This is a genomic window from Rhabdothermincola sediminis (assembly GCF_014805525.1).
Lineage (GTDB): Bacteria > Actinomycetota > Acidimicrobiia > Acidimicrobiales > Acidimicrobilacustridaceae > Rhabdothermincola > Rhabdothermincola sediminis.
The window spans coordinates 1-56,265 of sequence record NZ_JACFSZ010000012.1 but is presented as its reverse complement, the minus strand read 5'-3'; the positions used below and the strand labels follow the sequence as shown (position 1 = coordinate 56,265).

The window sequence follows — 56,265 nt, the reverse complement described above, 5'->3', positions numbered from 1 at the left end:
CGGCTACTACGACCACGTCCCCCCTCCTCCCGCCGTGCCACCCGATGACATCCCGCCGAAACTCGTGCCCGACGTGCACCTGCCGGGCGGGTGGGATCGCCTCGGCTTCCGTGTGCCGTGTGTGGTCGTCTCGCCCTACGCGCGCCGGGACTACGTGTCACACGTCATCCACGACCACACCTCGGTGCTGCGACTGATCGCCACCAAGTGGAACCTCGGCGCGCTGACCCGGCGCGACGCGAACGCGAGCAACCTGCTCGACTGCCTCGACCTCGACGGACCCCCGGCGTTCGCGGAGCCGCCGGCACTGCCCATCCCGGGGAGGGACGCCCACTGATCGGAGGAGGGCAGCCCACCCCGGCCTGCTCAGCCCTGGTGGTGGTGGTCGCAGCTCGCGGTCCCCTGCACGCCCTCGATCTCCGCGAATCGCCCGCAAGGTGTGTCGACGATCCACACGTGCAGCATCGGCGGGGTCACGAACAAGGTGCCGATGGGGCACACCCCGCTCACCGTCGTGGCCACCACGATCGGAGTGGGCCGGCTGAAGTCCCAGCAGAGGTTGTCGTGGATGTGCCACGGCGTGAGCGGGCCGCCCACGTCGGGCACATCGGCCATGGTCGCTCCCAGCGGGAGGATGTACATCGCGGACTCCAGCACCCGAGTGCCGTCCGACAGGACGCGGTACACGAGCGACTCGGGGTGCTCGGGATCGAGCACGACATCGTCGAGGAACCACTCCCAGTTCACCCAGTGCTCGAAGCCGGTCACCGCATCACCGATGCTGCGGAAACCAGCCGCGTGAGCGGCCCGGGTGCTCGCCCACTTCGGGATCGAGGCCTCCGTGGCCGCCAGGAGAGCCGCCGCTCGCGCCTCTTGCTCGGGCGTGGCGCCGGTACCGGTGCCTTCGTCGTGGTCGTGGTCGTGGTCGCCGGGGCCAGGGAGTCCCCCGCCGCCGTCCCCGCCGTGATCGTGGTCCCCTCCCCCGGGGCCGGAGCTGCCGCCGGCGTGGTCGTGACCGTCGGCGCCAGGCGTGGTGCCGCCGGGATGGTGGTGATCGCCGTGATCGTCCGTTGCGCCGCCCACCGCATGGTCATGGCCGCCGGAGCTGTCCGGGTGGTCGTCGTGGCCGTGCGATCCCGACCCCCCGTCCGGTCCGTGCGCGTGGGGCGCGCCGGCTGCGTGGCTGGCGCCGTCCCCGTGGGCATGGTCGCTGCCCGAGGTGTCGTGTGCGTGGGCGTCGCCGTCATGAGGGTGGTCGTGGCCGTCGGAGGAACCCTCGGCCGCCAGCGCGAGCTCACCGGGAGGCGAGCCCACCCCGGGGCCACCGCCCGTCGAGGCTCCCGCGCCCAGCACACCGACCGAGAGGGCCGCGAACCCCAGCACGGCCAGCGATCCCCTCTGGTACCACCGCCGTACCGGCGGTCCACCTGATACCTCGCGTCGATGGACCAGGCTCCCCTGGGCTTCCATCGGCTTCCCCCTTCCGCCGAACGCCCTGAGTGTAGCTCACACTGAGCGACGCACCCGGAGCTGGAAGAGCGGGCACATGGCCCTGCCGGCCGCGCGAAGGTGGTGCGCGGTGCGCACGAAGGTCGCGGTCGCCGTGTCCCTCTTCTGGCTGCTCGTGCTGGTGAGCTCGAGCTGGCCCGATGCTGCCGGGGCCGCAGAGCGCCGCGACGACGTCCTGTGCGAAGGCGCCGCCCGCGTAGCCACGACCCCCGAGCCGTCCCCTGGCGGTGGGCTGCAGGGCGTGCCGGGCTCCGTGCCATCGCTCCCGACGTTCGTGCAGACCCGCGGTGAGGCGGTCCGCGCCTTCGCCGTCGACGTGCAGGTGGGCGAGGATGGCAGCGCGGTGTTCACCGAGACCATCGACTACGACTTCGACGGGAGAACCGACCGCCATGGCATCTTCCGGCGGCTCCGCCTGACCCAGCGCTGCAACGACGAGTGGGACCGCGTGTACCCCTTGTCCGTCCTCGACGTGACCAGCCCCACCGGCACTCCTGCCGACTGGGTGGTGGAGGACGGGCCGGACGGCACGACCCAGATCCGCATCGGCGACCCCGACCGCACCGTGCGGGGCCGCCACACCTACCGCTTGCGATACCGCCTCCAGGGAGTGGTCAACGCGTTCCCCGGCCACCAGGAGCTCTACTGGAACGTCACCGGCGACGGCTGGGACGTGCCGCTCTACGACGTGACGGTCGCCGTCCATGCTCCCACGCCGGCGTTCCGCCTCGCGTGCTACGCGGGCCGGCGAGGGTCGACGGCCACCTGCGACGCGGGCGAGCTGGCCGGCGATCGAGCCGGTTTCCAGCAGCAGCAGCTCATGCCAGGCGAAGGACTCACCGTGGCTGTGGCTCTGCCGGCCGGAGCTGTTGCTGACGCCCCCCTGCTCCTGGAACGGCGCTGGTCGCTCACCCGCGCGTTCTCCGTGACCCCGCTGACCGTCGGCGGCTCGGCGGCGCTGCTCGCCGCACTCCTGGCGGGGGTCGCGGCGCTCGCCTTCGCCGTCGGGCGGGACCGGCGCCTCGCCGGCTCGCCCACCGACATCGCCTTCGCACCCGCGGGGGCGGACGGTGTGCCCGTCCCACTCTTCGAGCGCGGTGACTCCCCGGTCGAGTTCGTTCCTCCCGACGGGGTGCGCCCCGCGCAGCTCGCGCTGGTCCGCAACGAGAGCGTCCGGCCGCTCGACATCTCGGCAACCATCGTCGACCTGGCAGTGCGTGGTGCGCTGCGCATCGAGCAGGTCGGCGAGGGACGCAGGAACGACTACCGGTTGGTCCGCCTGCGCGACGACGATCTCGACTGGCTCGGCTACGAGCGCACCCTGATGAACGCCCTCTTCGCCCGTCGGGACACCGTACTGCTCAGCGATCTTCGTAACCGGTTCGCGAAGCGCCTCGGGAACGTCATCGATCAGGTCTACGACAACGGGATCTCCCGAGGCTGGTTCGCGGCTCGTCCCGACCGGGTGCGGGTCCGGTGGCGAGCGCTCGGGATCCTGCTCACCGTGGTCTCCGCAACGGTGCTGGCCGCGGCCGCGTCCTTCACCACGCTGGCACTGCTGACCGTGCCGTTGCTGGTGGCGTCGTTGGCGATCGTGCTCTTCGCCGGCAGGTTCCCCAGACGCACCCCGGCCGGCACGGGCCTGCGCCGCCGGATCGGCGGCTTTGAGCAGTTCATGGTCGACTCCGAGGCACCACGAGCGAGGTGGGCCGAGCAACGCAACATCTTCAGCGACTACCTGGGCTACGCGGTGGTGCTCGGGATCACCGATCGGTGGGCCCGCACCTTCGCCTCCCTGGGTGTGGAGGCGACGGCCGCGACGAGCGCCTGGTACGTCGGCAACCAGCCCTTCACCGTCGAGCGCCTCAACGTCGTCACCACCTCGTTCACCACCGCGGCGAGCCGGACGCTGGCATCGACACCCCCGCCCTCGAGTGGAGGCAGCGGGTTCTCAAGTGGTGGCTCCGCTGGTGGTGGCGGCGGCGGTGGTGGCGGTGGGTCGTGGTGAGAGGAGCACCGCGGCGAGCGCGGTGGTGATCGGCACCGCGACGATCAAGCCGATGGAGCCCACGAGGGTCCTCACGATCTCCATCGCCACCAGCTCCCCCGCGGTCACCCGAGCCCAGGGCTGCCCGGCCTCCGCATACAGCAGCAGGATCGGCAGCGACGCCCCGGCGTAGGCCAGCACGAGCGTGTTGACGGTGGATGCGATGTGGTCACGGCCGATCTTCAACGCCGAGCGGTAGAGCTCCACCCTCGACATGGATGGGTTCGCCCGCCGGAGCTGCACCACCGCGGAGACCTGCGTGACGGTCACGTCGTCGAGCACCCCGAGGGCTCCGACGACGATGCCGGCCACCAGCAATCCACGTAGGTCGACCGCCTCGGCGGTGATCCGCAGGATCTGCGCTTCCTCACCGGTGAGACCGGTCAACCGGGTGAAGCCGACGAAGGCCTGCCCGAGCACCGCGATCACGGCGAGGCTGGCCAGCGTTCCGACCAGAGCGACGGTCGTGGTCAGGCGCACGCCGTGAGCCAGGTACAGGGCGAGGAAGGCGATGATCACCGTCGCCACCAGGGCGACGGGGAGGGCGGGATTCCCGCGGAGGAGCGACGGGAGGAGGAAGGCGAGCAGGACCACGAAGCTCACCACGATGCCGGCCAGGGCGCGCACACCCTGCCACCGCCCGAACAGCACCACCGCGACGACGAACAGCACGCCGAGCAGGAGCAGCGGTTGCGTGCGCTGGAAGTCCGAGAAGCTGTAGCGATACTCGGAAGGTGCGAACGGGTTGCGCGCGAGCACCACCCGATCCCCGGCCACGAGGGTCGGCTTGTCGAAGTCCGTGGCGAAGATCGTGAAGCGGGCGGTGTCCCCGTCGGCGGTGGCGGCGGTGACCCGCTGGCAGTCGGTGAGTGCCCCGCTCGCCTCGAGACCGGGGCACTCCTCGATCGTGACCGACTGGACGATGGCGTCGACGTAGCGGAGGGGGGTGCCACCAGGGTTCAACACGGGGCCTTCCCCGCGCGGCCACCAGACCATCAGCCCCACCAGCGCGAGCACGCCGATGGCGACGGCGGCCGTGAGAACGGTGTGACTCAGTTGCCAGCGCCGCTCGGGGAGCTCGAGGAGGACGCCGCCGTGATGGTCGTGACCGGTCGTCATCCCTGGAGTATCCTGTGTAAACGCTCGTTTACACCGTGATCCCGGCTCGTGGTGGAGCCGGAGAGGGGGCCGCATGCGACCGGCGATCGACCTCACCGACCTCGACTCGTTCGCGCAGGGCTTCCCCCACGACGTGTTCACCGAGCTCCGCCGCGAGGCGCCCGTCTGGTGGCACCCCCCGACCGAGCACACCCCCGACGGCGAGGGATTCTGGGTGGTCTCCCGCCACCCGGACATCGTCGCGATCGCGTCCGACGGCGATACGTTCTCCTCCCACACAGGCGGCGGGCGGGAAGGCGGAGGAACCCTCATCGAAGACCTCCCCTCCGGCTTCGCGGCGGGCGTGCTCCTCAACATGATGGACGATCCCCGCCATCAGCAGATCCGCAAGGTCGTCACCCCGGCGGTGACCCCCAGGGCGCTTCGGGCCATGGAGCCCGAGCTGCGGGCGCGCACCGAGTTGATCGTCGACGCCGCGGTGGGAGCGGAATCGTGTGACTTCCTCCTCGACGTCGCGGCCGAGCTGCCGCTGCAGGCCGCGGCCCGCCTCATGGGGGTGCCACAGGACGATCGCCACCGGCTCTTCGAGTGGGCCAATGCGACTCTCGACTACGACGGGCGGGAGCTCGGCGAGCAGGACGACCGGGCGACGGCCGCGTCGGCCGCGATGTTCGAGTACGGCACCTGGCTCATCGACCAAAAGCGCGCCACTCCTGACGACGGCATCATCTCCGCAGTCGTTCACGCGAGCTTCCTCACCGACCTCGAGCTGCAGATGTTCTTCAACCTGCTCATCGCGGCCGGGAGCGAGACCACCCGCAACTCGATCGCGGTCGGCATGCTGGCACTCATCGAGCATCCGGATCAGTGGGAGGCGCTGCGCAACGACCGATCGCTGATGCCCACCGCGGTGGAGGAGATCCTGCGGTGGGCCTCCTCGACCACCTACAACCGCCGGACCGCGACCCGCGACGTGACCGTTCGCGATCAGGACATCGCTGCTGGCGACAAGGTCACGCTGTGGTGGGCATCGGCCAACCGCGACGAGGAGGTCTTCCCCGACCCCTTCCGCTTCGACGTGGCCCGGGAGCCGAACCGCCATCTCGCCTTCGGCCACGGCGGGCACTTCTGTCTCGGGGCGAATCTGGCCCGGCTCGAGATCCGGTTGGTCTTCGAGGCCCTGCTCGACCGGGTGCGGGCCTGCGAGCTGGCCGGACCCGTGGAATGGACGCGCTCGAACAAGCACACCGGTGTGCGGCACATGCCCGTGAGGTTCCTCGGATGAGCGGGCCCGACGCCCTGGCTCGCCGGGCCGCCCAGCGCTACGTCGACGCGGTGAACGACGCCGACGGCGAGCGCCTCCTCGCGCTCTTCGACGAGCACGCCACCCTGCTGCACCCGACCGGGCGCTACGAGGGTCACGCGTCGATCCGCCGCTTCTACGAGGAGATCGTCTTCGCTGGACGAGCGAGGCTACGACCCGGGCGGCTGGTGGCCGAGGACCGCACCGCCATGCTCGAGTTCTTCGCCACCAGCCCGCTCGCCGACGCCGACGCCGCGCCCCTCCGCACGCTGGACGTGTTCACCGTGGACGGCAACGGGGCCATCACCGAGCTCGTCGTGTACTACCTCTAGGGTCAACCACCAGCGCAGGCGCGAGCACCCCGGCCAGCTCGCGGGACCGGCGCCGCAGAGCACGTGCTCGAGCCTCGGGTGGCACCATCACCAACTCGCCGTAGGTGCCCTGCACCAGGGTACGAAGCGTCCGTGCCAGCGGGCCCACCCGGGAGCTGCCCGTCAACTGCGGGAACAGCTCGACGATCCACCGCCGATAAGCCCGCTCGGTCGAGCGCCACAGCTCGTCCCGGGCCTTGACGGCAGCCGGATTCGAGCGCATGCCCTCACCCAGCATGATCCGGTAGATGTACTCGTATTCGACGTCCCGATCGAGGAGGGCGACCAGCAACCGGGTCAGGGTCGCCTCGTCGTCTCGTCCCCGCCGGACCGGGGCCCGCCCCTGGAACACGCGTTCACGGCGCTGCTCGACGATCGCTTCGAGAATCGCCTCCTTGGACGGGAAATGGCGGTAGAGGATGGCCACGTTGCAGCCGCACGCCTCGGCCAGGGCCCGCATCGACGTCGCCGTGTAGCCACGTTGCGCCATGAGCCGCAGCGCGGTGTCGAGGATCTCCTGGCGCACCGACTACAGGCCTAGCAGCTCCGTGACGCCGTGATCGCGACCGGCCGTGTATCCGCCGTCCACCACCAGTGCGTGACCGGTCACGAACGACGCGTCCGCGGAGATCAGGAACAGCGCCACGGCAGCCACCTCCTCGGGCCGGCCTAGGCGCCCGAGCTTGTGCTCACGCCGGACCTGCTCACGCACCGCTTCCATGCCAGCCGAGGAGTAGACGGACTCGGTCAGCGGCGTCTCGATGAAGCCGGGGCAGATCGCATTGGCTCGTACCCCCTGGCCGCCGTAGTCGATGGCGAGGTTCTTGGTGAGCATCACCACCCCGCCCTTGGACGCGTTGTAGGCGCTGCCGCCAGCGGTGCCTTCGAGACCTTCGACGCTCGCCAGGTTGACGATCGCTCCCCGCTCCCCGTCGACGGGCTCCTGGCGGAGCATGGCCGCGATCGCGTGCTTGCACACCAGCCAGGTGCCCGTGAGGTTCACATCCAGGACCCGATCCCACTCCTGGCGATCCAGCGTGTGAGCCGCGCCACCACCGGCCACACCGGCCGCGTTCACCACCCCGTCGAGCCTCCCGTGACGAGCGGCGAGCTCGTCGATCGCGTCCTGGACGGCCTCCTCGTCACGGACGTCGACCGGCATGACGTCGACCGGCGATGCGCTGACCTCCGCCACGTCGAGGCCTGCCACGATCGCGCCTTCCCCGTGGAACCGATGGACGCACGCCGCGCCGATCCCCGACGCCGCGCCCGTGACCAGGACCACCTTCCCGGCCAACCGACCCTTGTCACCGGTCATTGAACACTTGTATATCAGATGTCCAGTTGTGCAGCGCTCCGACCATCCCACCGACGAGCGGATCCTCGACACCGCGGAGGCCTGCCTGCAACGCCTCGGCCTGCGGCATCTGTCCGTCGGGGAGGTGGCGAGGCGGGCCGGCGTCTCCCGCGGGTCCGTCTACCGCTACTTCGCCGATCGCGATGCGCTCATCGACGCCGTGCTCGAGCGAGTCGCCGAGCGGTTCGTCGCCGGGTCCCGACCAGCAGTTGCCCGGCGCCGCTCGCTGGCCGCGCAGGTCGCTGAGGCCGCAGTGTTCATCCGGGAACACGTCGACGACGAGCAGCTCACCCTGCCGCTCGGAGAAGAAGACTCGATCCTCGCCATCCTCCTCACCGCTCGCAGCTCCTCCCTCGTGGAGCGATGGGTGGACTTCTGGCAACCCTTCCTCGCCCGGGCGGCGGCCCGAGGGGAGATCCGTGATGATCTCGACCACCAGGCTGCCGCCGAGTGGATCGTGCGGCTCCTGCTCTCGCTGGTCCTCATGCCCTCGGTGGCCGTCGACCTCGATGACCCCGAGGCCGTCCGGCGCTTCGTCCAGTCCCACATCGTGCGCGGCCTGAGCCGCTGAACCGGAGGTTCGCCATGGATTTCGCCCTCTTCTACGAGATCCCGGTGCCCAAGCCGTGGACTCCCACGAGCGAACACGATGCTTACCGCAACACGATCGAGCAGGCCGTGTGGGGCGAGCAGGCCGGCTTCTCCTCCTTCTGGACCGTGGAGCACCACTTCCTCGACGAGTACTCGCACTGCTCCGCTCCTGACGCCCTCTACGGCGCGATCGCCGCCAAGACCTCCCGCCTGCGGATCGGTCACGGGGTCAGACTGCTCCCGAAGCCCTACAACCACCCGATTCGAGCCGCCGAGGCGGCGGCGGTGGTCGACCTCGTCACCGACGGCAGGCTCGAGTTCGGCACAGGCCGCTCCTCCACCCGGGCCGAGCTGGAAGGGTTCGGCGCGGATCCGAACCTGACCCGCGCCCAGTGGGAGGAAGCTCTGCGCATGATCGTCGGCGCGTGGACCGAGGACCCCTTCGAGTGGGACGGCGAGTTCTGGCAGATGCCCGCTCGCCGGGTGCACCCCAAGCCCCTCCAGCAACCCCACCCACCACTGTGGGCGGCGTCGAGCAGCGAGCCGAGCCACGTGCTCGCCGGTGAGCTCGGGCTGGGCCTGCTGTCGTTCACCATCGGCGTCCCGCCCGAGGAGCTCGCCAACCGGATCGCCCTCTACCGTGACGCGCTCGGCCGTGCCCGCCCGGTCGGCAAGTCCGTCAACGGCCGCGCCGCCACCTTCACCATGGTCCACTGCGCGGACACCACCGAGAAGGCGTTCGAGGAAGCCCGGGACTCGTTCGAGTGGTACGTCCGCACGGCGCTGTGGCACATCGGGACCGTGGCCTCCTGGCTCGAGGGCAAGCCACTCGGCACCTACGACTACGCCGAGATCCTCAAGGACCTCGACCTGTCGCTGCTGACCTTCGACTACCTGGAGTCGAGTGGCTCGTGCATCGTCGGGGACCCGGAGCGCTGCCTCGAGGTGGCCGAGCGCTACCGGGCTGCCGGCTGCGACCTGCTGCTGTGCCTGGTCAACCCGTACGCGATCCCGCACCGGTCGGTCATGCGCTCGATCGAGCTCCTCGGTGAGCGGGTGATCCCCCACTTCCGCCAGCCGACGACCTGAGGTCGCTGCGGCGACATCCAGGTCAGCTCATCGGTATCGTGTCGGAGCGGTGAGGCCGTTCCCGCTACCAGGCGCCTCCCGACCGCCGGTCTCGGCCGTGGTCGGGGTCATCCTCGTGGCGCTCGTGCTCGGTGCGATGGCCTTGGCCGTGCCTCTCGGGCGCGAGCGGCCCCCCGTGGCGTTGATCGGCGACTCCATCACCTGGGGCGCCACCGACACCTTCCGGGAGGTCCTGGGCGACCAATGGGCCCTCACGATCGACGGCAAGATCGGCTACCGGGTCGGCCAACAGCTCCCCGCAGCCGCCCGAGCCGGCCGCCTCCCCCAGCGCCAGGTGGTGATCAACCTGGGCACCAACGACGTCACCAACAGTGACGAGGACATCTCCTCCACCGTCGACACGCTGCGAGGCCTCCTCGACACCCTCGACGGCGTCCGCTGCATCCACCTGGTCACCGTCAACGAACGCATCGAAGGTCATGGGCCCGGGGTCGGCCCGCGAGCCCTGGCGTTCAACCAGGCGCTGCGCGACCTGGCGGCACAGGACCCCCGCATCGACGTCATCGAATGGTCCGATGCGGTGGCCGCCTGGGAGGAGGCGAACCCGGGACGGACGCTCACCAGCGATTCCATCCACCCGAACGACGACGGCAACGCCCTGCTGGCGTCCCTCTACCGCGACGCGCTCGAACGCTGCGGGGCGTGAATCGCGCTGGCCCGGGCAGCACCCCCGGCGGGTCAGACGATCGCAGGTGGCCTACGCGCCGATGACGTCCGGTCGGCCGTAGCCCGCAGCCTCGCAGAGCATGAAGTAGCCGTCTCGGACGAACTGCGCGTCCCAGACGCTCACCACGTTGCCGTTCTCGTCGAGGTTGAGGTTCGCGCCCCGGATGGCGAAGAACACGTCGGTCACCTCGGTGTTGTCCTCCGGGACGGTCAGGGTGTGGACGGACCCGGCCGGCTCGAACAGGTACGAGCCCGCCCGGTTCACCTCCGGGTACTCCTTGTACTTCCAGCGGCCCGACACCGTGAACGCATAGACCTCGCCGGTGTGCTTGTGGGTCTGCACCTCGTAGCCGGGGTTGAACCGGGTCCGAACGACCCACAGGCCGGCCTCGATGTCGACCTGCAGGAGCTGCATCGTGCTGCCATCACCGATGTCGACGAAGGGCAGCTCGTCTTCGCCCCGGTGCAGGGCGCGGGGGATGTCAACCATCGTCATGAGCGTCATGGTTGCACGTCCCCGGCCGGGGCGCTCATCCGCCGCCCAGGATCTCCGGCTGCTTGAAGGCCGTCCAGCCGCGGTCGCAGGTGATCACGGCTCCCGTGAGGCTGCGCGACGCGTCGGACGCCAGGAAGACCACCACGTCCGCGACCTCCTCCGGGGTCTGCAAGCCCGTCGCGTGACCACGCTCGAAGCCGGCCTTGAGCGCCGGGCTCGCCCAGATCATCTCGTTCATCGGCGTATCGACGTACCCCGGGCTGATCGCGTTCACTCGGATGCCCAGCCGCCCGCAGCCGGGTGCCAGGGAGCGGGTGAGCTGGGCGACGCCTCCCTTCGAGGCTGCGTACCCATCGAGACCGCCGAGAGGCAGGTGCGCCATCGACGACGCGGTGTTGATGATCGAGCCACCACCGGTGCGCGCCATCACCGGGATGGCGAAATGGCAGCAGTAGAAGACACCCGAGAGGTTGACGGCGATGACCCGATCCCACACCTGCGGGGACACCTCGGGCGTGAACCCGTCACGGAACGGCCAGGCCACCCCAGCGTTGTTGTGCAGGACGTCGAGACGGCCGAAACGCTCGACGGCCGCCTCGACGAGTTGCTCGCACTGCGAACTGTCAGCCACGTCCGTGCGGACGAACACCGCCTCCCCACCCTCGGCGGCCAGGGTGTCCACCGCGGCTCGCCCACGCTCCTCATCGATGTCGGAGACGACGACCCGCGCACCCTCGACCGCCAGCGCCCGGGCCGAGGCGAGCCCGATACCCGACCCACCGCCTGTGACCACCGCGACCTTCCCCTCGAGGCCACGGGATCGCCGTTCCATGCCGGCCGCTCCGCCCCTCAGGCGGGGACGGCCTGCAGGAGGCGGTCGACGAACTCGCGGGCGCCCTGTTCCAGTCGGCTGCGCTTGATCGTCATGCCTCCGAGCACCTCGGCTCCTCGCCTCTCCATGATGCGGGTGAGCTTCTCGAGGGTCTTGCCCGGATCGATGGCGTAGGTGCAGTAGACGAGGCAGCGCTTGCCATCGATAGGCGGGAAAGACTCGAGGCGCGCTGCCCGGCCGGGACGCTGCCCGACGAAGAACAGGCCGTCGACCCATCCGCCCACCACGACCAGATCGGCGAGGGCCAGGGCCTGGTGGTCGATGGCGGTGATCGGGCACACGGTCGTGTCCACTCCCCGTTCGGCGAGCAGCCCGCCCATCAACTCGGCCGCCCGCTTGGTGTTTCCGGTGAGGCTCTCGTAGACGATCACGACCTTCACACCACGGACCCTACACTCGGGCCGTGCCCAGCTCGAAGCTCCGGCACCTCCTCGCCTGCGGTGTCCTCGTGATGCTGGCCGCGGGCGCCTGCGCCCGGCCCGAGCGGGCGTCTGACGCCGAGCCGGATCCGGGGGGCACAGCCACCGTCGAGCGGGTGGTCGACGGTGACACGATCAAGCTGACCGACGGTCGCCGGGTCCGGCTGATCGGCATCGACACCCCCGAGAGCGTCGACCCGCGGCGGCCCGTGGAGTGCCTCGGGAAGGAAGCCGCCGCGTACACCGCCTCGCTGCTGCCGCCGGGCACGAACGTCCGGCTGGAGCTCGACGTGGAGGAGCACGACCGCTATGGCCGCACCCTCGCCTACGTCCGCCGGTTGCCCGACGGGCTGTTCGTGAACCTGGACCTGGCGGAGCAGGGCTTCGCCGAGCAGCTCACCATCCCACCCAACGTGCGTTACGTGGAGGAGATCCGGGCGGCGGTGGCATCGGCCCGATCCGCGGGCCGCGGCCTGTGGGGGGAGGCGTGCGCCGGGGGCCGCGATGGCTGAGAGCGACACCAGCCATCTCCTCGTCGTCTCCCACTCGCAGACCGGGGGCACCCGGCGACTGGTCGAGGCCGCCGTGGCCGGCGCGCGGGCCGACGAGATCGAACAGGTCGAGGTTCGCTGGCGACCGGCGCTCGACGCGGGGCCCGACGACCTGCGGTGGGCGGACGCGGTGATCCTCGGGACGCCCGAGAACTTCGGGTACATGAGCGGCGGGCTCAAGGACTTCTTCGACCGCAGCTACTACGCGGTGGTGGAGGAGACCCGTGGTCTCCCCTACGCGCTGATCGTGAAGGGCCGCCACGACGACGGCAGTGGAGCGACCCGGAGCGTGCGGCGCATCACCACCGGTCTCGGCTGGAAGGAGGTCCAGCCACCCTTGATCGTCATCGGGGACCTGGAGGGCGAGCACCTGCAGCAGGCGACGGAGCTCGGCCAGACGATCGCGGCGGGACTCGAGCTCGGCCTGTGGTGAGCCGTCATCCCCATGAGCTTGACCGACCCGCTGCGGCCACCTACACAAGCAGGCACGCACCGGGGGCGCCGGCGGCACGAGCCGTCGACCGGGACAGCGGAGGGCACCGGAGTTGACCGAGATCGCGGCACTGCTCACCGGCATCGTGGGGCCGGCCAACGTGCTCACCGGCACCGCCATCAAGGAGGACTTCACCCACGACGAGGCCCTCGGCGGCACCCCGACCATCCCCGCGGCGCTGGTGTTCCCGGAGACCACCGACGAGGTCGCCGCCGTACTCCGGGTCGCCAACGAGCACCGCATCCCGGTCACCGCCCGCGGCAGCGGCACCGGGCTGTCCGGAGCGGCGATCCCCCGCGCCGAGGGCATCCTGCTGGCCTTCGACCGCATGAGCGCGATCATCGACATCGACACCGAGAACCACGTGGCGGTCGTCCAGCCGGGGGTGCGGCTCGAGCAGCTCGACGAGGTCACCCGTCAGCACGGTCTGGTGTACCCCGTCTACCCGGGCGAGTACAGCGCCAGCCTGGGCGGCAACGTGGCCACCAACGCCGGTGGCATGCGAGCGGTCCGCTACGGCGTCACCCGCCATCACGTGCTCGGCCTCGAAGCGGTGCTCCCCACCGGTGAGGTGATCCGTACCGGCGGCAAGTTCGTGAAGGCCACCACCGGCTACGACCTCACCCAGCTGATCATCGGCTCCGAAGGCACCCTGGCGATCGTCACCGAGGTCATCCTGAAGCTGTATCCGCGGCCGGCGCACCGAGCCACCGTCCTGGCACCGTTCACCACCCTGGAGGAGGTCACTGCCGCCGTCCCCCGCATCGTCGACAGCGGCATCGGCCCGGTGATCCTCGAGTACATCGACATGCTCACGATGAGCGCCACCTGCTCGACCTACGGCCTGGAGCTCGGGATCCCCCAGGAGATCAAGGACACCGCCCTCGCCTACCTGGTGGTGATGATGGAGAGCTCGCACGCCGACCGGCTCGACGAGGACGTCGCCGCACTCAGCGAGCAGCTCGCGCAGCTCGGCGCGGTCGACGTCTACGTGCTTCCCCCGAACGCTGCCACCCAGCTCATCGAAGCCCGGGAGAAGGCCTTCTGGCTCGCCAAGGCGAACAACGCCGACGACATCGTCGACCTGGTGGTGCCCCGTGCCGCCATCGCCCGGTTCATGTCCCGGGTCTCCCAGCTCGCGGCCGAGCACCAGGCTTGGATCGCCGGATGCGGTCACGCCGGTGACGGCAACGTGCATCTGGCCGTGTTCCAACCCGACCCGGAGGTGCGCTACCGCCTGATGCGCGCCTTGTTCGCCGTGGGGATCGAGCTGGGCGGCACCATCTCCGGCGAGCACGGCATCGGCACCGAGAAGAAGCGCTACTTCCTCGAGCTGGAGGACCCGGTGAAGATCGACCTCATGCGGCGTATCAAGACCGCGTTCGACCCCACCGGCATCCTCAATCCCGGCAAGCTCTTCGACTGAGGTGAGGTGGACCGAGCGATGAACGGCGCGCAGGCCCTGATCCGCACCCTCGTCGACGCTGGTGTCGACGTGTGCTTCATGAACCCCGGCACCTCGGAGATGCACTTCGTGGCCGCGCTCGACTCCGTGCCGGAGATGCGCGGGGTGCTCGGCCTGTTCGAAGGTGTCGTCACCGGCGCTGCCGACGGCTACGCACGCATGACCGGTCGCCCCGCAGCGACCCTGCTGCACCTGGGGTCCGGCCTTGGCAACGGGGTCGCGAACCTGCACAACGCACGCCGGGCCCGGTCGCCGATCGTGAACATCGTTGGGGACCACGCCACCTATCACAAGCGGTACGACGCGCCACTCGAGTCCGACATCGAGACGGTGGCCCGAAACGTCTCGGGTTGGATCCGGACCTCGCAGAGCCCGGACCAGGTGGCGCTCGACGCCGCCCAGGCCGTCGCCGCGTCCTACGGCCCACCCGGGCAGGTCGCCACCCTGATCTTGCCCGCGGACGTCTCGTGGTCACCCGCGCCCGGCCCCGCCGAGCCACTCGAGCGCCCCCGCGCCCGAGCCGTGGACGCCTCGACCGTGGAGCACATCGCCGGGGCACTCCGCTCCGGCGAACCCGCGGCACTGCTGCTGGGCTCGACCGCCACACTCGAGCAGCCGGTGGAGGCCGCGGCGAGGGTGGCGGCCGCCACCGGCGCCAAGCTGCTCGCCGAGGTGTTTCCGCCGCGCCTGGCGCGAGGCGCCGGCTGCCCGGCGGTCGAACGACTCGGCTACCTGGCCGAGTTCGCGGAACTGCAACTGTCGGGTCTTCGTCACCTGGTGCTGGTGGGCGCCGCCGCGCCGGTGTCGTTCTTCGCCTACCCGGGCAAGGCCAGCTATCTCGTGCCCGAGGGATGCGAGGTGCACGTGCTCGCCGGGCCGGGCGACGACGACGCGGGGGCGCTGGCCATGCTCGCCGAGTGCCTCGGCGCACCGCCGGAGCCGCCACGCCAGCCGGCCCAGCGCCCGCCGCGCCCCAGCGGGCCGCTCACCGCCGAGACGCTGGGACAGGCCATCGGGGCCACCCTGCCGGAAGGAGCGATCGTCTCCGACGAGGGCCAGACGATGGGCTTGTTCGTGGCCGGGTTCACCGCTGGCGCTCCACCACACGACTGGTTGACGCTCACCGGCGGAGCGATCGGTCAGGGCCTACCGGTGGCCACCGGGGCCGCCATCGCGTGCCCGGAGCGCAAGGTCCTCGCGCTCGAGGCCGACGGCAGCGCGATGTACACCTTCCAAGCCTTGTGGACCCAGGCCCGCGAGGCCCTCGATGTCGTGACGGTGGTGCTCGCCAATCGCTCCTACGCGGTGCTGAACATGGAGCTGAACCGGGTCGGCGCCGAACCGCCCGGTCCCCGGGCCAAGGCCATGCTCGATCTGACCGGGCCGGAGCTCGACTTCGTCTCCCTGGCTCGTGGCGCCGGAGTGCCCGCCACCCGGGCCGAGACCGCCGAGGAGCTCACCGACCAGCTCGCCGTGGCGTTCGCCGAGCCCGGCCCGCGGCTGATCGAGGCCGTCCTACCGGATCACCTCTGACCGGCTCCCGGCCCGCCTCCGACGCCGGCCACCTGCGACCCGCGTGGCCGATGTCACCCGTCTCGTTTTGACAGAGTCGCGTTACCCCCCGGTAACGTCCGTCATCGAACCGCAACATACGTGGGTTCCTGCTCGGGCGTGGTCGCCCCCTCTCGACCCCCGAGTCCTCCGTTCCCCTCCCACCGAGGTGCCCCGCCATGTCCATCTTCCTGTCCCCGCGCGCGCTCGTGGCCGCTTTCGTCGCCGTGATGGCCGTCGTCACCGGCGCGCTCCTCCCTGCACCGTCCGGCGACGCCGAGGTCGGCACCCTGTCCACGGGAGCCGAGGGTCGGGCAGGCTCCGGAATCCCGGATGCCAGCCCGGTCGACGCCGAGCAGGTCCTCGCCCACGCACAACGCGAGGCCGAGGCCCGGGCGGCCGCCGAGGCGGCTGCCGAGGAGCAGCGCCGAGCGGAGCTGCGCAGCGCGCTGGAGGCGATCGCGGCTGCTCGGGCACAGGCCGAGGCCGAGGCCCGCGCCGCAGCCGAAGCGAGCACCCGCCAGTTGCGCGAGGAACAAGTGGGCGTCCCGCCGGATGAGTACTGGGACCGGATGGCGTACTGCGAGACCGGGGGCAACTGGAGAATGACCGGCTCGCGCTACAGCGGCGGCCTCGGTTTCTACAACGGCACCTGGGATGCGTGGGGCGGGCGCGAGTTCGCGCCGCTCGCCGGCCAAGCCACGAGAGAGCAGCAGATCATCGTCGCCAACCGGGTCGCCACGCAGGGCTACCACGGTCCTCGGGGCTACGTCGCCCCGGTGGGGTACTCGGGCTGGGGCTGCACCAGGAAGATCGGCTACCCCTGAACGCGTCCGGCGGGATCGCCTGGCCGGGCGACCCGCCGCAGCTCGAATGCACCGCGCGCCGGCTGGCGCGTCCGTGCCCAGTAGCGGACCGTGGTGTGGGGCCAGTTGTTGGTGACCTTGCCGAACTCGTTCTTGTACCAGCTCTTGCAGCCCGACTCCCACACCATCTGGTGCATGGCCCGTTGCAGCTCGCGGTTGTAGCGGGCCATCACCTCCGCCCGGACGTCGAGGTTGCTGCGCCCCGCCTCGAGCATCCGGTCGACCAGCCGCATGACGTAGTGCACCTGGCACTCGATCATGAAGATGATCGAGTTGTGCCCGAGGTTGGTGTTCGGCCCGTAGAGCATGAACAGGTTCGGGAAGCCGGAGATCGCGATGCCCAGGTATGCCTCCGCGCCCTCTCGCCAGACCTCCTCCAACGAGCGCCCGTTGCGCCCCTTGACCACCAGTGGGGCGAGGAAGTGGGTGGTGTCGAAGCCGGTCCCGAAGATGATCGTGTCCACGCCGCGCAGGACGCCGTCGGCGGTGACGATGCCCTCGGGAGCGATCCGCTCGATCGGGGTGGTCACCAGCTCGACGTTGTCGCGGGTGAGCGCCGGGTAGTAGTCGCTGGAGATGAGTAGGCGCTTGCACCCGGCAGGGAAGTCCGGCGTGAGCGCCTCACGCAGCTCCGGGTCGTCGATGACCGATTCCAGGTATCGCTCGGCGAGCCGCTCGATCAGGCGCCCGAGCCGCGAGTCGCGGCGCATCATCGCGAAGCGCGACTCGTAGCTCGCGTACAGCCAGGCGCGGTAGAGCCGCATGACACCCGGGACCTCCCGGAACAACCGCTTGGTGCGCTCCGAGTACGGCGGGTTGATGCGGGGCAGGATCCAGTTCGCAGAACGCTGGTACACGTGGAGCCGCGCCACCTTCGGCGCGATCTGGGGGATGAACTGCACGCCGCTGGCCGCATTGCCGATCACGGCCACCCGCCGACCGGTGAGATCGTGGGTGTGGTCCCACCGGGCGGAGTGAAAGGTCGTGCCCTGGAAGGTCTCGAGGCCCTCGATGTCGGGGACGTAGGGGCGGTTGAGCTGGCCGAGTCCCGAGACCACGACATCGAACCGCCAGTGCTCACCGGACCGGGTGTCGACGATCCACTCCCCGGTCTCCTCCTCCCAGGTGAGCGCCGTGACCTCCGTGTTGCATCGCAGGTGGTCGCGCAACCCGTGAACGTCCGCACAGTGCTCGAAGTACTCGAGGATCTCGGGCTGAGCCGCGAAGTGCTGCGACCACTCCGGCCACAGCTCGAACGAGTACGAGTACAGATGCGACTTCGCGTCGCAGCAGGCTCCCGGATACGTGTTGTCGCGCCAGGTGCCACCGACCCCGTCGGTCTTCTCGAAGATGACGAACGAATCGATCCCCCTCCGCCGGAGCGCGATGGCCATGCACAGTCCACCGGCCCCCGCACCCAGGATGGCGACCCGTGGCGTGGTGCTGTTCTCGACCCGTCGACCTGTCATCGGGCCCACCCTACGGGATGTATCGTGGGCTCACCCCGTGCGACCCGCCCCCGGCACGATCGACCAGGCATGACCCGTCATCGCCCCCGGGTAGGGAGCTCGTGTGGAGCGAGACCCGGTCGTCCATGTGGTGCGCGCGCCCGAGAACCTCGACGCCTCGACGGTGCCCGTCTTCGGGCGCCGACTGGAAGAGATCCCCGAGGGCGCAGCCGTCGACGTCGATCTGGCCGGCGTCGAGTTCATCGACTCGTCGGGGCTGCGGTTGCTGCTCATGGAGACCGCGCGGCGAGAGGGCGCGGCGTCCCCCGCCCGCCACCTCCCCACCCGGCGCCCGACGGCGAGGACCGACGGCGCTCCTGGCCCTCGCCAACGGGTCAGTCGTGGAGTGAGCCCGAACCATCCCGCTCGGGAAGATGCGGCGTGCCGTCCCGCATCGGCGGGAACTCGTAGGTGGCCGCGGTGGTGGCCCGAACGATCGCCGTGACGTCGGGCTCCGGGAGGGTCTCGGTGGTGTCGTCGATCACCACCTCCCACCGGCAGTGCGGCACCCGGTCCGCGGGCTTCCGGGGTGGGCGGTGCACGGGGCGGATCCGGGCCTTCGGGTTCACGGCCTGCGCCGTGTAGTCGAAGGTGCCGTCCTCGATGTGGTGACACATGCTGGTGACTGCCTTCGGCCCGTACGGCTCCACGTCGAGCAGCGCCCCGCACGAGGCCAGCTCGAAGAAGCCGTGGTGCTCGTCGACCACCTCGTATCGGACGTCCATGTAGTGCTGGGCGAAGCCGGGATCGACCTGCAGCACCTTGAAGATGGCCTCGACGTCGTCGCCTTCGATGTTGAGGATCCGGCGCAGGCGCTCGCCGTAGATAGGGCTGGCACCGCGCCACTCGTCGATCGCGATCTCCTGCACCGCCTGCTGGCCGTAGCGCATCCCGATGGCCGTGAAGACCGACCGGTCCAGGAGCTGCACGATCAGCGCGTACTCGCGCACGAGCCGCACGAGTGCTTCCTTGGAGAGGTCCTCGTAGCGGAAGTCGGGATCGAAGGGGCCGGAGTAGTCGTCACGCTCGCTGGTGGTCATGGTCGCTCCTCGGATGGGATGGCGGTCAGGTCAGCTCCGGCCGTCGCCAGCGCAGCGGAGACGAGCTCCGCTCGCTGGACCTTGCCGATCTCGTTACGGGGAAGGGCCCGGATGGGGACGACGCGCGCCGGAACCTTGTAGGCGACGAGCTCGTCCCGGCAGTGGGCCACGAGCAGCGCCGCGAGATCCGGCGGTGGTGGCCAGGTCCTCGGGACGACGAAGGCCACCGGCACCTCCCCCAGCCGCCGCTCGGGCACCCCCACGACCGCCACGTCGGCAACGGCTCCCGAGCTCCTGATGACCTCCTCGACGTCGGCCGGGAACACCTTGAACCCGCCCCGGTTTATGAGATCCGAGACCCGACCGTCGATCCACACGAACCCGTCGTCGTCGATGTGGGCCAGATCCCCGGTGCGGAGCCACCCGTCGGGTGTGAGGCGGTCCGACAGGTCGACGGTCACGCCGCCGGCGCGCATGGCCGCGGTACGCACGCACAGCTCGCCGTCGTCGATGCGGACCTCCACCCCGTCATGGGGCCGACCGATCGATCCCAGCTTGTCCGTCCCATGGGCGCGGGCATCCGCGGCGTTCCAGCCGATGATCTCGCCACCCAGCTCGGTCTGCCCGTAGCTGTTGAGGACGGTCACCCCGAAGCGGTCCGTGAACCGGCGGGCCTCGCTCGGCGAGAGTGGAGCCGTGATGCTGCGCACGAACCGCAGCGGCGAGAGGTCCCCGATCGCCGGGTCGTCCGCGAGCGCGCAGAGCGCAGCCGGCGGCAGGACCGTGGAGCGGATCTGGTGGCGGCGCACCAGCTCGGCGAACGACGAGGGTTCGAACTGCTCCATCACCACCACCGGCGCCCCGACGCGGAAGGCGAACAGCACCGTGTACAGCCCGGCCCACAGCGACAGCGAGACCGGTACCAAATTCGGCATGGGTTCCTCGTCGCGACGCTCACCGGCCACCACGCCCAGCTTGGCCAGGACCCCGTCGATCTGGCTGAGCACGGTGTCGTGGCGCAGCGGGACCGGCTTCGGTGGACCGGTGGTGCCGGAGGTGAACTGCACCAGGGCGATCTCCGCCGATCGCGGCGGCACCTGTCGTGGGCGAGGGGTGCGCTCGACGGTCGGCACACCGTCGCGCAGGCAGACGGTGGCCACCGTCCCGGCCGCCTCGGCCTGCCGCTCCCGCTCGGCCACGGGAGCTCGCGGGTTGAGGGGGACGTAGGTGGCGCCCGCCCGCCACACGCCGAAGAGGGTGGCGACCAGCTCGCCACCGTTCGGCAGGCTCACCCCCACCCGGTCGCCGCCACCGATGCCCTGCGCGCGCAGCTGCTCGGCGAGCGCTGCCGCCGCGGCGCTCAGCTCGGCCGCCCGCCAGGTTCGCTCGCCGATGTGGACCAGCGGGCGATCCGGTGGCTCTGGCGGGTCGGGGAGCAGGTCCCCGAGAGTCACGGGCGCTGCCATCGCGGTGGCCGCTTCTCGGCGAAGGCCCGCGGCCCTTCTTCCTGGTCGGGATGCCCCCACAGGCTGACCAGCTCCTTCGCCCCGGCGCGGCAGGCTTCGGTGAGCCCGGTCTCCAGCGCGCCCCACAGGGCCCGCTTCGTCGCCGCCATCGCCGCGGGCGAGTTGCGAGCGATCTTCTCCCCCAGCTCCTGCGCCGCGTCCCGCAGGCGCTCGGGGGGGTCGACGACTTCGCTGATCATCCCGAGCTGGTACGCGCGGGCCGCGCTCATCCGCTCGTGACGTCCCACCAACGCCATGCGCATCACCGCCTCGACCGGCATCTTGCGCAGCAGGCCGATCGCCTCCAGCGCGACGACCTGGCCGATGGAGACATGGGGGTCGAAGAACTCAGCGTCCGAGGCGGCGATCACGATGTCGGCGTCGGCGACCCAGTGGAAGCCGCCACCCGCGCAGATCCCGTTCACGGCGGTGATAACCGGCTTCCAGACCTGCTGGTGCCACGCGGTGAAGTGCAGGTCGAGCTCCTCGAGGGAACGGCGGTAGCGCTCCATCCCGATCCCGTCCGAGGCGATCTCGGTGACATCGACGCCGGTCTGGAAGCAGCGGCCCTCCCCGCTGTGGACGATCACCCGCACCTCGGGGTCCGCGTCCAGCTCCTTCCACGCCACCGCCAGCTCGTCGCGCATCAGCGCGTTCATGGCGTTGAGCTGGTCGGGGCGGTTGAACAGCAACCACCCCACCGGTCCCCGGCGCTCCACGATGAGGGTCTCGAACGACGAGTACGTCACAGGTTCTCCTCCACGAGGATCGAGGCCCCGATCCGGCGAGCCTCGGTGAGCCCGGTCTCCAGCGCGGCCCACAGGGCCCGTTTGGTCGCCGCCATCGCCGCGGGCGAGTTGCGGCCGATCTTCTCCCCCAGCTCTTGCGCCGCGTCCCGCAGGCGCTCGGGAGGATCGACCACCTCGCTGATCACCCCCAGCTCGTAGGCCCGGGCCGCGCTCATCCGTTCATGGCGACCGGTGAAGGCCATGCGGGCGATCGGCTCCATCGGGGACTTGCGCACCAGCGCGATGGTCTCGAAGGCGCTCACCTGCCCGACGGAGACGTGGGGATCGACGAACGAGGCGGTCGACGCGGCGATGACGATGTCCGCATCGGCCACGAAGTGCAGTCCACCCCCCGCGCACACCCCGTTCACCGCCGCGATGACGGGCTTGTGGACCTGGTTGTGCCATGCGGTCAGGCGCAGCTCGGCCCGCCTGGTGCGCCGGGACTGCTCGGCGAGCGCGGCGGGGTCCCGCGACAGCTGCACGACGTCCAGCCCGGTCGAGAAGGCGGGCCCTGCTCCGGTGTTCACGATCACCCGCACCGCCTCGTCAGCAGCCAGCTCCCCCCAGGCTCGCTCGAGTTCGCCGAGCATGACCGCGTCCATCGCGTTGCCGGCGTCGGGCCGGTCGAAGACCAACCATCCCACCGGCCCCCGCCGCTCGACGATCAGCGTCTCGTACCCCATGGCCATCTCAGCTCCGGGGCACCTCGCGCCAGGGCACGTCGCGCCAGGGATCCGGCTCCCGGGGCAGGCCCAGGACCCGCTCCCCGAGAATGTTCTTGTTGACCTCGGTCGTGCCGCCTTCGATCGTGTTGGCCCGGCTGCGCAACATGCCCCGCACCTCGTAGGACAACGTGTCCTCGTACGGTGCCCCGGCCGGCGCCTCCCAGGCCATCGCCCGCGCCCCGAGCAGGTCGGTGGCCAGGAGCTGGGTCCGCTGGTTGAGATCCCCCTGGTGGACCTTGCCGATCGAGCTCTCGGGGCCGGGCGGGCGTCCCGCCGCCAGGCCTGCCCGCACCCGCTCGTTGGTCCAGCCCCGGATGCACTCCTCGCTGTAGAGCCGCATGAGGCGGTCGCGCACCAGTGGGTCGGCGATGGCCCGACCACCGGCGGGTCCCGTGCCCTCGGCAGCCAGCCCGATGAGCCGCCGGGTGCCGGAGCCCCCGATGCGGTCGACCCCGCCGGAGCCTTGGCCGGCGACCATCTGGCGCTCGCCGGACAGCGTCGCGCCAGCCACCCGCCAACCGTCACCCACGGCACCGACCCGCTGGTGGTCGGGTACCCGGACCCCGTCGAGGAACACCTCGTTGAAGTCCACCTCGCCGGTGATGTGCCGCAGGGGCCGGACCTGCACGCCTGGCTGGTGGAGCGAGAGGAGGAAGTAGGTGATGCCCTCCCGCTTGGGGACGTCGGGATCGGTGCGAGCCAGCAGCACAGCGAAGTCGGCCCGGTGCGCCCAGGTGGTCCACACCTTCTGGCCGGTCACCACCCAGTCGTCGCCGTCTCGCACCGCCCGGGTGGCCAGCGAGGCCAGGTCGGAGCCGGCACCGGGCTCGCTGAACAGCTGGCACCACACCTCCTCGTTGCGCACGATGGGCGGCAGGAAGCGCAGCCGCTGCTCCTCGGTGCCGTGGGCGAACAGCGCCGGGGCGGCCAGGTTGAGACCGAGCGGGTTCAAGCGCCCCAGGTTGTACGGCGCCAGCTCCGCCTCGATGGCCCGGGCCACCTCCCGTCCCACACCCAGCCCGCCGTAGGGCACCGGCCAGGTGGGCACCACCAGGCCGGACGCGCCGAATACCGGATACCAGGCCTCGTACGCCTCCCGCGGGCGCACCTCACGGATGGCGGCGGATCCTCCCGCAGCGGCCTCGCGCCAGGCGGCGGGCACGTGCTCGGCCACCCAGGCCCGCACGATCGCCGCCGCCTCGTCGACCTCGGTCTCCGGGGTGATCGGCACCCGGCCGGTCGCGTCGATCACTTCTACCTCACCGCCCACCGAAGCGGGGTGGGCGCTTCTCCCGGAACGCCTGCAGACCCTCGCGGAAGTCCTCAGAGCGCGACGAGAGCTCCAGGCCGAACGCCTCGGCTCGGAGTTGCTGCTCCAGCGACGCGTCGTACCCCGCGTGGAGGAGCCACTTGGTCAGCCCCAGGGCCACCGTGGGGCCGGCGGCGAGCTCGTCGGCGAGACGGGCTGCCGTGTCCTGCACCTGCGGATCGGGAACCGCGGCGTGCACCAGCCCCCACTCGACGGCTTCGCGACCGTCGAGCCGGCGACCGAGGAGCAGCAGCTCGCGGGCGCGCACCAGTCCCACCAGCCTCGGTACCAGCCAGGTGGCCCCGCTGTCCGGGGTGAAGCCACGGGTCAGGAACGGCTCCCACAGGGTGGCGTCCTCGGCCACGATCGTGAAGTCGGCGGCCAGAGCGAGCTGTAAGCCGATGCCGGCCGCCCACCCTCGCACCGCGCACACGATCGGTGTCTGCACGGTGAGCATCAACGGGATCAGCCGGTGAGCGAGCGAGGGGACCCGCCGCTGCACGCTGCCCACCCGAGGCCGGCCCTCGCCCTCGGCGTTGCGGGCCACGATGTCGGCGCCGCCGCAGAAGTGCTCGCCCTCCCCGGCCAGCACGATCGCCCGCACCTGCTCGTCACGCCCGGCGAGATCGATGGTCTCGACGAGCGCAGCCATCATCACGTCGTCGATCGCGTTGCGCTTCTCCGGCCGGTCCAGCACCAGCCGCAGGACCGCGCCGTCGAGCGACACCCGGAGCCCCTCGGCCGACTGGTAGCCACTCACCGGTCGAACCTCGCGGCGATCGCCTCCAGGACCCCGGCCAGGTCATTCGAGCCCCCCGGTGGGTCGGGCAGGCGCACCGGGCCGTGCTCACGGCTCGGCAGCAGGATCGTGGCCGCCCCGGGGGTGGTCAGCTCACCACGCTGGTTCTCGGCCCGAAGCTCGACGTCCACCGCGGGCCGATCGCCCTCGGCGAGGTACCGACGGGTGACGGTCCCCCGCAGCCACTGGGTGTCGCCCACGTAGTTGAAGCGCCGGAACTCACACTCCAGCCGGGCCAGCCAGGCGTCGTCGCCCATCCAGTCGGTGCAGAGGTGGATGAGCCAGGTCTCGCGCATCCGGCCGTAGTCGAAGGTGGTGGGGTTGCCGGCCCGCTGGGCGAACGCCGGATCCCAGTGGACCCGTTGCATCACGTCGGGGACGTTCAGCTCGTCGCGGTGGTAGAAGCGCGGGATCCGGGCCCGGTTGCGCGCCCCCAACCGAAAGGGCTTGATCCCGTAGAGGCCCATGCCCATCCCCACGTGCCAGCAGATCATGTCGGTGACCGTCAACGGTCCCTTGACCATCGGCCCGAGCTCGTCGCCCTCGGCGACGTCCTCCCACCAGCGAGGCTCACCGCCTCGGGGTCGCTCCTTCGCGTACTGGGCTTCGATCTGGGCGATCTGCTGGTCGGTGTAGGGCGCCAGCGCCACGTCGTCGTACTTCTTGCGCTCCCGGGCCTTGCGGCGCTCGGTGCGGATCATCAGGCGGTACTGCCCGGCGAGCAGGGTGCCTTCGTCGTCCCGGAACGCCTGAGCGGTCCACTCGTGCACCGCCCGGCCCGCGAACTCGCTCGGCTTGTCGAGCACCCCGACCAGCGCGTTGCGGCGCCACACCCGACGGTCGGGGCGCAGCGGCGCCCACCACTCGCGCACGCTGGCGGCGTAGAACGCGTGCACCCCCCGCAGCGGGTCGCCCCTCATCAGCTCGCGCTGGGCGGCCGGCACCTCCGAGACCTCGTCCTCCCCGATGAGCGTGTCGCCACCGACCAGCACCGGGGTGGCGATCAGCCCACCCCACCGGGTCGAGGCGGCATAGACGGGGTCGGTGTAGAGCGGGTTGTCGTCGCCGTAGGCCTCGGCCACGTGGCGGAAGGCGTCCTCGCCCGGCCGGCGGTAGTGGGGGGACACCGGATGCGGCTCTGGCACGCCGATGCGAGCCCGCAGCCGCTCGATCGCCTCGTCGGTGATCACACCCGCAGGCGCGGTGGCGGCCCGGCCTTCCCCAGTCATGCGCGAGCCAGCATCGCGCTATGTGAACGGTGGTTCAAACGACAGGACGCTCGTTCGCGGCTCCCGAGTTGGGTACTGTCGCCGCGACGAACGCTGCCCGTCCGGCGTGCGCGGGGTGCGGGGACGCCTCCGAGACCTCCGTGCACCACCAGCCGCTCGCACCGGCGAGGACAGGCGAGGACAGGACGGCAGGGACAGGAGGCGAGGGATCGACGTGGCTGACGGTGCTGCCGAGCGGGGCGAGGAACAGCCGGACCTGCCGCCATCGGTGCCGCTGGTGCTCGAACGGGCCGCGGCCCGCTTCGCCGGCCGCGAGGCACTCGTCGACGGTGACCTGCGACTGAGCTTCGAGGGCCTGCTGGAGCAGGCCGACCGAGCGGCTCGGGCCCTCGTGGCCTCGGGGATCCGGCCTGGCGAACGGGTGGCGATCTGGGCACCGAACCGAGCCGAGTGGGCGATCGCCGCGCTCGGCACCTACCGGGCGGGCGGAGTCGTGGTGCCCCTCAACACCCGGTTCAAAGGGCACGAGGCCGCCTACATCCTGCGGCGCTCGGGGGCACGCCTGCTGTTCACCGTGACCGACTTCCTCGACACCGACTACGTCGAGCTGCTCCGAGGCCAGGAGCTGCCGGCACTGGCCGAGACCGTTGTGGTGGGGGGCTCGGTGCCGGGGGGGTGCATCGGCTGGCAGGGCTTCCTCGATCGCGGGGACGCCATCGACCGGTCGCAGGTCCTCGAGCGGGTCCGGGCCATCCGCAGCGACGACGTGTGCGACATCCTGTTCACCTCCGGCACGACCGGTCGACCCAAGGGCGCCATGCTCACCCACGGGGCGTCGATCCGGGCCTACGACAGCTGGGCCAGCGTGGTCGGGCTGCGCGAGGGCGACCGCTACCTGATCGTCAACCCGTTCTTCCACGCGTTCGGGCTGAAGGCCGGCATCCTGGCCTGTCTGCTCAAAGGTGCGACGATCATCCCCCACCCGGTGTTCGACGTGCCCTCGGTGATGCGCCGGGTGGCGGAGGAGCGGGTCACCATGCTCCCGGGACCGCCGGCGATCTACCAGACCATCCTCGACCATCCGGACCTCGCTTCCTACGACCTGTCGACCCTCCGCCTGGCGGTGACCGGCGCCGCGACGGTGCCCGTGGAGATGATCCGGCGCATGCGCGACGAGCTCACCTTCACCACCATCGTCACCGGCTACGGGCTGACCGAAGCCACCGGCATCGCCACCATGTGTCGCCACGACGACGACCCCGAGACCATCGCCCGTACCGCTGGGCGGCCGATCCCGGGCGTCGAGGTGAGGCTGGTCGACGAGCGTGGCCGATCCGTGCCCACCGGTGAACCCGGCGAGGTCCTGGTGCGCGGCTACAACATCATGAAGGGCTACCTCGACGACCCCGAGGCCACCGCCGCCACGATCGACCCCGACGGGTGGCTGCACACCGGCGACATCGGGGTGCTCGACGAGCGGGGCAACCTGCGGATCACCGACCGACTCAAGGACATGTTCATCGTCGGGGGGTTCAACGCCTATCCCGCCGAGATCGAGAACATCATGATGGAGCATCCCTCGATCGCCCAGGTGGCGGTGGTCGGCGTGCCCGACCACCGCCTCGGTGAGGTCGGCAAGGCGTTCGTGATCCCGCGCCCGGGCGCCGAGATCGACCCCGACGCCCTGATCGGGTGGTGCCGGGAGCGCATGGCCAACTTCAAGGTCCCACGCTCGGTGGAGGTGGTGGAGGCCTTCCCGCTCAACGCCAGCGGGAAGGTCCTCAAGTACGAGCTGCGGGACCGATCCGGTTGAGCACCGACCCGGCGCCAGCGCTGCCCGTTCGCCGGATCCGGTTCGAGTACCCGGACGACCTCGACCCCGCCTGGAACCGACGACTGCCGGAGTTCGCGTTCGGGGCCAACAGCGTCTCGCTGCTCATGCCCTACGCGGAGCCCTACTTCATCCGCTCGATCCGCGCCGCGCTCCCCCAGCTCGACCCGCGGCTCCGACCCCAGGTGGAGTCGTTCCTGCGCCAAGAGTCGGGCCACTACCGCCAGCACCGCCGCTTCAACGACCTCGTCGCCAGCCGCTATCGCGGCATCGCCCGCCTCGAACGCTGGATCGGGTGGTCCTACGGCTGGCTGGGGCGCACGCGCAGCGTCCGGTTCAACGTGGCGTTCGCCGCGGCGAGCGAGACGATCGCCTTCGCGCTCGCCCGCTGGTCCGAAGCCCATCTCGACGAGTTCTTCGACGACGGCGACTCGATCGCCACCACGCTGTTCCTCTGGCACCTCGCCGAGGAGGTGGAGCACAAGAACGTGGCCTACGACGTGTTCGAGGCGATCGACGGGTCACGAGTGCGCTACTCGCTCGCCATGCTCACCACCTTCACCCTGCTGGCGTGGTTCGCCACCATCGGTACCCTCCTGATGGTCCTCGGCTCGGGCCGGGCGCTCAAGCCGGTGACTTACGTCCGGTTGCTGCGCTGGTCGGTGAGCCTGGCGTTCGCGGTGCTACCGGTGATGGCGGCCTCGGCGCTACCGGCTCACCATCCCCGCGACTTCGCGGACCCGGTGTTCCTGCCGACGTGGCTGAAGCAGTACGACCCCGCGACCGGGACGATGCCTCTCTGGCGCGCACCATCCGCCGTTCGTCGGGGGCTCACCTCCGGGCCATGATGAGACCATGACGACCACGGTCCCCGACCCCTTCGCTCCCGCCCGGCTCGGCCCCGTCTCCCTGCGGAACCGGGTGATCAAGGCGGCGACGTTCGAAGGAGCGACCCCTGATCACGTGGTCAGCGACCGGCTGATCGAGTTCCACCGGGCGGTGGCGAGAGGCGGCGTGGGCATGACCACGATCGCCTACTGCGCGGTGTCACCGGAAGGGTGCGGCACGCCCAACGAGATCATCCTCGACGAGGCGGCCGTGCCGGGGCTGGCCCGCCTGGTCGAGGAGATGCACGGCGAGGGCGCGGCCGTTTCGGTGCAGATCGGCCACGCGGGCGCGGTGGCCGCGGCCACCGGCCACCGGGGGCTGTCGCCGTCGCGGATCTTCAGTCCCCTGGCGATGCGGTTCACACGGGCCGTGACCCCCGACGACATCCGTCGCATCACCCATGACTTCGCCGACGCCGCCCGCCACGTCGCCACCGCGGGCGCGGACGCCGTGGAGCTGCACTTCGGGCACGGCTACCTGATCAGCGAGTTCTTCAGCCCCAAGCTCAACAAGCGCACCGACGAGTGGGGCGGCTCCCTCGAGAACCGCAGCCGTTTCGCCCGCCAGGTCGCTTCGGCGGTTCGGGAGGCGGTGGGCGATCGTCTGGCCATCATCGCCAAGCTCAACATGGCCGACGGCGTGCCCGGCGGCCTGTGGCTCGACGAGAGCATCGAGATCGCTCGCCTGCTGGAGAGCGACGGGAGCCTCGACGCGCTCGAGCTCACGGCCGGCAGCTCGTTGCAGAACCCGATGTACCTCTTCCGCGGCGAGGCGCCCATCCACGAGATGGCCCGGGTGTTCCCCCAGCCGATCCGCACCGGCTTCAAGTTGTTCGGGAGCCGGTTCCTGCCCACCTACCCGTACGAGGAGGCCTACCTGCTCCCCTATGCCCGCCAGTTCCGGGCCGCGCTGTCGATGCCGCTGATCCTGCTCGGCGGCATCAACCGCCGCGACACCATCGAGCACGCGATGCGGGAGGGCTTCGACTTCGTGGCCATGGGCAGGGCGCTGCTGCGCGAGCCGGACCTCGTCAACCAGCTCCGGGACGGCACCAGCGACGACGGCCTGTGCATCCACTGCAACAAGTGCATGCCCACCATCTACCGCGGCACCCGCTGCGTGCTGGTGCCCGTACCGCCGCGGGCGACGACCTGACCTGCGCTCATCGACGACACGGCCGGTGATCGCGCTGGATCCCGACCGGCTCGTCCACCACACTCGTCGGGATGACCACCGCAGGCGGCGATCGGCCCGAGGGCACGGGCGGCGAGGATCTGCTCGGGGTGCACCTCGAGCGCATCCGCCAGGCACCGGCCGACCACGGCATCGTCGAGCTGGTGGTGCGCCGTCCCGCGGTCGACCAGCGTGAGGTGCTCGACGAGGCTCAGCTCGACATCGCCTCGGGGCTGGTGGGCGACTCGTGGTCGACCCGCAGCAGCTCGCGCCGGCCCGAGGGCCCCGACCCGGACCGGCAGTTGACGCTGGTGAGCGCCCGGGTGATGGAGCTGCTGGCGGGCCCGCGGGACCGCTGGCCCGAAGCAGGCGATCAGCTCTACGTGGACCTCGACCTGAGCGAGGCCAACCTCCCTCCGGGCAGCAGGCTCGCCATCGGTGAGACCCTCATCGAGATCACCGCCCAACCACATCGGGGCTGCGCGAAGTTCAGCCGCCGCTTCGGCGCCGACGCCGTCCGGCTCGTCAACTCGCCGATCGGCTGCGCGCTCCGCCTGCGGGGTGTCAACGCCCGCGTCGTGCGCGGTGGCGCGATCCGCCGGGGCGACACCATCTCCAAGGCCTGACCGGCGCGCACGGCACCGCCCATCGAGCGCCCTTCGTCGTAGGATCCGGTCCGCTCAACGAAGGAGACCCTTGTGAGCCACCAACCGTTCGCCGGCACCGTCGCCCTGGTCACCGGCGCCGCCCGCCCCCGGGGCATCGGAAGGGCCACGGCACGTCGCCTGGCCGAGCTGGGGGCCTCGGTCGCGTGCCTCGACCTGGCCCGGCCCTACGAGGACGCGCCGGCGCACGGCACCGCCACCGCGGACGATCTCGACGCGGTCGTGGGCGAGATCGAAGCGCTGGGCCGGCGGGCCGTCGCGGTGCGCGCCGATGTGTCGGACACCGAGCAGGTCGAGGCCGCGGTCGCCGCGGCGACGGAGGCCCTCGGCACCATCACCGCGGTGGCCAACGTCGCCGGCGGGAGCGGGCCCGGCTTCGGTCTCGGGCCCCTCGTGAGCCTGCCCCACCACGAGTTCCGGCGCGTGCTCGACGTGAACCTGGTGGGTACGTGGCTGGTCTCGAAGGCCTGCGCGAGCCGCATGATCGACGCGGGAGTGCACGGCAGGATCTGCAACGTGTCCAGCCAGGCGGGCAAGCGAGCCTTCCCAATGCTCGGTGCGTACTGCGCCGCGAAAGCCGGGGTGATCCTTCTCACCCAGTGCCTGGCGCTCGAGCTCGGTCCGTCGGGGATCGCGGTCAACGCGGTGTGCCCCGGCACCGTCGACACGGACCTCATCAACCCCGGTGGGCTGTTCGAGTCACTGCTCGGCGGCCCTGCGGGGCTCGAGGCCTACCTCGAACGCGAGATCCCGCTCCGAAGGCTGCAGACGGCGGAGGAGATCGCCACCGCGATCTGCTGGCTGCTCTCGGAGGAGGCCGCGGCCATCACCGGTGAAGCCGTCAACACCAGCGCGGGCCAGACGATGGTCTGAGGGCCACGACGGGCCGGCCGCAGGTCCCGACCCGACATTTCGGGCACCCTCTACTCTTGTATTAGGCTGACCTAACATGACGGTCGCCACTCGTGAACGGTACCGGGCCACGCCCACACCCTTCGCCGCGGACCTGGGCCGCCACGGCGGTCGCCTCGCGCTGGTCACCCCGGAGGGCCGGACCCTCACCTACGCCGAGCTGGGCCGCCGCAGCCAGGAGCTCGCCGACCGCCTCGGTCCCGTGCGCCGGCTGGTGCTACTCGAAGCCGGCAACGACCTCGACTCCATCGTCGCCTACCTCGCCTGCTTGGCCGCCGGCCACCCGGTGCTGGTCACCCCGGCTGGCTCGCCGTTCACCGCGCGCCTGACCACGCACTACGACCCCGATGTGGTGCTCTCGGCGGGCCAGGAGGGCTGGTGGGTCGACGAACGCCGGGAGGGGACCCGCCACGATCTGCACCCCGATCTCGCAGTGATCCTCAGCACCTCCGGCTCGACCGGCTCGCCGAAGCTCGTCCGCCTGTCGCAGGCGAACCTGCAGTCCAACGCCGTGGCCATCGCCGAGTACCTGGGGCTGACCGAGCGCGACCGCGCGGCCACGACGTTGCCGATGGCCTACTGCTACGGCCTCTCGGTGATCAGCAGCCACCTCAGCCAGGGAGCCAGCCTGCTCGTGACCGGTCTCTCGGTGGTCGACACCTGCTTCTGGGACGCGTTCCGCCGGGAGCAGGCCACGAGCTTCGCCGGGGTGCCCCACACCTTCGATCTGCTTGACCGGGTCCGTTTCGAGGAGATGGATCTCCCGCACCTGCGCTACGTCACCCAGGCCGGCGGCCGCCTGTCCCCCGAGCGGGTGAGACGGTATGCGCAGCTCGGTCGCCGCCGGGGCTGGGACTTCTACGTCATGTACGGCCAGACCGAGGCCACGGCCCGCATCGCCTACCTCCCACCCCACCTCGCGGCCAGCCATCCGGGCTCGATCGGCGTGCCCGTCCCGGGTGGATCGCTGGAGATCGAGCCAGTCGACGGGCTACCCGCCGGCGAGGGCGAGCTGGTCTACCGGGGGCCGAACGTGATGCTCGGCTACGCCGGGTCACCGAGCGACCTGGCGCTCGGCCGTACCGTCGAGGTGCTCCGCACCGGCGATCTGGGCCGGCGCAACGCGGACGGGCTCTACGAGATCACCGGGCGGGCACGACGCTTCGTGAAGCCCTTCGGCCTGCGGATCGATCTCGACCGGGTCGAGCAGGTGCTCGCCGAGCAGGGTCACACTGCCCTGTGCACCGGTGACGATCAGCGGCTGCTGCTGGCGGTCGCCGGCTCCGAGCCCGGGGCCGGCGCGACCGCCAGCCGGCTCGTGGCCCGCTGCTTCGGCCTGCCCCCTGCCGCGGTGCAGGTGCGGCTGGTCGGCGCGCTGCCCCGGCTGGCCACCGGCAAGCCCGACTACGCCACCGTGGCCTCCTGGTTCCCTCTAGTCCCCGACGGACCGCTTCCAGCCGGCCCGCCCCGCGACCTGCCCTCCTGTGCCTCTCGAGCGAAGCCCCTGAACGACGAGTTCGCCCGGGTGCTCGGGTGCGAGGTCGCCACCGACGCCGACACCTTCGCGGATCTGGGCGGGGATTCGCTCTCTTACGTCGAGATGTCCGTCCGCATCGAAGAAGCCCTCGGGTACCTCCCCGAGGGCTGGCACGTGATGCCCATCGGCGAGCTGAACCGCCTCGAACCCCGCCGCCGGCCAGCAGGCTCGCAAATGGAGACCAGCGTCGCGCTGCGGGCGCTGGCCATCGTGGGCGTGGTCGGCACCCACGTCGGCCTGTTCGACCTGCTCGGCGGGGCCCATCTCCTGCTGGCCATCGCGGGGTTCAACTTCGCCCGGTTCCAGTTGACGTCCGCCGACCAGCGACACCACCTCCGTCGAGCGTTCGCCACGATCGGGCGGATCGCCGTGCCCACCATGGCCTACGTCGGTCTGCTCCACCTCGCCTCCGACCGCTACACGGTGGCGAACGTCCTGCTGGCCAACAACTACCTGGCCGACGGGGTGTGGCGGTACTGGTACTGGTTCATGGAGGTGCTGGTCCAGGTCCTCCTCTTGGTCGCGGTGGTGTTCGCGGTCCCGGGGGTGCGGCGGCTCGAGCGCCGTCACCCGTTCCGGTTCGCCCTGGCGGTGCTGTTCGGAGCGCTCGCGCTCCGGCACGTCCCGATGGGCGATCCGGCGAACGACATCTACCGGACCCACTCGGTGCTGTGGCTGTTCGCGCTGGGATGGCTGGTGCACCGGTCCACGACCGCCCACCAGAAGGCACTCGTGAGCGTGCTGGCCGTGCTCGCGGTCCCGACGTTCTTCGCCGAGCCCTCTCGCAACGCCGTCGTGACCGCCGGCATCCTGGCCGTGCTGTGGGTCGGTTCGGTGCGGGTACCTCGCCTGGCCGGCCGGTTGCTCGCGGCGCTGGCCGCCTCGTCGATGTACGTCTACCTCGTGCACTGGCAGGTGTACCCCGTGCTCGACCGGCACCTGCCGGCTCTGCCGGTGACGTTGCTGACCGTGCTCGCCGGTATGGCCGCGTGGCTCGCCGTGAGGGCGGTGGAAGGGGGCGTCGCCCGCGCCTGGCGGGCGGGGACCCGGCTGCTGTCAGCTCCGGAGGCCCTCCGCGCCCTTGCGTGCCCGCTTGACCCGGTACATCGCGTGGTCCGCGTGATGCAGCAACGCCGGCAGCGAGGCCCCGTGATCGGGAGCCCGTGAGATGCCCACGCTGCCGCTCAGCGACAGCAGCTCGGCCCCGACGAGGTACGGGTCCTCGAACACCGCCAAGACCTTGCGCACCAGCCGATCGACGACCTCGCCGCGGGGGATGTGCGGGAACAGCACGACGAACTCGTCGCCACCGAGCCGCACGACCAGGTCCGTGCCCCGCACCGCCGCCTTGAGCCGGGCGGTGAGCTGCACGAGCAGCTGGTCGCCGACTGCGTGGCCCCAGGTGTCGTTGATGGCCTTGAACCCGTCGAGGTCGACGAACAGCAAGGTGAGCCCGTCGAGACACCCCCGGCGGTCCTGCTCGAGCTGCACCCGGCGCTCCAACGCCGCCCGGTTGCCCGCACCCGTGAGGGGATCAGTGAGGGTCTGGCGCTGGATCTCCTCCAGGAGTGCCGCGGCCTCCAGCGCCACCGGGGCGTGATCCCGGCTCTCCGCCGCCAGCTCCCAGGCCCATTCCTGCAGGCGCTTGACCCGCTCGTGCCAGGGATCGAGCTCGGTACCCGGGAACGCTCGCGACCGCCAGCGCAGCTGGAAGAGACAAGCCTCGTCGCCACGGTTCACGCAGCTGGTCTCGACCACGGTGCCCGACATCCCCCGCAGGCTCGGGATCAGGGCGTAGACCCCGCTGAGCAGGCGGCAGAAGAACCGTGTCCGGCCCTTCTCCGTCGTGATCACCAGCACCTTCGCCTCGTGCTCACCGCACTCGATCACGTTGGCCGACCGCAGGTCACTGGCGGTGTTCACGCTGGCCACCACGGCCTCGATGAGCTCGGCCAGCGGCACGTGGTTGGGCACCAGGAGCAGCCCCCGCTCCTGGAGCACCCGGAACAGCTCCTCACCCGTCCGTCGGCCGATGTCGGGCTCGTGGCACAGCTCCGCCACCGCGATGGCGATCGCCAAGACCACTTCTACCTCGACCCATTCCTCCCAGTTCTCCACCACCTCCAGGACCAGCTCGGCGCCGACCCGATCCATCACCTGCTTGACGCCGTCGGGGCCCAGCGCGCGCTCCACGTAGAGCACCAGCACCGCCGCGACGAGGCCCGAGAGGTCGCCTTCCTCTGGCTTCGCGCCATCCGCCACACCGCTCTATCGGCACGCGCCGGACCGCGGTGAACCCCGGCCGAGCCGATCGGTGGGAGCTGTCTCTACGCTGGCAGCATGAGCAGCTCCTCCGGCTCCGGCCCAACCTCCCGTGATTCCTCCACGCCCATCTGGCGTGGGATCCACCACCTCGCCCTGGTCACCACCGACATGGACGCCACCACCCGCTTCTGGCACGGTGTGCTGGGTGCGCGGCTCGTGGTGACCCTCGCGACCGATGCCTTCCGCCACTACTTCTTCGAGGTCGCCCCCGGGTCGACGGTGGCGTTCTTTGAGTACCGGGACCAGCCCGTGGAACGCTACGCCAAACCCGCGGGGGTGCCGTTCCCCCAGGCGTCGCAGTTCGACCACTTGTCCCTGGGGCTGGCCGACGAAGACGCCCTGCACCGTTTGCGCGACCGCCTCGAGGCCCACGGCTGCGAGGTGACCGACGTCATCGATCACGGCATCATGCGGTCGATCTACTTCACCGACCCCAACGGCATCGCGCTCGAAGCCTCCTGGTGGACCCTGGACGCCACCGGGCGCCCCGCGGACCACGCCGACCCCCGCTTCTTCTCCGACCCCGAGCCCGTCCCCGCCGTCGCGGAGATCGCCCGCGCCGGCACCGTCGAGTCCACCCCACGCACCGAGCTCGTCTCGGAGATCACCCGCGACCTCTACAAGCCGGGCGCCACCGGTTGAGCCGTGGCGTCCCGTACCCGCGGGCGGGCCGGCCTACGATCCCGCGATGGCCGCTCCCCGACTCCGCTTCCTCGGCGGAGCAGGAACCGTCACCGGCAGCCGCTTCCTGGTCGAGACCGAGCCCGGGCGGGTGCTGGTCGACTGCGGGCTCTTCCAGGGCCTGAAGCGGCTCCGACTCCTGAACTGGGCGCCCTTCGCCGCCGACCCGGCGAGCATCGACGCGGTGGCGATCACCCACGCCCATGTCGACCACCTCGGCTACCTCCCGGCACTGGTGCGCGACGGCTTCCGGGGGCCGATCCTCGCCACCCCCGCGACGATCGAGCTCGCCGGCATCGTCCTTCGCGACGCGGCTCGCCTGCAGGAGGAGGAGGCCTCCTACGCCAACCGAAAGGGCTTCTCCAAGCACCATCCTGCCCAGCCGCTGTACACCAGCGACGACGCGGAGCAGGCCCTGTCCCGCTTCACCCCCCTCGAGTTCCACACCCTCGCTTCTGCCGGTCCCGGTGCCACGGTGCGGATGCGACCCGCCGGCCACATCCTCGGCTCGGCCACGGTCACGCTCAGCCTCACCGACCGCGACCGCACGATCCTCTTCAGCGGTGACCTCGGACGGGACTCCCACCCGCTCCTGCGTGGCCCCGCGCCCCGGGAGGCGACCGATGTCGTCGTGGTCGAGTCGACCTACGGCGACCGCCGGCACGACGACCAGCAGGTGAGCCTGGACCGGATGGCCCGGGTGATCACCCGGACCGCCGAGCGAGGGGGCACGGTGATCATCCCGGCGTTCGCGGTCGACCGCACGGAGGTCGTGCTGTTGGTGCTGCGACGCCTCCTGGCCGAGGGCCGCATCCCCCGGTTGCCGGTCTACGCCGACAGCCCGATGGCCCTCGCCGTCCTGGACGTGTACCGCAAGGCCGTCGCGGCGGAGGACCCCCAGCTCCGGCCCGGGTTCGGCGACGGTGATCCCTTCGACGCCGGCGACCTGCACGAGGCCCACACCCCGGAGGAGTCCATCGCCCTGAACGAGCTGACCTACCCCTCGATCATCATCTCCGCCTCGGGCATGGCCACCGGTGGGCGGGTGCTGCACCACTTGGCGAGGTGCCTGCCCGATCCACGGAACGCGGTGATCCTCGTCGGCTTCCAGGCCGCGGGCACCCGAGGCGAGCGGCTCGCCGCCGGCGCGCCCGCGATCAAGATGCTGGGGCGCTACGTGCCGGTGCGCGCAAAGGTGCTCGTCGTCGACGCGTTCTCCGTGCACGCGGACGCCGACGAGCTGGTGACCTGGCTCACCGCCGCGCCCCCGCCCGAGACGGCCTACGTCGTGCACGGGGAGCCCCGAGCGAGCGCCACGCTCGCCGACCGGCTGGCGGGCGACCACGGCTGGACCGCCGTCGCGCCGCGCCAGCTCGAGTGGGTCCGCCTCGACTGATCCCTGCCGTACCGGCCTCCGTTCGGGCGGGGCGGCATGACCGGCAGTGGCGCCGATCCGGAGGTCACCCGGCTCGGCGGGGACCTTCGCCCCTTGTTCCGGGAGAACGACTCCCCCCAGCATGGGTACGAAGCGCAGAGGAGGTAGGGCATGACCACGCTCAGCATCATCAAGGCGGACACGGGCGGGTTCGTCGGCCACTCGGCCGTCCACCCCGAGATGGTGGAGGTGGCGGCGAGCGCGATCGACGGGGCCCGCGGCGACCTCCTGCTCGACGGTCAGGTCGCCACCTGCGGCGACGATCTGGCGCTGGTCATGCTGCACGCCCGTCCCGCCGACGATCCCGCGGTGCACGAGTTCGCGTGGGAGGTCTTCACACAGACCACGGCGGTGGCCACCCGCCTCGGCCTCTACGGGGCGGGGCAGGACCTGCTCTCGGAGGCCTTCAGCGGCAACCTCCGGGGCATGGGACCGGGCTACGCGGAGCTCGAGTTCGAGGAGCGGCCGAGCGAACCGGTGATCTGCTTCTTCGCCGACAAGACCGAGCCCGGTGCGTGGAACCTCCCGCTGTTCAAGATGTTCGCCGACCCGTTCAACTCTGCCGGGCTGGTCATCGACGCCAAGATGCACGAGGGCTTCCTGTTCGAGGTGTACGACCTGTACGAGGACAAGCGGCTCACCTTCGACTGCCCGGCGGAGATGTACGACCTGCTCATGTTCATCGGCGCCCCTGCCCGCTACGTCGTTCACCGGGTGATCTCGAAGTCCCTCAGAGAGACCGCCGCCGCGACCAGCACCCAACGGCTGTCGCTCATCGCAGGCAAGTACGTGGGCAAGGACGACCCGGTCATGATCGTGCGCTGCCAGTCGGGCCTCCCCGCGGTCGGCGAGGTGCTCGAGCCGTTCGCGTTCGCGTACGGGGTGGCCGGCTGCATGCGCGGCTCGCACCACGCACCGCTGATGCCGGTCGCAGCCAGCGACGCGCACCCCTCACGCTTCGACGGACCCCCACGGGTGGTGGCGCTCGGCTACCAGGTCCATGGCGGCCGTCTCGTGGGCCCGCGGGACCTCTTCGACGACCCCGCCTTCGATCGGGCACGGGTACAGGCGAACGACATGATGGACTGGTTCCGCCGGCACGGCCCCTTCGAGCCCCATCGCCTGCCGCTCGACGAGCTCGAGTACACGACGATGGCCGCGCTGGAGAAGCGCCTCGCCGATCGTTGGCAACCGATCCTCTCGCCGACAGCCGACCAACGAGTGATGCGGCGCTGATCCGCGGGAGCCGTGACGGCGCAGCTCGTCCCCGATGGGCCCTGCCGCTTCCGGCTCCCGCGGAGCGGCCCGATGCGAGTTCCCGGCGTCGTGTTCGCCTCCGAGGCGCTGCTGGCGGTGGCCGGTGACGACCGGTCGCTCGAGCAGGTCGCGAACGTGGCCACCCTTCCCGGCATCGTCGAGGCTTCCTACGCCATGCCCGACGTGCACTGGGGGTACGGCTTCCCCATCGGTGGCGTGGCCGCCACCGACATCGATGCCGGCGGCGTGGTCTCCCCGGGCGGCGTGGGCTTCGACATCTCCTGCGGTGTCCGCCTCCTCGTCTCGCCCCTGACGGTCGGCGAGCTGGCACCGAAGATGCCGCAGCTGATGGACGAGCTGTCCCGGCGCATCCCGCGCGGGCTGGGGCGGGGCGCGGTCTGGCATCTGGTCGGCGCCCGGGAGCTGGACCGGATCCTCGAACGGGGCGCCGAGTACGCGGTGGCGAGCGGGTACGGCACACCCGAGGACCTCGAATGGTGCGAAGACCACGGCACGCTGGAAGGGGCGGCGGTCGCCGGTGTGAGCGAGCGAGCCCTCGAGCGGGGGCTCCAGCAGGTCGGCAGTCTGGGATCGGGTAACCACTTCCTCGAGGTCCAGGTGGTCGACGAGCTCTTCGATGCGACGACCGGATCGGCGTTCGGCCTGGAACAGGGCCGTGTCGTGGTGATGATCCACTGCGGAAGCCGGGGCCTCGGTCACCAGATCTGCTCGGACCACGTGAAGGCGATGCGACCGGCGATGGATCGCTACGGGATCGAGATCCCCGATCCCCAGCTCGCATGCGCGCCCGTCCGCTCGCCGGAGGGAGTGGCGTACCTGGGGGCGATGGCGGCCGCGGCGAACTACGGCCGCGCCAACCGCCAACTCCTCACGCATGCCTGCCGTCAGGTGTTCGGCCTGGTCGCCGGCACGGAGCGCCTCGAGCTCCTCTACGACGTCTCGCACAACCTGGCCAAGATCGAGACCCACGAGATCGATGGCGTGCCCCGGCGTCTGTGCGTCCACAGGAAGGGCGCGACCCGGGCGTTACCTCCCGGCCATGAGGCACTACCCGCGGGTCTCCGCCAGGTCGGCCAACCCGTCTTGATCCCGGGTTCGATGGGTACCGTCTCCTACGTGCTGGTCGGCTCGGAGACCGGTGGAGCGTTCCACTCCGCTGCCCATGGCGCGGGGCGGGTCATGAGCCGGCATGCCGCGGCCCGCCAGACCCGCGCCGACCGCCTCCGGCAGGACCTCGAAGCCAGGGGGGTGGCGGTCCGGGCCGCGTCCAGCCGGGGGCTCGTCGAGGAAGCGCCGGCGGCCTACAAAGACGTCGACGAGGTCGCCCGGGTCTGTGAAGAAGCGGGGCTCGCACGGCGGGTCGCGCGCCTACGCCCGATCGGCGTGGTCAAGGGCTGAAGCAGCCTCTACACGTCGACCAGGGCCCGGCACCACCATCCGTCCCGGTCACGGAGGCGGAACTCCAGCCCGTGGCGGGAGACGCCTTTGGGCACCGCCCCGATCAGCTCGACCGACTCGGCGGGCACGGTGTCGAAGGTGCCCGCCACCCCCTCGGCGTCCACGGTGAGCTGGACACCGAGTGGCACCACCTCCTTGGTCTCGACTACGTAGATGACCTCCTCGAGCAGCGCCACCACCTGGTCCTCGTCGGTGCGAGCATCGATCGTGAACGGGATCGCCACCACGGCATCGGGCTCGGTACCCGGTTCCGGTTCGACGAACGACTCCACCAGCGCGAGCACCGCGTGCTCCAGGCACTGCCCTTTCGTGGGGGCCCAGGCCTCGATGATGAGATCAGCCGTGTGGGGCACCACTCGGTGGCCCGCTGGGGGCGATGAGGGCCCGCGGTCATTGCCGTTCATGATCGCCGTCGCCTGGTCATCCGGGGTTCTCCGCCACCAGCTTGTAGCCCAGACCTCGGACGGTCACGATGCGCCGGGGCCGTGACGGGTCGGCTTCGATCTTGGCCCGCAACCGGCGGATCTGGGTGTCGATGAGCCGGCTCTCGCCCAGGTACCCGTGGCCCCAGACCCGCTCGAGGAGCTGCTGGCGGCTGAGTACCCGGCCGGGGTTCGCTCCCAGCTCACCGAGCAGGCGGAGCTCGGTCCGGGTGAGCGCGACCGGGCGGCCCTCGAGCAACACGACTCCCTCGTCCATGCGGATCTCCAATCCTCCGACCCGCAGCACGGCGGGCGTCCGCCCTGCACCCGCCCGCCGGAGGACAGCCCGGATGCGGGCGGTGAGCTCGACGACGCTCACCGGCTTGACCAGGTAGTCGTCAGCGCCGGCGTCTAGGGTGTCCACCACCGCCCGGGTCTCGGCGACGGTCGAGGTCACGATGATCGGCACCTGGCTCACCTTCCGGATCCGCCTGCACACCTCCTGCGTCGCGCTCGGGTGCCCGGCCAGATCGATGACGATGACGTGGGGCTCCACGACCCCCACCCTGCTGGCGGCATCCTCTTCTGCCACCATCGCCACCACCTCCACCCCCTGGTGCCACAACGCGTCGCGGACCCCCTGCCTGGGCACCGGGCGGTCGGCGACGACCAGCACCGAGATCCTCGGCTTCGGCGACCGTCCACCGAAGAAGGCCATGGCGTCGGTCCCCCAGCCCGACGTGGACGTCTCTGCCATCGACTCCCTCACTGCATCGGGTCGAGAGCACGATCAGCGCCCCTCGCCTCACCATGTTCGGAGCCGAGCGCCTCGGCCCCTAGGGACCAACGTCCCGTGATGAGGTGCCAGGTGGACGATGTGCGTACCCGATGCCGAGCCGATCAGTCCACGAGGGTCAGGTCGAGGGGTGTCTGGTGGGGCGCGGAGACGGGTTCTACCCGGTGCAGCAGCAAGGTCGTGTCGTCGGACTCGGTTCCCGATCGCTCCTCGGGCGCCAGGTCCGCGAAGAGGAAGTCGGCGAGCTCATCGAGCTCGTGCGGGCCACGAGCGAGCGTGCGAGCCAACCGATCGATGCCGTCGGTGATCGACTCCCCACGACGCTCGATGAGACCATCGGTGTAGAGGGCCACGAGCGCGCCCTGCCGGACCGGCAGCGCAGCTGCGGCGTACGTGGTGACCTCCTCGACGCCCATGGGGATGCCCACCGGGACCCTGAGCGCGGTGGCGCGGGTACCGGTCATGACGATCGGGGGGAGGTGGCCGGCCGAGACGATCGTGGCCCAGTTCCCGCTGATCTGCACGCAGCAGCACGTGCCGAAGACGCCGCCGCGCACCATGGAGGTGTTCAGCTGCGCCAGGGCGCTCCACGGGGGCTTCCCGTCCCAGAGCGCACTGCGCAACCTGGCCCGCATCTCCCACATGGCCGCGGCGGCCGAGGCGTCGTGGCCGACGATGTCGCCGACGACGAGCACCGGACCGCGACGCGAGGAGATCACGTCGTACCAGTCACCCCCCGGGCCGGCCTCGCCCGAGGCGCTCCGGTAGCGCGCCACGGTGCTGCCGCTGCGATGTCGCCCCAACACTGGCGTCACCCGTTCTGCAAGGCCCATGACCACCCCCCGAGGGTCGAACCCCGCCCCTCACGAATGCGCCGTGACTCACGCTACGACGGGGAAACGTCAAACGAAAGGGCCGTGGCGGAAACGACACGAGCTTGACGCGCTGCGGCCACGAAGCGGAGCGGTGCCGATGCTGCCGGTGTACACCGTGCCTAAACGGCGCCCGCCGCGCGCCCGGCGACCTGCTAGAGGGGTCCCCCTTCCTGAGCCGGGCGAGGGTGCACGACCTCCGCATCGCTGCCCGGCCAGAAGAGGTGCTGGCCCTCCGCGTCGTCCCACTCGACCAGCCACGGCGCTCCCCCATCGCTGCCCCGAACCTCGACGATCCGGCCGACCCGCTCGTGCTCACCCACCTTGTGCCCCCGGATCACCAGCTTGTCCCCGACCTGTGCCCTCATCGCCACGTCCTTGACCTCGCAACCGGCGCGCCCGCGCCGGACCGTGCACCGACGACCATCCACTACCCCACCCGGCGGTGGGTGAGTCGTCTCCCGGTCACTTCGGGGGCACCTGGTTCGGGGCTGGATCAGCCGCGGGTATCGAGGAGCTGGCAAGATCGGCAGGCACCGGCCACCCGGCAGGTGGCCATCGTGCTCGCATCAGCCTGCTGGCACTGAGGAGGGCGAATGCGCTTCACCGACCGCACCGAGGCGGGCCGGAAGCTCGCCGCCGTGCTCGAACCTCGATTCCGGGGCACCGACGCCGTCGTGCTCGGGCTGCCTCGCGGGGGCGTGCCGGTCGCGTTCGAAGTGGCGCGTGCTCTGGATGCGCCCCTGGACGTGATCGTGGTTCGCAAGCTCGGCGTCCCGTTCCAGCCGGAGCTGGCGATGGGGGCCATCGGCGAAGACGGGGTGCGGGTGATCAACGACGACGTGGTACGGCTGGCGAAAGTCAGCCACGCCGAGATCGCAGCCACCGAGGCGGCCGAGCGGGCCGAGTTGGAGCGCCGTGCCGAACGGTTCCGCTCCGGTCGGGCCCGGGTGCCGGTGGAGGGCAGGACCGTCATCATCGTCGACGACGGCATCGCCACCGGTTCCACCGCCAAGGCCGCATGCCAGGTGGCCAGAGCCCACGGCGCGACCCGGGTCGTCGTCGCCACCCCGGTCGCGCCTCCCGACTGTCAGGCCAGGTTCGCCGGTGATGCCGATGAGGTGATCTGCCTCCACCAGCCGAAGGAGTTCTGGGCGGTCGGCCAGTTCTACGTGGACTTCACCCAGACGTCCGACGAGGAGGTCGCCGACCTGCTCGCGGCGGCTGCAGCCCATAGCGGTGCCGCGACCGCGCCGGGCGACCCGGCCACCGTGCCGGGCAACCATCCGGGTGTCGACGAGGAGGTGGCGGTGCCCGTCGGCGGGGTCGAGCTCGGTGGCCACCTCTGCCTCCCCCCGGGGGCCGCCGGTCTCGTGGTGTTCGTTCACGGCAGCGGCAGCAGTCGCCACAGTCCCCGGAACCGGTACGTGGCGCAGGTGCTCAACGGGGGCGGCCTCGGCACCTTGCTGTTCGACCTGCTCACGCCAGCCGAGGAGGCGGACCGGACCAACGTCTTCGACATCGACCTGCTCGCGCAGCGCCTGGGCTCCGTGACCGCATGGGTGAGTGCGCAGCCGCAGGCGCGGGGCCTTCCCATCGGGTACTTCGGGGCGAGCACCGGTGCCGCGGCCGCGCTCTGGGCTGCCGCCGAGCCGGACAGCCGGGTCGCGGCGATCGTCTCGCGCGGGGGCCGACCCGACCTGGCGCTCTCGCGTCTGGCCGAGGTCCGGGCGCCGACCCTGCTCATCGTGGGAAGCCGCGACGACGTCGTGCTCGAGTTGAATCGCCGCGCCCAGAGCCATCTCCGGTGCGAGAACCGCCTCGAGGTGGTGCCTGGGGCGACGCACCTGTTCGAAGAGCCCGGAACGCTCGACCAGGCGGCGGCCCTGGCCAGGGACTGGTTCACCAGCCACCTCGCCACCGCCGCCCCGGGCGGGACGGTCAACCGGTGAGGGTCAACCGTTGAGGAAGGAGTCCGAGGTGCGGGCGCTGGTGGTCTACGAGTCGATGTTCGGGAACACCCATGTGGTGGCTGACCACATCGGCGCCGGCCTGGCCACTGCCTTCGAGGTCACGGTGACCCCGGTTGAGGGTGCGGACCCGCCAGCGGTCGCCGGAGCCGACCTGCTCGTCGTCGGGGGCCCCACCCACGCGCACGGCATGACCTCTGCCCCGAGCCGGCGGTTACCGGCTCGCCACCGACCCGGAGAGCTTCCTCGTGGACAAGGAGAACCGTCTGCTCGGGGGCGAAGACGAGCGGGCCCGAAGCTGGGGGGCACACCTGGCGGAGCTGGCGGCCGCGCCCGCCATGCCCGAACGGAGCAGCGGTGGCGGCGACACGTCGTCTCCGGCACCGGGGCGGTGATCCGGCCAGGCCGCCGCATCGGCGATCGCGAGCCCGGGCGCCGATCAGCCGGCAGCACGTAGGAGGTCGTCGATCGCCGAGGGGATGCCGGCGGCGAGGATCCCGACCTCGGGAACGGTGTCGAAGTCACCCGTGACCCCGAACGACAGCCGCCCGTTGTAGGACAGGATCGCGGTGCCGACCCGCACACCGTGGCTGAGCGGGACGAACGGCCGGTACTCGAGCATCTCCCGTCCGAGGCAGTACAGGGGGAACTGCGGCCCGGGGACGTTGGTGGTGACGGTGTTGATGGAGCGTTGGGGCAGCGCGTGCAGCAGTCTGATCGCCCAGCGGCTGACCGTGCCGACCACCATGGGCGGTGCGAGCTCGCCGACCGTGGTCACCGCCTCGCCGGCCTCGGTCATGTACGAGTGCTTGAGCGCGGTCATCTGGTCCCGGACCGCGGCGAGCCGCTCCAGCGGCTCCGAGAGGTGGACGGGCAGCTCGCAGAGGACCGCGGAGACGCGGTTGTCGGGCATGCCGCGGGCGTCCTCGCCCCGCACCGACACGGGGATCAGGCTGCGCACGACCGCCGAGTCCGGATCGTCACCCCGCACCAGCAGGAGCTCGCGGTAGCCGTTGGCCACTGCCGACAGCACCACGTCGTTCAGCGTTCCTCCGAACACCTGACGGATGCGGCGAACGTCGTCCATCGAGGCCTCGGCATGCGCCCACACCCGGTGGGGTCCGATCGCTCCCTCGATCGACAGCGGTGGAGTGGGCGCCAGGTGCCGCCCGAACTGGGCGAGACCGGCACCGGTCCGGGTGAGCGAGCGGGCGGCCGCCAGCGGGTCCCGCATGGCGGCCACCGCCCGCTGCGCCAGACCCGCCGCGTCCCGCGCCAGCCCGGCCCACGCGTCGAGCACCAGCGCGGGGGCGGGCGGTTCAGGCTGCGGGGTCCACGGTTGCGGGTCCGGTACCTTTGCGTCGCGCTCGATGTCGAGGAGCACCGTGAGCAGGTCGACACCGGAGATCCCGTCCACCAGGCAGTGGTGCACCTTCGAGATCAGCGCCCAGCGCTCACCGGACAACCCCTCCACCAGCCAGCTCTCCCACAGCGGCCGGCTGCGATCGAGCGGCTGGGACATCAGCCGGCCCATGAGCCGGCACAGCGCCTCGTCGTCGGCGGGACGCGCCAACGCCGTGGCCCGCACGTGGTACTCGAGGTTGAAGTGCGGATCGTCGACCCAGACGGGTCGACCCAACTCGAAGGGCACGCTTCGCACCCGCTGGCGGTACCGGGGAATGAGGTGCATCTTCGAGCGGAGCAGGCGCAGCAGGTCGTCGATCGTCGGGCTCGGCCCCTCGAAGACCGAGATCCCGGCGATGTGCATGTGGGCGACACCGTCCTCCAGGTGGAGGAACTCGGCGTCGAGCATGCTCAACCGCTCCACGGTCACCTCTCCATCCAGGCACAACCGGACCCCGGCGGGAAGGGCAGAACGTCATGCCATCGCCCGCGCAATCTGTAGTCTTTTACTATGCGACTAGAGATCACCCGCCGGGCCGATCTCGCCACCCGCGCCCTGCTGACCCTCGGCGCGGCACGAGGCCGGCTCAAAGCAGCGGAGCTGGCCGCACGGGTGGACGCCTCGCCCGGCTTCCTGGCCCAAGCCATGACGCCCCTGGTGAGCCGGGGTTGGGTCCGCTCCGATCCCGGGCCCACCGGGGGCTACACCCTCGTGACCGATCTCGACGCGCTGTCGGTGCTCGAGGTGATCGAGGCGGTCGAAGGGCCCACCGACACCGCGGGTTGCGTCCTGGAGGATCGCCCGTGCAGCCGGGGTGGATACTGCGCGCTGCACGTACCGTGGTCTCGGGCACGCACCCTCCTGCTGCAGGACCTGTCGGACACCACGCTGGCAGGCCTCGCCGGTCGGGGCTCGCGATGAAGCAGCCAGGCGTCGCCGTCGCCCCCCGATCTCCGTCGACCCTGCGGTCCGTCGCGGTGCCGAACGAGCACGGCGGCTGGGGCCTCACCGGGGAGCCGGTGCTCCTCGGGCTGCTCATCGCCCCGAGCATCGCCGGTGTGCTGCTCGGCTTGGCCGCCGTGGGTGCCTTCCTCCTGCGCCAACCGTTGCGGGTGGTGCTCGTCGACCACCATCGGGGTCGCGACCTCGCCCGCACCCAGCTCGCCCGCACCGTGGTGCTGGTCGAGGGCGCAATCCTCGTCGTCCTCGCCGCCGGCGCAACCCTCCTCGCCGGCACCCGCCTCTGGTGGCCCGCGCTGGCCGCCACCCCTCTCGTGGCTCTGGAGCTGTGGTTCGACAGGCGGTCGCGCAGCCACCGGCTCGCACCGGAGCTCGCCGGGGCGGTGGGCGTCAGCGCAGCGGCGGCCATGATCATGATCGCGGGCGCCCACGCCTCCACCGAGGCGGCCGCAGCATGGTTGATCCTCGGGGCGCGGGTCACCACCGCGATCCCCCACGTCCGGGCACAGATCGCCCGGCTCCACGAGCGACCGACGTCCGACCGGACGCTCGTGGCCGCTGACCTCCTGGCAGTCGTGCTGGCAGCCGCGGCCACCGTCGCTGATCGGGCCTTCGCCGCCGGTGCGGTCGCGGTCGTGGCGGTGATCGCCGTCCAGCGCTTCACCGCCGACCAGCGCGTCGCCCCCAAGGTGCTCGGCATCCGCCAGTCGGTGATGGGCCTCTCGGTCGTCATCGCCACGGCGCTCGGGTTCCATCTCGCGTGAAGGAAGGAGCACTTCCATGACCGAGGATCCGACGCTCGCCTCGCTCGTGACCGCCAACCCTGCTGCCGCCAGGGTGCTGGAGCGACACGGCTTGGACTACTGCTGCGGCGGAGCCCAACGGCTTCGAGACGCCTGCGCCGCTCGGGGCATCGATCCCGACCAGGTGGTGGCCGAGCTCGCCGCCGAGCCGGCCGTTCCGGCACCGGAGTGGGGAGCCATGGACCCCGCGGAGCTGGTCGATCACATCGTGGCCACCCACCACGCGGCCCTCGACGCCGAGCTGCCCCGCCTGCAAGCACTGGCCACCAAGGTCGCCGGTGTCCATGGCGGCCGGCATCCGGAGCTGGTGCACGTGGCGGAGCTGGTCGAGGCGTTGCGGGCCGACCTCGAACCGCACCTGGCGAAAGAGGAACAGGTCCTGTTCCCCATGATCCGCGAGCTCGCCGGAGCCACGACGCGTCCGGCCTTGCACTGCGGCACGCTCCAGGCGCCGATCCGGGTGATGCTGGCGGAGCACGACCGCACGGGCGAGCTGCTCGCGCAGCTGCGGACGCTGACCGCCGGCTTCACGCCGCCCGCGGATGCCTGTGCCAGCTACACCGCGCTGTACGAAGGTCTCGCGGCGCTCGAAGCCGACGTCCACCTGCACGTGCACAAGGAGAGCAACGTGCTGTTCCCCGCGGTCCTGGCCCTCGAGTCAGACCTGAGGAGATGACCAGCGAGCCCACGCCCCGCGATCTCGACATCCGGGAGCACGTCGAACTGCTGGTGCACGCCTTCTACCGGGACGTGGCGACCGATGACCTGCTCGGACCCATCTTCGAGGGGATGGGCGTGGACTGGCCGGCACACATCGCCACCCTGACCGACTTCTGGTCGTGGCAGCTGCTCGGTGAGCGTGGCTATACGGGAAACCCCCTGCGGGCCCACGAGCCCGCCCACCAGCGGTTCCCGTTCACCGACGCACACTTCGAGCGTTGGCTGGAGCTGTTCGCGGCGACGGTCGACGCACACTTCGAGGGGCCGCGAGCCGCCACCGCCAAGCAACGGGCCGCGAAGATGGCCGCCGCGCTCCGGCGCTTCCTCGCCGGCGAGGAAGCAGCGGGCCACGCTCCCGTGGTGCCGTTCCTGGCCCGGCGGGCGGGAGGTCCGGGACCGGGCACCGAGCGGAGCTCGGCCCCGCACCCCCGGGGTTTCAGCCAGCCGGCTCGGTGAGTGGGCGACGTCCGAGCAGCTCAGACCCGCGACGCCCGAGGGCCAGCGTCACGCCGCTCCCGGCGCTAGGCCTCGGCCAGCTCCCGGAACTCCTCGGGCACACCGCCGACGTCCGCGAGCGCCACGCCGGCGTAGCCCACCGCCCGGCGGCCGAACTTCGCACGCACGCCGTCCACGGCTCGATCGATCGCCCACCGGGCCGACCCGCCGGGCGTGCCCGGGCGGCGGCCTCCGTCGAGCCCCAGCGGCAGCTCGAGCTGCAGCGCGAGCTCGTCGACCAGGTTCGAGACGGAGATGGCGAGCAACGTGACCTCCCGCTCGAGCGGCTGCTCGTCGAGCACGAGCTGCGCCAGGTCCACCGCCACCTCGGTGAGGGTCAGGGTGGTCGAGACCGGCGCGGGGAGGGTGGCCGAACGGCTGACGGTGCGCAGGCCGGGGAACCGTACGGTCACGGTGACGGTCCGACCGGCCCGCCGAGCGGCTCGCAGCCGGGTGGCGACCCGGTCGGCGAGATGCCCGAGCACCGCCTGCAGGAGGTCGGCAGTGGCCTCCCGTCGACCGAGCGCCGACTGCGCGCCCACCGATCGCGACCGCCCACCCGGCGCCACCCGTCGCGGGTCGGCGTTGGCTGCGAGCGATGACAGCTTCCGGCCAGCGGCGAGACCGGCCAGCCGTTCGAGGGCCGCGGGCGACATCGCGGCCAGCTCCCCTACGGTGCGGATGCCCGCCCTCGCCAGCCGCTCCCGGGTCACGCGCCCGACACCCCAGAGCAACTCGACGGGGAGCGGATCGAGGAACGCCCGCTCCTGCCCCGGCTCAACGACCACCAGTCCGTCCGGCTTGGCCACCTGCGAGGCCACCTTGGCCAGGTGCTTCGTGGTCGCCACCCCGATCGAGACGGGCAGGCCGATCTCGGTGCGGACCCGGTCGCGGATCTGGCGAGCGATCTCCACTGGCGCGCCGAACAGGCGCGTCGAGCCGCGCACGTCGAGGAACGCCTCGTCGATCGAGATTCGCTCGACGGCCGGGGTGAAGTCCCCGAGGACCCGCATGACCCGGTCGCCGAGGTGCTGGTACTCGCGGAACCGCCCACCGACGAACTGCAGGTGGGGGCACAGCCGCCGGGCCCGCCAGGCCGCCATCCCGCCCTGTACCCCGAACGCCTTCGCCTCGTAGGACGCCGCCAGCACCACCCCGCCTCCCACGGCGATCGGCTTGCCGCGCAGGCGGGGGTCGAGGAGCTGCTCGACCGACGCGTAGAACGCGTCGAGGTCGGCGTGCAGGATCGTCGCGTGCTCAGCGGAGCCCACACCCGCCACTCTAGACGAACGTCTGTTCGATGAGGTCGTCGACACCCTCCGAGCGGGCCTCGCGGGCCAGGCAGCGGGCCCGCCGCAACGGCTGGGGGTCCGAGCAGTGCCGGTGCTGCGCAACACCACCTCGACCGCCACCTCGGTGCTGGTCCGCCAGGCCGCGTGGGCCACCAGCACCACGTCAGGCCGGCCATCGAGCGCCTCCAAGGCGTCGAGCAGCATGGAGCCTTCGCGACGGGCGAGCATGCCCGGGGCGTAGCTCGCTTCAGCCAGCGCCGGGACCACAACCCCCGACCGCAGCCGACCGTGCTCATCGACCAGTACCGCCGCGCACCAGGCGTGATCGCCGACGTGGCCCGGCCCCTGCTCACCCCCCTGGCGAACGCCACGAAGCACCCCGCCGCGATGAGCGGGCGGCCCGACTCGGGCTGCCAGGGCGCCGGTTCGGCTCCACCGAGCCGCTCCTGCACGGCCACGAGCGTGCGGTCGTCGCGCCAGTCCTGCCGGGGATCGTGGTCCACCACCGCGATCGTGGCCTGCAGGCGACCTGTGTGCCCAGGCGCGGACCCCGGGACCGCCGGACGACGACAGGTCGGTGGCCGCGTCCTGACGCTCGACGGTGCGACCGAAGTGGTGGAGGTCGCGGAGCACGGGGTACGCCGGTGCTGCTGTATCGTCGCCGTGGCGCTGGTGCAGCGGTCGGGATCCATCCGGGAGGTCCTCGCTCAGCGCACGACCCGGAGCAGGGCTTCCTGGGCGACGGAGAGACCCAGCACGCCCTCCTCGCCGTGCATGGTGCCCCGCATCAGGCCCCGGCTGCCGGCGTTGGACACCGCGTGACCGTCGTAGAGGAACCAGTCGTCGGCCCGGATCGGCCGGTGGAACCACACGGCATGATCGAGGCTGGCCCCCATGAGGCGATCCAAGGGCTGATCGGGCAGCGGCGCCCAGGCCATGAACACCGCCCCCATGTCGGAGAAGAAGGTGAGCACGCACTGGTGCACTGCGGGGTCGTCGTCGATCCGGCGGGTGAGGCGCATCCACGCGCGCCGGGTGGATGCGATCCAGCCGTGCTCGTCGGGCTCGGTGCCGCCGATCTCCCGCAGCTCGAACGGCAGCCGCGGTCGCTCCGATTCGGGGATGAACAGCATTCGGGTCGGGCTGTCGGCCGGCGCCGGCACGTCGGGCATCGGTTTCTGGTACTCCGCACCCGGCTCGTCCCGGTGGAACGATGCGACGAGGGTGAAGATCCGCTCGTCACCCTGGTGGGCCTCGACTCGCCGGGTGCTGAAGGAGCGGCCGTCGCGGAGGCGGTCGACCTCGTAGACGATGGGCTCGCCGGGGCGCCCGCCGAGCAGGAAGTTCGCGTGCAGCGAATGTGCCTGGTGCCCGGAAGGAGCCGTGAGCTGCGCGGCCCGCAGGGCCTGTGCCGCGACCTGGCCACCGAACACCCGCTCCCCGAAGCCCCGGTCGGGGTTGGGCACCTCGAACCGGTCGTCGCCCAGCGCCTCGAGGTCGAACAGCTCCAGGAGGCGATCCACCGGATCGGCAGGTGCCGCCCCGCCGGCGACCGCCGCGGTGGCGGCCAGCTCCGCGCGAGGATCGCGGCCCGGCTCGGAGCGCGGGGATCGCGCTCGTACCTCGCGGTCATCCAGTTCCTCGGTGGGCATCCCCTCAGCGTGGCCGATCGAGCGGCCCGAGGCCATCCGGCAGCGATCAGTAGTGGCACTCGCGAGCGGAGCATCCCCCCGAGAAGGTGGGGGCCACGGCGACCGCCGCCTCGCTGCCGGCCGGGGCGAGGCGTCGCTGGACCTGGTCCGGCCGGCTGCCGTCGCGGTAGACGGTGATGCCCTTCACCCCCGACCGCCAGGCGAGCCGGTAGAGGTTCCCGATGTCGCGGGGCGTGGCGTCGTTCGGGAGGTTGACGGTCTTGGACACCGCGGCATCGACGTGGCGTTGCACGGCGGCTTGCATCCGCACGTGCCAGGCGGGGGCCATCTCCAGCGCCGAGCGGAACACCCGCTTGATCGCGCGCGGGAGCCCGTCGATGTCCTTTACGCTTCCGGTGGCGGCGAGCTGGTCGAGAAGGTCGGTGGACCACAGCCCGGCCTCGCGCACGACGGTCTCGAACGCTCGGTTCACCTCCAGGTGGGCAGCGCCGAGCAGCTGCCGGGAGTACACGACGGCGAAGACGGGCTCGATGCCGGCGGTGGTGCCGGCCAGCAGCGAGATGGTCCCGGTCGGTGCGATCGACAGCAGCTGCGCGTTGCGGCGCGGCCGGCGGCCACGGCGAGCGAGCGTGCTGACTTCCCAGAGGGGGAACGGTCCGCGCTCCTCGGCGAGTTGCTCGCTCGCTCGCACCGCGTGGCCGGCGATCGTGCGGATGACGTTGGCGGCCGTCCGTATCCCCAGCTCGCTGTCATACGCGACACCTCGGAGCGCGAGCAGCTCGGCCAACCCCATCACGCCGAGCCCGATCTTGCGGGAGCCGTGCGCGGCGGCTTCGGTCTCGGGGGTCGGATAGGTGGCGGCGTCGATGACATCGTCGAGGAACCGCACCGCGGTCGTGACCACCTCCCCCAGGCGCCGCCGGTCGAGGCAGCCGCGCTCGACGAGGCGGGCCAGGTTGATCGAGCCCAGGTTGCAGGATTCGCCGGGCAGCAGCGGCACCTCCCCGCAGGGGTTGGTGGCCTCGATACGGCCGACGCTGCGCAGCACGTTCGCCCGGTTGATGCGATCGAGGAACACGAGGCCGGGGTCCCCGCTGCGCCAGGCTTCCTCACAGATCTGCTCGAACAGCTCGCGGGCGTCGATGTGGCCCGCGGACCGCCGGGTGCGCGGGTTGACCAACTCGAAGCGCTCACGCTCGACCACGGACCGCATGAACCGGTCGGTGGCGCCCACCGAGAGGTTGAAGGTGTGCAGCTCCTGGAGATCGTGCTTGGCCGCCACGAAGGCCTCGATGTCGGGGTGGGAGACCTCCAGTACGGCCATGTTGGCGGCCCGCCGCCGGCCACCTTCGCGCATCACGTCGGCCGCGGTGTCGTAGAGCCGCAGGAACGAGAGGGGGCCACTGGCCCGCCCGCCGGTGGTGCCGACGAGATCACCCGCGGGACGGATGCGGGAGAAGGAGAAGCCCGTGCCGCCACCGGCCTGGTGGATCAACGCCGCGTCGGCCAGGGTGCCGAAGATCGACCGCAGCGAGTCCTCGATGGGCAGCACGAAGCAGGCCGAGAGCACCCCGATCTCGGTTCCCGCGTTCATCAACGTCGGCGAGTTTGGCAGGAACGTGAGATCACGCATCAGCTGCTCGAAGCGCAGCGCCCACGACGTCGGATCCTGGCCGTAGCGGGACTCGACCGAGGCGATCGCCGCCGCGACCCGGGCGAAGAGCTCACCCGGCGACTCCACCACCTGTCCGGTGCGGTCACGGCGCAGGTAGCGCTCAGCCAACACCTCGCGCGCCGCGACGCTGAGCGGCAGCCCCTCTTCCATCACCGACCAGCGAAGCAGCTCCGCCGATCAGCCGCTCGGTTGGCGGGGACAACAGGGCACGGTGGCCCGCCACATCACCCCCGCGCTCGCCGACGGCGACGTTCCCGGCGAGGTGGGTCGCATGACCCCGGGGACCAGTCCGCTTCCTGGTGGTGGCGGCGAGTACGGTCATGCCGTCGAGGGGAGGCGATCATGCGCGGGACACGTCGGGGGCGTTCGTTACTCCTGGTCGCGGTCGTAGCCATCGCGGCGACCGCAGGCTGCTCGTCCGGTGAAGGCGCAGACTCCGACGTCGCTGGTGGGACGGGTTCCACGACGAGGAGCACCGTCGCCGGTCGAGCGCCGCAGGAGATCACCCGCCCGGCGGTCGAGGGCAACGGCGTGGTGCTCCCGCAACCTGCGACGGCCCTGCCCGAGGGGTACCTCCAGGAGGAGTTCTTCGTCGGCGGCACCGCGACCCGCTTCGCCGCGCTCGACACGCCCGACGATGGCTCCTGGACGGTGGAGCCAGCCGGCGAGGCCCCCTACCGAACCCGGGTGATCGCCCGACGGCCGGCCGACCCGGCGCGCTTCAGCGGCACGGTGGTGGTCGAGTGGTTCAACGTGAGTGCCATCGAGGCCGCACCCGACTGGGGGTACCTAGCCGGGGAGATCGGCCGCGAGGGCCACGCCTACGTCGGGGTCAGCGCTCAAGCGCAGGGCGTCGAAGGTGGCCGGACCATCCTCGACGTGCAGGTCGATGAGCAGGCGGCGCAGGAGGTGGGCGGCGCGCCGACCAGCAGCGGCTTGAAGAGCACCGACCCACAGCGCTACGGCCCGCTCGCCCATCCCGGTGATGCCTTTTCGTTCGACATCTTCAGCCAGGTCGGCCGGGCCCTGCAGACCGAGCCGGGTGCCCTGCTCGGTGACCTCCAACCCACACAGGTGCTCGCGGTCGGCGAGTCACAGTCGGCGATCTTCCTGTCCACGCTGGTCAACGCGCTGCACCCGCTCGACCCGGTGTTCGACGGGTTCCTGATCCACAGCCGGGGGGCCAACGTCGCGCCTCTCGACGGGGACTTCCTACGTGCCCGCTCGGGCCAGGACGTGTCAGCCGCGCTCCAACAGGCGGTCCGCCTGCGCACCGACCTGGACGAGCCGGTCTTCCTCTTCGAGACGGAGACCGACCTCACCCTGCTGGGCTATGCCCGGGCCCGCCAGCCCGACACCGACCGGATCCGGACCTGGGAGGTGGCCGGCACCGCGCACGCGGACGCCCACGTGCTGCGCTCGATCATCGGCGGGCCACGAGATCCCGGTGTTGGTTCTCTCCTCGGCTGCCCCCAGCTCATCAACACCGGCCCGCAGCACGAGGTGGTCCAAGCCGCGCTGCACCACCTGGTGGCCTGGGTCGCCGGGGGTGAACCTCCCCCCGCCGCCGAGCGCATCGAGCTCGCCCCCGGTGACGAGCAGATCGCCCGGGCCGCCGACGGGATCGCCCTCGGCGGGGTGCGAAACCCGCTGGTCGACGTGCCGGTGGCGACCCTTACCGGTGACCCACCCGGTGGTGCGACGCTGGCGGACCTGGCCAGCGGGTCGGGTGGCGTGTGCCTGCTGTTCGGGCAGACGATCCCCTTCGACCGGGCGACGCTCGTCGAGCGGTACGGGACGGCGGACCGCTACGTGGAGGCGTTCCGGGCCTCGGCGGACCGAGCGGTGGCCGCGGGGTTCCTGCTGCGCCCGGACGCCGACCAGTTGATCGCCGAGGCCGACGCGAACCGGGTGCTGTTCGGCTGATCCTCCGGCTGCGTGCAGGCTGCCCGGCCGGTGAAGGGCCCGCCAGCGCTCACTCCTCCGGCGGGAGCATCCGCTCCACCTCATCGGGCATCCAGGTGCGGGCCGCAGCACGCCCCACGTCTTTCACGTAGTCCCCACCTCGGCCGATGTGGTAGCTGTGCGCGTAGTAGTACTCCGCCATCTCGCGGTCGCAGTTCTGCTCGGTCATGATCCTCTGGATCTCCCGCTCGCGGTCGCGCTCCATGCGGTCCGCCACGTCGTTCACCCGGTCGCGGAACTCCTCGAGGTTGCCCATCTGCTCGACGATGGGACCGGCACCAGCCCAATCGGCGAAGCCCGTCGCCGCACCCTTGACCTGGTCGGCCGAGATGGCCAGGCCACCACCGACCGATCCTGGTTCGGCGCCGCTCTCGCCGGCCTGCCGGCGGCGATCACCCTCGCGCATCGCCCACTCGACGGCCCGCCGCTGGCGCCGGTTGAGCCGCCACTTGAACAGGAAGTAGGTCAGCCCGGCCGCACCGCCCCACACCAGCGCCAGCGCGACCAACTTGGCCGCCAGGTTGATGTCACCGGGTCCGTCGTCGGCCTGGCCCTTCTCGATCCGCACCTGCACGTCCGGCTCGCGCTCCAGCGGCGGGAGCGCCTCGGCGGCTCGGAGGTACTCCTGCTGCAAGCGCTCGGTCACCTCCGGGTCGGGCTCGAACGCCCCCGCGGGGAGCTGCGAGCTGTCGTACCACCCGCACACCCCGTTGAACGGAACCGTGTAGCCGACCGCGTTCGGCCCCTTCGTGCATCGCCAGACCTGACCCGGCCGCGGTGGTTGCTGGCCGGCAGGTGGGCCGTGGGGGATGAACAGGTAGCCACAGGTGAGATCTGGTGCACCGGCCCGGGTGAGCTGCTCCCACCGCACGCATCCCCAGACCTTCACCACGTCCCCGGCCACCTCCTGGGTGACCGCACCGCCAGGAGGCTGCTGGGCCCACTCGGATCGGTTCACGAGCGTGCCACCCGCCGGGATGTCCTGGGCCTGCACCGCCGAGGCAGCGAGGACCAGGAGGATCGTGACGATCGTGATCGCCGCCGATGCCGCGCCGATGCGACACATGACCCGTGGGGGCCTCCCACGGAACCACCGTTGCCTTCCGCCGAACATCCGCACCACCTCCTACTCGCCGCTACCCCACCGTTGGTGTGGGGGTGGTGATGGACCCGTGGCTCGTTCCACTGACCCAGAGGAGTCCATCACCATGACCCCGACAGAGATCATCTATCAGCGGCGCCGGCGTGTGCTCGAGCTGGCTGAGGAGCTCGGTAACGTGTCCGAGGCGTGCCGGATGGTGGGT

56 protein-coding genes (1 of these 56 only partly in view) are annotated in these 56,265 nt (G+C 71.2%); 30 read left to right on the top strand and 26 right to left on the bottom strand.

Annotation, left to right across the window (positions count from 1 at the left end; genetic code table 11):
• Positions 1–337, top strand: partial view of an alkaline phosphatase family protein gene (locus HZF19_RS11100; RefSeq protein ID WP_208028848.1) — the final stretch only. It extends 899 nt beyond the left edge of the window; only the last 337 of its 1,236 coding nucleotides appear in the window; its start codon lies beyond the left edge, outside the window; the stop codon is at positions 335–337.
• A 29-nt stretch (positions 338–366) separates the two neighbouring features.
• Here the strand turns inward: HZF19_RS11100 and HZF19_RS11095 are convergent, their stop codons facing one another.
• Positions 367–1,383 carry a hypothetical protein gene (locus HZF19_RS11095; protein WP_208028847.1) on the bottom strand — a complete coding sequence of 339 codons (1,017 nt, stop codon included), beginning with the start codon at positions 1,381–1,383 and terminating at the stop codon, positions 367–369.
• 196 nt (positions 1,384–1,579) lie between these two features.
• On the opposite strand from HZF19_RS11095, the gene HZF19_RS11090 reads away from it, so the two are divergent.
• Positions 1,580–3,517, top strand: coding sequence for a DUF2207 domain-containing protein (locus HZF19_RS11090; RefSeq protein ID WP_208028846.1), 1,938 nt, complete (start codon positions 1,580–1,582; stop codon positions 3,515–3,517).
• On the opposite strand, the gene HZF19_RS11085 is transcribed toward HZF19_RS11090, so the two are convergent.
• Positions 3,461–4,675 (bottom strand): YibE/F family protein, encoded by a 1,215-nt coding sequence (locus HZF19_RS11085; RefSeq protein ID WP_208028845.1) that lies wholly within the window; start codon positions 4,673–4,675, stop codon positions 3,461–3,463. The genes HZF19_RS11090 and HZF19_RS11085 overlap by 57 nt on opposite strands.
• Positions 4,676–4,748: 73 nt before the next feature.
• Here HZF19_RS11085 and HZF19_RS11080 point away from each other — a divergent pair, with 73 nt between their 5' ends.
• Positions 4,749–5,960, top strand: coding sequence for a cytochrome P450 (locus HZF19_RS11080; protein WP_208028844.1), 1,212 nt, complete (start codon positions 4,749–4,751; stop codon positions 5,958–5,960).
• Complete coding sequence (locus tag HZF19_RS11075) at positions 5,957–6,310, top strand: nuclear transport factor 2 family protein (RefSeq protein ID WP_208028843.1); 354 nt, start codon at positions 5,957–5,959, stop codon at positions 6,308–6,310. Before HZF19_RS11080 ends, HZF19_RS11075 begins: the two co-directional genes overlap by 4 nt.
• On the opposite strand, the gene HZF19_RS11070 is transcribed toward HZF19_RS11075, so the two are convergent.
• Together HZF19_RS11070 and HZF19_RS11065 are read right to left on the bottom strand one after the other, a co-directional pair.
• Positions 6,282–6,875: a TetR/AcrR family transcriptional regulator gene (locus HZF19_RS11070; RefSeq protein ID WP_208028842.1), complete on the bottom strand. Its 594-nt coding sequence runs from the start codon at positions 6,873–6,875 to the stop codon at positions 6,282–6,284. The two genes, HZF19_RS11075 and HZF19_RS11070, sit on opposite strands and share 29 nt — an antisense overlap.
• Before the next feature lie 3 nt (positions 6,876–6,878).
• Positions 6,879–7,667: an SDR family NAD(P)-dependent oxidoreductase gene (locus HZF19_RS11065; protein WP_208028841.1), complete on the bottom strand. Its 789-nt coding sequence runs from the start codon at positions 7,665–7,667 to the stop codon at positions 6,879–6,881.
• A 28-nt stretch (positions 7,668–7,695) separates the two neighbouring features.
• Between HZF19_RS11065 and HZF19_RS11060 the strand changes: the two genes are divergently transcribed.
• The 3 genes from HZF19_RS11060 to HZF19_RS11050 are packed head-to-tail and all read left to right on the top strand — an operon-like array spanning position 7,696 to position 10,092.
• Positions 7,696–8,277 (top strand): TetR/AcrR family transcriptional regulator, encoded by a 582-nt coding sequence (locus tag HZF19_RS11060; protein ID WP_208028840.1) that lies wholly within the window; start codon positions 7,696–7,698, stop codon positions 8,275–8,277.
• 14 nt (positions 8,278–8,291) lie between these two features.
• Entirely contained in the window at positions 8,292–9,386 is a 1,095-nt protein-coding gene (locus HZF19_RS11055; RefSeq protein ID WP_208028839.1) for an LLM class flavin-dependent oxidoreductase, read from the top strand.
• A 49-nt stretch (positions 9,387–9,435) separates the two neighbouring features.
• Positions 9,436–10,092, top strand: a complete 657-nt coding sequence (locus HZF19_RS11050) for a GDSL-type esterase/lipase family protein (RefSeq protein WP_208028838.1) — start codon at positions 9,436–9,438, stop codon at positions 10,090–10,092.
• Positions 10,093–10,143: 51 nt separating this feature from the next.
• Here the strand turns inward: HZF19_RS11050 and HZF19_RS11045 are convergent, their stop codons facing one another.
• From HZF19_RS11045 to HZF19_RS11035, 3 genes are read right to left on the bottom strand one after another with little or no spacing between them, the layout of a single operon-like run.
• Positions 10,144–10,608: a 2,4'-dihydroxyacetophenone dioxygenase family protein gene (locus tag HZF19_RS11045; protein WP_208028837.1), complete on the bottom strand. Its 465-nt coding sequence runs from the start codon at positions 10,606–10,608 to the stop codon at positions 10,144–10,146.
• A gap of 34 nt (positions 10,609–10,642) precedes the next feature.
• Complete coding sequence (locus HZF19_RS11040) at positions 10,643–11,440, bottom strand: SDR family NAD(P)-dependent oxidoreductase (protein WP_208028836.1); 798 nt, start codon at positions 11,438–11,440, stop codon at positions 10,643–10,645.
• 17 nt (positions 11,441–11,457) lie between these two features.
• Complete coding sequence (locus HZF19_RS11035; protein ID WP_208028835.1) at positions 11,458–11,880, bottom strand: flavodoxin family protein; 423 nt, start codon at positions 11,878–11,880, stop codon at positions 11,458–11,460.
• Positions 11,881–11,903: 23 nt separating this feature from the next.
• On the opposite strand from HZF19_RS11035, the gene HZF19_RS11030 reads away from it, so the two are divergent.
• From HZF19_RS11030 to HZF19_RS17160, 5 genes are all read left to right on the top strand, one after another.
• Positions 11,904–12,431: a thermonuclease family protein gene (locus HZF19_RS11030; RefSeq protein WP_208028834.1), complete on the top strand. Its 528-nt coding sequence runs from the start codon at positions 11,904–11,906 to the stop codon at positions 12,429–12,431.
• Positions 12,424–12,903 carry a flavodoxin family protein gene (locus HZF19_RS11025; RefSeq protein ID WP_208028833.1) on the top strand — a complete coding sequence of 160 codons (480 nt, stop codon included), beginning with the start codon at positions 12,424–12,426 and terminating at the stop codon, positions 12,901–12,903. Before HZF19_RS11030 ends, HZF19_RS11025 begins: the two co-directional genes overlap by 8 nt.
• 112 nt (positions 12,904–13,015) lie before the next feature.
• Positions 13,016–14,389: an FAD-binding oxidoreductase gene (locus HZF19_RS11020; protein WP_208028832.1), complete on the top strand. Its 1,374-nt coding sequence runs from the start codon at positions 13,016–13,018 to the stop codon at positions 14,387–14,389.
• Between the two features lie 18 nt (positions 14,390–14,407).
• A complete protein-coding gene (locus HZF19_RS11015) occupies positions 14,408–15,961 on the top strand; it encodes an acetolactate synthase large subunit (protein ID WP_208028905.1) in 1,554 nt (517 codons plus the stop codon).
• A gap of 197 nt (positions 15,962–16,158) precedes the next feature.
• Positions 16,159–16,806: a transglycosylase family protein gene (locus HZF19_RS17160; protein WP_307781207.1), complete on the top strand. Its 648-nt coding sequence runs from the start codon at positions 16,159–16,161 to the stop codon at positions 16,804–16,806.
• Here the strand turns inward: HZF19_RS17160 and HZF19_RS11005 are convergent.
• Positions 16,797–18,314 (bottom strand): flavin-containing monooxygenase, encoded by a 1,518-nt coding sequence (locus HZF19_RS11005; protein ID WP_208028831.1) that lies wholly within the window; start codon positions 18,312–18,314, stop codon positions 16,797–16,799. The two genes, HZF19_RS17160 and HZF19_RS11005, sit on opposite strands and share 10 nt — an antisense overlap.
• A 103-nt stretch (positions 18,315–18,417) precedes the next feature.
• Between HZF19_RS11005 and HZF19_RS17435 the strand changes: the two genes are divergently transcribed.
• Positions 18,418–18,798, top strand: a complete 381-nt coding sequence (locus HZF19_RS17435; protein ID WP_208028830.1) for an STAS domain-containing protein — start codon at positions 18,418–18,420, stop codon at positions 18,796–18,798.
• Here HZF19_RS17435 and HZF19_RS10995 read toward each other — a convergent pair.
• The 7 genes from HZF19_RS10995 to HZF19_RS10965 are packed head-to-tail and all read right to left on the bottom strand — an operon-like array spanning position 18,689 to position 25,751.
• Positions 18,689–19,393 carry a hypothetical protein gene (locus tag HZF19_RS10995; protein ID WP_208028829.1) on the bottom strand — a complete coding sequence of 235 codons (705 nt, stop codon included), beginning with the start codon at positions 19,391–19,393 and terminating at the stop codon, positions 18,689–18,691. The genes HZF19_RS17435 and HZF19_RS10995 overlap by 110 nt on opposite strands.
• Positions 19,390–20,859, bottom strand: a complete 1,470-nt coding sequence (locus HZF19_RS10990; protein WP_208028828.1) for a class I adenylate-forming enzyme family protein — start codon at positions 20,857–20,859, stop codon at positions 19,390–19,392. Before HZF19_RS10990 ends, HZF19_RS10995 begins: the two co-directional genes overlap by 4 nt.
• The gene (locus HZF19_RS10985) at positions 20,844–21,647 is read right to left on the bottom strand and encodes an enoyl-CoA hydratase/isomerase family protein (RefSeq protein WP_208028827.1); all 804 of its coding nucleotides are present in this window, start codon (positions 21,645–21,647) and stop codon (positions 20,844–20,846) included. The genes HZF19_RS10990 and HZF19_RS10985 overlap by 16 nt, the downstream gene beginning before the upstream one ends.
• Positions 21,644–22,372, bottom strand: coding sequence for an enoyl-CoA hydratase/isomerase family protein (locus tag HZF19_RS10980; protein WP_208028826.1), 729 nt, complete (start codon positions 22,370–22,372; stop codon positions 21,644–21,646). The genes HZF19_RS10985 and HZF19_RS10980 overlap by 4 nt, the downstream gene beginning before the upstream one ends.
• 7 nt (positions 22,373–22,379) lie before the next feature.
• On the bottom strand, positions 22,380–23,666 hold the full coding sequence (locus HZF19_RS10975) for an acyl-CoA dehydrogenase family protein (protein ID WP_208028825.1): 1,287 nt from the start codon (positions 23,664–23,666) through the stop codon (positions 22,380–22,382).
• A 7-nt stretch (positions 23,667–23,673) separates the two neighbouring features.
• Positions 23,674–24,483, bottom strand: coding sequence for an enoyl-CoA hydratase/isomerase family protein (locus HZF19_RS10970; protein ID WP_208028824.1), 810 nt, complete (start codon positions 24,481–24,483; stop codon positions 23,674–23,676).
• The gene (locus HZF19_RS10965) at positions 24,480–25,751 is read right to left on the bottom strand and encodes a hotdog family protein (protein WP_208028823.1); all 1,272 of its coding nucleotides are present in this window, start codon (positions 25,749–25,751) and stop codon (positions 24,480–24,482) included. The genes HZF19_RS10970 and HZF19_RS10965 overlap by 4 nt, the downstream gene beginning before the upstream one ends.
• 214 nt (positions 25,752–25,965) lie before the next feature.
• Here HZF19_RS10965 and HZF19_RS10960 point away from each other — a divergent pair, with 214 nt between their 5' ends.
• From HZF19_RS10960 to HZF19_RS10935, 6 genes are all read left to right on the top strand, one after another.
• Positions 25,966–27,564: a FadD3 family acyl-CoA ligase gene (locus HZF19_RS10960; RefSeq protein WP_307781206.1), complete on the top strand. Its 1,599-nt coding sequence runs from the start codon at positions 25,966–25,968 to the stop codon at positions 27,562–27,564.
• Entirely contained in the window at positions 27,561–28,430 is an 870-nt protein-coding gene (locus HZF19_RS10955) for a metal-dependent hydrolase (RefSeq protein ID WP_208028821.1), read from the top strand. The genes HZF19_RS10960 and HZF19_RS10955 overlap by 4 nt, the downstream gene beginning before the upstream one ends.
• A 7-nt stretch (positions 28,431–28,437) precedes the next feature.
• Positions 28,438–29,625 carry an oxidoreductase gene (locus HZF19_RS10950; RefSeq protein ID WP_208028820.1) on the top strand — a complete coding sequence of 396 codons (1,188 nt, stop codon included), beginning with the start codon at positions 28,438–28,440 and terminating at the stop codon, positions 29,623–29,625.
• Positions 29,626–29,696: 71 nt separating this feature from the next.
• Positions 29,697–30,269: an MOSC domain-containing protein gene (locus HZF19_RS10945; protein ID WP_208028819.1), complete on the top strand. Its 573-nt coding sequence runs from the start codon at positions 29,697–29,699 to the stop codon at positions 30,267–30,269.
• A gap of 72 nt (positions 30,270–30,341) precedes the next feature.
• Positions 30,342–31,181 (top strand): SDR family NAD(P)-dependent oxidoreductase, encoded by an 840-nt coding sequence (locus tag HZF19_RS10940; RefSeq protein WP_208028818.1) that lies wholly within the window; start codon positions 30,342–30,344, stop codon positions 31,179–31,181.
• Between the two features lie 76 nt (positions 31,182–31,257).
• Positions 31,258–33,924, top strand: a complete 2,667-nt coding sequence (locus HZF19_RS10935) for an AMP-binding protein (protein WP_208028817.1) — start codon at positions 31,258–31,260, stop codon at positions 33,922–33,924.
• Here HZF19_RS10935 and HZF19_RS17155 read toward each other — a convergent pair.
• Complete coding sequence (locus HZF19_RS17155) at positions 33,814–35,019, bottom strand: GGDEF domain-containing protein (RefSeq protein WP_208028816.1); 1,206 nt, start codon at positions 35,017–35,019, stop codon at positions 33,814–33,816. The genes HZF19_RS10935 and HZF19_RS17155 overlap by 111 nt on opposite strands.
• Positions 35,020–35,097: 78 nt before the next feature.
• Between HZF19_RS17155 and HZF19_RS10925 the strand changes: the two genes are divergently transcribed.
• From HZF19_RS10925 to HZF19_RS10910, 4 genes are all read left to right on the top strand, one after another.
• Positions 35,098–35,724 (top strand): VOC family protein, encoded by a 627-nt coding sequence (locus HZF19_RS10925; protein ID WP_208028815.1) that lies wholly within the window; start codon positions 35,098–35,100, stop codon positions 35,722–35,724.
• A gap of 46 nt (positions 35,725–35,770) precedes the next feature.
• Positions 35,771–37,159, top strand: coding sequence for an MBL fold metallo-hydrolase RNA specificity domain-containing protein (locus HZF19_RS10920; RefSeq protein WP_208028814.1), 1,389 nt, complete (start codon positions 35,771–35,773; stop codon positions 37,157–37,159).
• Positions 37,160–37,309: 150 nt separating this feature from the next.
• The gene (gene fbp / locus HZF19_RS10915; protein ID WP_208028813.1) at positions 37,310–38,434 is read left to right on the top strand and encodes a fructose-1,6-bisphosphate aldolase/phosphatase; all 1,125 of its coding nucleotides are present in this window, start codon (positions 37,310–37,312) and stop codon (positions 38,432–38,434) included.
• 72 nt (positions 38,435–38,506) lie between these two features.
• Positions 38,507–39,874, top strand: a complete 1,368-nt coding sequence (locus HZF19_RS10910) for an RtcB family protein (protein ID WP_208028812.1) — start codon at positions 38,507–38,509, stop codon at positions 39,872–39,874.
• Positions 39,875–39,882: 8 nt separating this feature from the next.
• On the opposite strand, the gene HZF19_RS10905 is transcribed toward HZF19_RS10910, so the two are convergent.
• The 4 genes from HZF19_RS10905 to HZF19_RS10890 all read right to left on the bottom strand — a co-directional run bounded on the left by HZF19_RS10905 (position 39,883) and on the right by HZF19_RS10890 (position 42,392).
• Positions 39,883–40,287 carry an archease gene (locus HZF19_RS10905; RefSeq protein WP_208028811.1) on the bottom strand — a complete coding sequence of 135 codons (405 nt, stop codon included), beginning with the start codon at positions 40,285–40,287 and terminating at the stop codon, positions 39,883–39,885.
• 67 nt (positions 40,288–40,354) lie between these two features.
• Positions 40,355–41,113 carry a response regulator transcription factor gene (locus HZF19_RS10900; RefSeq protein ID WP_208028810.1) on the bottom strand — a complete coding sequence of 253 codons (759 nt, stop codon included), beginning with the start codon at positions 41,111–41,113 and terminating at the stop codon, positions 40,355–40,357.
• Between the two features lie 143 nt (positions 41,114–41,256).
• Complete coding sequence (locus tag HZF19_RS10895) at positions 41,257–41,967, bottom strand: PP2C family protein-serine/threonine phosphatase (protein WP_208028809.1); 711 nt, start codon at positions 41,965–41,967, stop codon at positions 41,257–41,259.
• A 212-nt stretch (positions 41,968–42,179) separates the two neighbouring features.
• On the bottom strand, positions 42,180–42,392 hold the full coding sequence (locus tag HZF19_RS10890) for a DUF1918 domain-containing protein (protein WP_208028808.1): 213 nt from the start codon (positions 42,390–42,392) through the stop codon (positions 42,180–42,182).
• Positions 42,393–42,620: 228 nt separating this feature from the next.
• On the opposite strand from HZF19_RS10890, the gene HZF19_RS10885 reads away from it, so the two are divergent.
• The gene (locus HZF19_RS10885) at positions 42,621–43,976 is read left to right on the top strand and encodes a phosphoribosyltransferase family protein (protein ID WP_208028807.1); all 1,356 of its coding nucleotides are present in this window, start codon (positions 42,621–42,623) and stop codon (positions 43,974–43,976) included.
• On the opposite strand, the gene HZF19_RS10880 is transcribed toward HZF19_RS10885, so the two are convergent.
• Positions 43,966–44,181 carry a hypothetical protein gene (locus HZF19_RS10880; protein ID WP_208028806.1) on the bottom strand — a complete coding sequence of 72 codons (216 nt, stop codon included), beginning with the start codon at positions 44,179–44,181 and terminating at the stop codon, positions 43,966–43,968. The genes HZF19_RS10885 and HZF19_RS10880 overlap by 11 nt on opposite strands.
• 61 nt (positions 44,182–44,242) lie before the next feature.
• Here HZF19_RS10880 and HZF19_RS10875 point away from each other — a divergent pair, with 61 nt between their 5' ends.
• Positions 44,243–44,389, top strand: a complete 147-nt coding sequence (locus HZF19_RS10875; RefSeq protein WP_208028805.1) for a hypothetical protein — start codon at positions 44,243–44,245, stop codon at positions 44,387–44,389.
• 44 nt (positions 44,390–44,433) lie between these two features.
• Here the strand turns inward: HZF19_RS10875 and HZF19_RS10870 are convergent, their stop codons facing one another.
• Positions 44,434–45,822, bottom strand: a complete 1,389-nt coding sequence (locus HZF19_RS10870) for a WS/DGAT/MGAT family O-acyltransferase (protein WP_208028804.1) — start codon at positions 45,820–45,822, stop codon at positions 44,434–44,436.
• Positions 45,823–45,909: 87 nt separating this feature from the next.
• On the opposite strand from HZF19_RS10870, the gene HZF19_RS10865 reads away from it, so the two are divergent.
• Genes HZF19_RS10865 through HZF19_RS10850 form a run of 4 tightly spaced genes read left to right on the top strand, consistent with a single transcriptional unit; the run spans position 45,910 to position 48,338 of the window.
• Positions 45,910–46,320, top strand: a complete 411-nt coding sequence (locus tag HZF19_RS10865) for an RrF2 family transcriptional regulator (protein WP_208028803.1) — start codon at positions 45,910–45,912, stop codon at positions 46,318–46,320.
• A complete protein-coding gene (locus HZF19_RS10860; RefSeq protein WP_208028802.1) occupies positions 46,317–47,123 on the top strand; it encodes a YwiC-like family protein in 807 nt (268 codons plus the stop codon). Before HZF19_RS10865 ends, HZF19_RS10860 begins: the two co-directional genes overlap by 4 nt.
• Before the next feature lie 16 nt (positions 47,124–47,139).
• Positions 47,140–47,838, top strand: a complete 699-nt coding sequence (gene ric / locus HZF19_RS10855) for an iron-sulfur cluster repair di-iron protein (RefSeq protein WP_208028801.1) — start codon at positions 47,140–47,142, stop codon at positions 47,836–47,838.
• Positions 47,835–48,338: a group III truncated hemoglobin gene (locus HZF19_RS10850; RefSeq protein ID WP_208028800.1), complete on the top strand. Its 504-nt coding sequence runs from the start codon at positions 47,835–47,837 to the stop codon at positions 48,336–48,338. The genes ric and HZF19_RS10850 overlap by 4 nt, the downstream gene beginning before the upstream one ends.
• A 65-nt stretch (positions 48,339–48,403) precedes the next feature.
• On the opposite strand, the gene dinB is transcribed toward HZF19_RS10850, so the two are convergent.
• From dinB to HZF19_RS10835, 3 genes are all read right to left on the bottom strand, one after another.
• Positions 48,404–49,897 carry a DNA polymerase IV gene (gene dinB, locus HZF19_RS10845; RefSeq protein ID WP_208028799.1) on the bottom strand — a complete coding sequence of 498 codons (1,494 nt, stop codon included), beginning with the start codon at positions 49,895–49,897 and terminating at the stop codon, positions 48,404–48,406.
• 479 nt (positions 49,898–50,376) lie between these two features.
• Positions 50,377–51,321, bottom strand: coding sequence for an acyl-CoA thioesterase (locus tag HZF19_RS10840; protein ID WP_208028798.1), 945 nt, complete (start codon positions 51,319–51,321; stop codon positions 50,377–50,379).
• Positions 51,322–51,367: 46 nt separating this feature from the next.
• Complete coding sequence (locus tag HZF19_RS10835) at positions 51,368–53,146, bottom strand: adenosylcobalamin-dependent ribonucleoside-diphosphate reductase (RefSeq protein ID WP_208028797.1); 1,779 nt, start codon at positions 53,144–53,146, stop codon at positions 51,368–51,370.
• Positions 53,147–53,338: 192 nt separating this feature from the next.
• On the opposite strand from HZF19_RS10835, the gene HZF19_RS10830 reads away from it, so the two are divergent.
• Positions 53,339–54,922, top strand: a complete 1,584-nt coding sequence (locus tag HZF19_RS10830) for an alpha/beta hydrolase domain-containing protein (protein WP_208028796.1) — start codon at positions 53,339–53,341, stop codon at positions 54,920–54,922.
• A 49-nt stretch (positions 54,923–54,971) separates the two neighbouring features.
• Here HZF19_RS10830 and HZF19_RS10825 read toward each other — a convergent pair whose 3' ends face one another.
• Entirely contained in the window at positions 54,972–56,027 is a 1,056-nt protein-coding gene (locus HZF19_RS10825; protein WP_208028795.1) for a hypothetical protein, read from the bottom strand.
• Between the last annotated feature and the right edge of the window lie 238 nt (positions 56,028–56,265).

Coding starts and splice junctions, on each gene's coding strand:
- HZF19_RS11045 (WP_208028837.1), bottom strand. CDS start 10,608: ATGACGATGGTTGACATCCCCCGCGCCCTGCACCGGGGCGAAGACGAG.
- HZF19_RS17160 (WP_307781207.1), top strand. CDS start 16,159: ATGTCCATCTTCCTGTCCCCGCGCGCGCTCGTGGCCGCTTTCGTCGCC.
- HZF19_RS10990 (WP_208028828.1), bottom strand. CDS start 20,859: ATGGCAGCGCCCGTGACTCTCGGGGACCTGCTCCCCGACCCGCCAGAG.
- HZF19_RS10860 (WP_208028802.1), top strand. CDS start 46,317: ATGAAGCAGCCAGGCGTCGCCGTCGCCCCCCGATCTCCGTCGACCCTG.
- HZF19_RS10885 (WP_208028807.1), top strand. CDS start 42,621: ATGCGCTTCACCGACCGCACCGAGGCGGGCCGGAAGCTCGCCGCCGTG.
- HZF19_RS11065 (WP_208028841.1), bottom strand. CDS start 7,667: ATGACCGGTGACAAGGGTCGGTTGGCCGGGAAGGTGGTCCTGGTCACG.
- HZF19_RS11075 (WP_208028843.1), top strand. CDS start 5,957: ATGAGCGGGCCCGACGCCCTGGCTCGCCGGGCCGCCCAGCGCTACGTC.
- dinB (WP_208028799.1), bottom strand. CDS start 49,897: ATGCTCGCCCGTCGCGAAGGCTCCATGCTGCTCGACGCCTTGGAGGCG.
- HZF19_RS10900 (WP_208028810.1), bottom strand. CDS start 41,113: ATGGCAGAGACGTCCACGTCGGGCTGGGGGACCGACGCCATGGCCTTC.
- HZF19_RS11040 (WP_208028836.1), bottom strand. CDS start 11,440: ATGGAACGGCGATCCCGTGGCCTCGAGGGGAAGGTCGCGGTGGTCACA.
- HZF19_RS10890 (WP_208028808.1), bottom strand. CDS start 42,392: ATGAGGGCACAGGTCGGGGACAAGCTGGTGATCCGGGGGCACAAGGTG.
- HZF19_RS11055 (WP_208028839.1), top strand. CDS start 8,292: ATGGATTTCGCCCTCTTCTACGAGATCCCGGTGCCCAAGCCGTGGACT.
- HZF19_RS10950 (WP_208028820.1), top strand. CDS start 28,438: ATGACGACCACGGTCCCCGACCCCTTCGCTCCCGCCCGGCTCGGCCCC.
- HZF19_RS10840 (WP_208028798.1), bottom strand. CDS start 51,321: ATGCCCACCGAGGAACTGGATGACCGCGAGGTACGAGCGCGATCCCCG.
- HZF19_RS11025 (WP_208028833.1), top strand. CDS start 12,424: ATGGCTGAGAGCGACACCAGCCATCTCCTCGTCGTCTCCCACTCGCAG.
- fbp (WP_208028813.1), top strand. CDS start 37,310: ATGACCACGCTCAGCATCATCAAGGCGGACACGGGCGGGTTCGTCGGC.
- HZF19_RS10910 (WP_208028812.1), top strand. CDS start 38,507: ATGCGAGTTCCCGGCGTCGTGTTCGCCTCCGAGGCGCTGCTGGCGGTG.
- HZF19_RS10830 (WP_208028796.1), top strand. CDS start 53,339: ATGCGCGGGACACGTCGGGGGCGTTCGTTACTCCTGGTCGCGGTCGTA.
- HZF19_RS10980 (WP_208028826.1), bottom strand. CDS start 22,372: ATGGGGTACGAGACGCTGATCGTCGAGCGGCGGGGGCCGGTGGGATGG.
- HZF19_RS10865 (WP_208028803.1), top strand. CDS start 45,910: ATGCGACTAGAGATCACCCGCCGGGCCGATCTCGCCACCCGCGCCCTG.
- HZF19_RS10995 (WP_208028829.1), bottom strand. CDS start 19,393: ATGACCACCAGCGAGCGTGACGACTACTCCGGCCCCTTCGATCCCGAC.
- HZF19_RS10825 (WP_208028795.1), bottom strand. CDS start 56,027: ATGTGTCGCATCGGCGCGGCATCGGCGGCGATCACGATCGTCACGATC.
- HZF19_RS11080 (WP_208028844.1), top strand. CDS start 4,749: ATGCGACCGGCGATCGACCTCACCGACCTCGACTCGTTCGCGCAGGGC.
- HZF19_RS10945 (WP_208028819.1), top strand. CDS start 29,697: ATGACCACCGCAGGCGGCGATCGGCCCGAGGGCACGGGCGGCGAGGAT.
- HZF19_RS10965 (WP_208028823.1), bottom strand. CDS start 25,751: ATGACTGGGGAAGGCCGGGCCGCCACCGCGCCTGCGGGTGTGATCACC.
- HZF19_RS10935 (WP_208028817.1), top strand. CDS start 31,258: ATGACGGTCGCCACTCGTGAACGGTACCGGGCCACGCCCACACCCTTC.
- HZF19_RS10850 (WP_208028800.1), top strand. CDS start 47,835: ATGACCAGCGAGCCCACGCCCCGCGATCTCGACATCCGGGAGCACGTC.
- ric (WP_208028801.1), top strand. CDS start 47,140: ATGACCGAGGATCCGACGCTCGCCTCGCTCGTGACCGCCAACCCTGCT.
- HZF19_RS11015 (WP_208028905.1), top strand. CDS start 14,408: ATGAACGGCGCGCAGGCCCTGATCCGCACCCTCGTCGACGCTGGTGTC.
- HZF19_RS11005 (WP_208028831.1), bottom strand. CDS start 18,314: ATGACAGGTCGACGGGTCGAGAACAGCACCACGCCACGGGTCGCCATC.
- HZF19_RS11085 (WP_208028845.1), bottom strand. CDS start 4,675: ATGACGACCGGTCACGACCATCACGGCGGCGTCCTCCTCGAGCTCCCC.
- HZF19_RS10835 (WP_208028797.1), bottom strand. CDS start 53,146: ATGGAAGAGGGGCTGCCGCTCAGCGTCGCGGCGCGCGAGGTGTTGGCT.
- HZF19_RS10925 (WP_208028815.1), top strand. CDS start 35,098: ATGAGCAGCTCCTCCGGCTCCGGCCCAACCTCCCGTGATTCCTCCACG.
- HZF19_RS10920 (WP_208028814.1), top strand. CDS start 35,771: ATGGCCGCTCCCCGACTCCGCTTCCTCGGCGGAGCAGGAACCGTCACC.